Genomic DNA, 57,218 nt, shown 5'->3' with positions numbered 1-57,218 from the left:
AAGGTGTAAATGAGATTTCAGTCGGAGCGTTCATGGCATGATCCTCCATCAGGTGGAGGTCAAAGAATGGAACATTTCACCTAAGCTTGTGCTGTGATGGCCAGTGTGCATGGTGGTCATCAATAACCAAGACGTGTCGATGAGAGCCTCGAGAATGATGGTGTGAATGGCGATGAGGTTCCGGCCCCTCCCACCCTTCATGCTCGTGTTGATGATGCTCATCATGATAGTGAAGATGGCTATGGCTTATTGGCGGGTGCTCATGCGCAATCTCGATAGGGTCTCGACGAGGCCAAACAAGCATCGCAAGCCCCGTAGCGCTCAAAGCCAATGTCCCGAGCAAAGCGAACGTTCCCGCCAGACCCAGATTCACCCCTAGCCAGCCAGCCAACGGATAAGTGACCAACCAGCAGCTGTGTGACAAAGAAAACTGGGCAGCAAACAGCGCTGGACGATCCTCCGGCTGGCATGATCGCTTGAGCAGGCGACCGGTGGGCGTCATGACCAATGAGGCCCCCGCGCCCAGCAGTAACCATAGCCCGACAAGCCCCGCAAACGATGGTCCCAGCCAGCCCAGGAAGAGACTGAGTGACATCATGACGCCACCCAGCAGCATGATGGGGCGTTCTGTTACTTGATTCAGTATCTTGGGTAACATCAAGGCCACCAGCATGGAGCCCCCGCCTGCGGCAGCAAAGGCCAAAGCTACCTCTTTTTCGCCAAGCCCTAACATAGAGCGCACTAGCACGACGGTATTGACAATCTGCATCGCTCCGGCGGCTGAGACCGCCAAGTTCAACGCCAAAAGGCCGCGCAAACGAGGTGTTTTTAGATAAATTCGTATGCCGTGAGAAACCCGCCGCCAAACGCCGGGAATTTCCTGTAGCGATTGTGACTCGGGCAATATCACCGATATCACCAGAGAGGCAGAGATCACGAACGCCAGGGCGTTGAGTAAAAACAGGACATCAAAGCTCATTACCATCAGCAATGCCGCTGCCACCATGGGGCTAAGAAGATTCTCCAAATCGTAGGCAAGTCGTGACAGGGATAATGCTCGCGTGTATTGCTCTTCGTCTTCCAGGATGTCCGGTATTGTCGCCTGGAAAACGGGCGTGAAGCCTGCAGAGCAGGCATTGAGTAAAAAGATCAGCACATAGATTTGCCACACGTCTGTAACGAAGGGCAGTGAGCACACCACGGCTGCACGCAGCAAGTCCAGGCTAACCAATAAGGTGCGCCGGGGTAGGCGTGAGGCGTAGGCACCCACCAGTGGCGCAATGCCCACGTAGGCGACCATTTTGATCGCCAGCGCGGTACCTAGCACGACACCCGCCTGCTCACCAGCAAGATCATGAGCCAGTAATGCTAGTGCAACGGTGGTTAGCCCGGTGCCGATCAGTGCAATGACCTGAGCGAAAAAGAGATGGCGGTAGACGCGATGGGCGAGTACATCGAGCATAGAACTTCCCCAAAAGAGAGGTGCCTATAAACGCTTACAGGTAGCGTGCAATCGTCTTGAACTCTTCGGCCCGCTTCGGCTGCGTTTGATTCTGAGAATCTAGGGCTTCGTCTAGGCAGTGGTCGATGTGATCCAGCACCAAGGTGCGTTTAGCTTGCTGAATGGCTTTCTCTACCGCATGGAGTTGCTGAGCGATGTCCAGGCAGTGGCGTCCATCCTCTATCATCTGGGTCACGCTCGAAAGGTGCCCCCGAGCGCGGTTCAGACGCTTGATGATATCGGGATGTGACTGGTGAGTATGCATTGTCATGTTCTTTTCCCTTATTATGTTCCTATCCCCCTGGAGGGGATGGTAATCTACCGCTGTTATTTTGCCAACGCTTCGGCTAAGGCAAGTGGTTATCTAATTTTCACTTTTATCCTGGCTGTTTTACATGCTCCATCGGCTGCGCCACCGTCTTGGCTATCTGACCCTACTGGTACTGTTCCTGCCTAGCCTGGTACTCACCAGTGTGGGTGAGGCGCGTGCGCATGGAGCCGCGAGCATGGTTGGCGTTGAGTCGTCTCTCCATGAGAATGTGCATAAGGGCCATGGACACACGCATGACCACGCACACGATAACGGTCAACACCTATCTCATGAGAGCGGCAGTCACTTCCACGAACAAGCGGATCGGTTAGGGGCGAGCATTGCCATTGTACTAAACGTCCGTCTTGCCTTGCGGCTAGGCGAACGGCGTGGTTCCCCCCTGCGTCGTATCTACCGCTTGGAGCGCCCTCCACGGCCAGTCTTCGCTTGATGACTGGGGCCATTCATCGGATGGCCAAGACTAATGACAGACCCGTGGAGGTTGCATGTTTCCATCCCAAGTAAGGGGTGCGCTCGGCTTGCCTATGAAGGCCCGACGCCACGCCTTAGCCTTTCTAACCCTGCTGTTAATGCTACTGGGCGCCAGTGGCGAGGCGCTTGCTCACGCGGTGGCTGAGGGTGACAAGGGCTACATCCAAGAGATCTATGGAGTTCATCTGATCTCGTTTATGTATCTCGGTGCTAAGCACATGGTAACGGGGTATGACCACATTCTGTTTTTGCTAGGGGTCATCTTCTTCCTCTACCGAATGCAGCATATCGCTATTTACGTCAGCCTCTTTGCCATCGGTCACTCGGCAACCATGCTGCTCGGGGTGTACTTCAATATCGGCATCAATAGCTATCTGATCGATGCCATCATCGGGCTCTCCGTTGTTTACAAGGCGCTCGATAACATCGGTGCGTATCAGCGCTGGTTCGGCTTTCAGCCCAACACCAAGGTCGCCACGTTGGTGTTCGGTCTGTTTCATGGCTTTGGCCTGTCGAGCAAGATCATTGAGTACGATATCTCACCCGATGGTCTCGTCCCCAACCTCCTGGCATTCAATGTAGGCGTAGAGATCGGCCAGCTACTGGCATTAAGCGCCATTCTCATTGTGATGGGCTTCTGGCGACGCACTACGGGCTTCTTACGCCACGCGTATACCGCCAACGTCGCCATGATGTGTGCTGGTTTTATGCTGGTGGGTTATCAACTCACCGGCTATTTCATTGCCTAATTGAGAGAGTCCCCGATGTATAACACTGACCTTCCAATCCGTGCCGAACTGCCGTCAACGGGTAAGTTACTTCGTTCTACGTTGATGGCCGCTGTTATCGCCGTCGCCTTGCTGATTACCGTCGTGCTGCCTGCTGAGTATGCCATCGATCCCACCGGTGCTGGTCGCTTGTTAGGGCTGACTGAGATGGGAGAAATCAAGACCCAGTTGGCTGAGGAAGCCGAGCTTGATCAGGCCAATGCTCAAACCAGTTCTCAGCAGGCGTCTCAACCCGCTGCATCTCCAGAGACCGCCAGTGATCGTCAGCCTGAGACGGCAAGCGATGCTGATTCTCAAACTTCCAATTCAGCCTCAGCGAGTGATCCAGTTGCACCTTCGTCCACTGATCCTGAAAGGGTGATGACCGACCCCAGCGTGGCGCTGGTGGAAGCATTGGCAAGTGAGGAAGCCGTTTCCCAGACAGTGCAAGCGGAAGAAGCGTCCCCATGGAGCGATGAGGTGAGCTTTACGCTGACGCCAGGAGAAGGCACGGAGTACAAACTCACCATGCAAGAAGGGGCGGTTGCTACCTTTGCCTGGGCATCAGAAGGTGGTCCCATCAACTTTGACACCCACGGTGATGGAAATGGCAACTCCATCAGTTACGAGAAAGGGCGTGGTGTACCAGATGACGAAGGTGAGCTAGAAGCCGCTTTCACCGGCAACCACGGCTGGTTCTTCCGTAACCGAAATGACAACGATGTAACCATTGTCTTGCGTGTGGGGGGAGATTATGGAGAGTTAGTAAAAGCCCTTTAACGGTTTAGCCTCTAGCGCTCTCTTGAGTGCTAGAGGTGTTCTTCGAACCAGTGTCATTAAAGTATCCATAGTGGATTAATCTACTGGTATACCGCTTGTTATGAAATTACCTCTAGGCCCATAAGATAAGGGGAGGGCTAGGCCAGCAAACATATTTAGACGTATATGCGAAAGGTCTAGAATCAGGTTCTGGCCGATAACGGCGATCCCGCTAGAACCCCGGGGTTAATCCAAGCGACCAGGTGGCATCGGGTACGCCCACAAGATCCGGCAACCCTTTGCATTGCAAGCCAAATCACGACAAGACTCAGCTCGACAGCCCTTCGGGACCAGGCTCGAAACCGCCCAGCAGGCGGTCGATGTCCTTGGCAGGCATCGGCCGGTAGAAGAAGAACCCCTGGATGAGGTCGCAATGCATTTCGCGAAGCAGTGACAACTGTTCGGCGTTCTCGACGCCCTCGGCCACCACTTCCAATCCCAACCGATGACCGATGAAGATGGCACCCTCCATGATGGCTCTATCCTTCGGCTGTGTGGGAGCGTCGTGGATGAAGGAACGATCGATCTTCAGGGCGGTGACTGGGAAGTGCTTGAGATAGCTCAGGGAGGAATAACCGGTCCCGAAGTCGTCGATAGCAATGTGAATACCCCGATGATAGAGGCGCCACAGGTCCTCGAGGACGGTCTCGTCGGCTTCGATCAGGACATTCTCGGTCAATTCGATGCCGATATCCCGCGGACCCAAGCCGTGACGCTGCAGCGCGTCCTCGAAGCTCTTGAGGGCATCGGGACGCACCAGTTGACGCCCCGAGACATTGATGTCGACGCGGTGCTCATGAAAGCCCTTGGCACGCCATTCCACCTGCTGGCGGCAAGCCTCTTCGATAACCCAGTCGCCCAGACGATGGATCACACCGGAACGCTCGGCCAGCGGGATAAACTCGGCAGGCGAGATCGGCGGGCCCTCGGCAGGCTCCCAGCGTAGCAAGGCCTCGAGATTCTCTATTCGCCCACTGGCCGCCGAGACCTGGGGCTGGTAGTGGAGGGAGAATTCACCGTTCTCCAGGGCTTCCTCGAGTTGCGCCGAGAGATAGTGCTGGCGAACCAGCTCATCATGGAGCTTCTGTTGGAAGAAACGTACAACACCCCGACCATCCAGTTTGGCACGATTCTTGGCAACATCGGCATTACGAATCAATTCGCGTGACGATTCACCATTCTCGGGAAAGAGCGCCACACCCAGGCAGGCCGTGACCTGAGACTCTCGACCATCCAGGACGAAAGGTTCGCGGAAGACATTCTGGACATGACGAACGATCCGTCTGACATCTGGGGCCAAGTGGACGCCGGGAAAGGCCAGCACGAATTCATCGCTAGAGACACGGGACACCAGGTCAGTGACTTGCTGGCACTCTCTCAGTCGCCGAGTCAGCTCAATGAGCAGGCGATCGCCCTGATCATAGCCAAGGGCATCATTGATCTCGACGAAGTGATCGATGTCCAGATAGATGGTTGCCAGGCCATTGCCCTGGCGTCGACAGGAATCCAACTGACTGTCCAGATCGACCTCGAAGGTCTGGCGGTTAGGGAGATGGGTGAGCCTGTCGAAACGGGTGGCGAATTCCAGATCACGGTGGGCGCGCTTTTGGTCGGAAAGATCGACATCCACGCAGAACATCAGGGGGGAGTCGGTATGCTCATTGAGCATCAGATGCTGCGAAAAGACCGATACCAGTTCGCCGGTTTTGTGCTTGAGCTCAAGTTCATCGGCGGGTATTGCGACCCCTTCTTTGATCCAGGCACAATGCGCCTGGATCACCTCGTCACGCATGAAGGCAGGAATGATCAGATCTTCCAGTAACTGTCCCTGGGCTTCCTCAGCGGTATAGCCATAAAGACGAGTGCTACTCTCATTCCAGTAAATCACTCGCCGATCGCGATCATAACCCTGGACCGCCACCTTAGGCAGACTCTCCAGCAGCGCGCGGAATCGCTGCTCACTCTCCAGATACTGGCGACGTACTAACTCAACTTCTTCTCTGCTGGCATCGTGCGAATCGATGCCAGCAGTTGAAGGTGTCTTTGACGCCTTCAACACGAGCGCACCGGAAAACCCCCTGCGTTTTTTCTTCAGGCGTTCCGGATCTCGGTAATGTCGGGAATCGCTGGCAGCCATGGGGTCCACTTAAATAACAAACACTGTTAAGAGCCATCATGATGGCCAAAATAGGCACTTTGTTATGATTATCCTACACCTTGTAGGAGATAACCTACACATACGTCATCAACGGTCTGATCCTTTTTTCAAAAATAATCACTCTTTTTTAGTACATTTTTTTGACATATCGTTGCATATCTTTTCATTTTCTTCCTGTTGACCGCAGTGTTTACACCGGCAACACCGGGCAATTCCGCCCAGTTAACAGGAGAAGACCCACATGAAACTCGATACTCTGAAGCACGGTTTCGACCCCACCTCCATGCCTGCCGATTCACTCGCCGATTATTGGAATTCGGGAGTGACCGAGGCGTTGAGGCATCAGGATTGGGCGAAAACTGATATTCGGGAGCGAATCGATCTGACCGCCTGGCAGGGGTTTACCGCTGACCTGCCGCGCGATCCCTACGTTAACCAGCGATGGAAGCGGATGTCATGGCTCGCCCTGAATGATCAGGGCGATGTCGAAGATATGGGCCAATGCCCCATGGCCCAGGGGGGAGCCTTCAACGACGCGGAAAGCATGGCGGATCGCCTGCGGTACTATGATCCGCTGACTCGGGAATTCATGGGACGCCCCGATGTGAAGGCCTTTGTTCGCGCCTGGGCAAGGCTGTGGAGTATCGGTGCGCACGAACCCATTCTGATGCAGATCACCGGGGTTCGCGGCGAAGGCAGCATCGACCCCCTCCAGGGACAGGGAATTCATGCCGATGGCTGCAAGGCCCTTAGCATTCTGGTCATCAATCGGGAAAACGTGGCGGGTGCCGAAAACCACCTCTACGCCGACAAGGCTGGCACGCAACCCTTGGCCGATATCACCCTGAATCCGGGGGATATCCTGCATCTGAACGATGACCAGGTATTCCACAGTGTCGACGGGATCGAACAGCTCGACAGCGAGGCACCCTTCGAGCGGTTTATCATCATCATCAACAGCCGGTTCGTGGACGACTTCCAGAACCGGATGCTGCGTCGCCACTTCCCGGAAGCGGTCCTCAATGAGAGCTGCTGATACTCTCGGTAAATGGAGAACCTAGCAATACCTACGCCCCCGGAATTCCGGGGGCGTCTTGGTTGTGCGCCAGGCAGAACGAACCTGGGTGAATTTTCTCTCAGCCGTGATCAGTCATCGTTGCCAAATCGTATGGCCACAAAGTAGGCGCGGCCTTCGCGGTTGAGCAGAACAGGCAGTGTTTGATCGTCAGGCAGATTTGTCAGCATTGTCTTCAGCTGGCCTGGGCTCTCAATCGGCTGCTGGCCGATGCTGACCAGAACGTCTCCGGGGCGAATGCCAGCGGCTGCAGCGCGGCCGGTCGGGTCGACCCTGGCAATGCGTACCCCATGATCGATGCCGAGCCGACGTTTCTCCATGTCGTTCAACGGCTGGACAGCGATACCCAGTCGAAGCGGATCGCCGTCTGATTGATGAGGACCGGCATTCGGCCACTCGCCAACCTCTACGGTGATGGTCTCATTCTGGCCATCGCTCAATACGGAGAGTTCGACGACGTCACCGGGTGCTGTCTCACCGACCAGGCGTGGCAGTGTAGTGGAGTGGTCCACCTCCTGGCCGTTGACCTCCAGTATGACGTCGCCTGCCTGAAGGCCACTGTCAGCCGCTGGTCCGCTGGGTTCGAGTTCGGCGATCAAGGCGCCCTTAGCCTGTTCCATACCGAAGGATTCTGCCAGGTCCTTGGACACTGGCTGGATGCTGACGCCGAGCCAACCGCGACTCACATAGCCGTCTTCACGCAATTGTTTGGCAACATCCATCGCCACATCGATGGGAATGGCGAAGGAAAGGCCCATGTAACCACCACTTCGGGTGATGATCTGGGAATTGATACCCACGACTTCGCCATCCAGGTTGAACAGAGGTCCGCCTGAATTGCCGGGGTTGATCGCCACGTCGGTCTGGATGAAGGGAACATAGACGTCCTGAGGCAAGGTGCGGTTGATGGCGCTGATGATGCCGGAGGTCACAGAGTGGTCGAAGCCAAAGGGCGAGCCGATAGCGGCGACCCACTGACCGACCTTGAGGTCGGTAGACTCACCTAGGTTCAGGGTGGGCAGGTTGTCTGCCTCGACCTTGAGAACCGCCACGTCGGTCTTCTCATCGGCTCCGACCAACTCTGCCTCAAGCTGGCGGCGGTCGTTGAGGCGTACCAGAATCTTGTCGGCATCCTTGACGACATGGGCGTTGGTCATGATGTAGCCGTCTTCATCGAAGATGAAGCCCGACCCCAGCGATCGACGCGGCTCGCCTCCATGGTCGGGTGAGCCGCCTGGCGGCGTCGGAAAACGGTCGCCAAAGAAGTGGCGAAAGATCTCCGGGACCTCTTGCCCGCCGAATTGCCGGGATGAGGTCATCGTCCTATCGACATCGCGAGTGGTCGAGATGTTGACCACGGCAGGCGCGGCAGTGTCGACCAACTCCGTAAAGTCCGGAAGCTGAGGTTCGTCGGCAAAGGCTGGCGTTGCCAACATCAGCAATAGCGCTAAGCCTATCAGCCAGTAGGGCGATTGGGGTTTGAGCGTCACGACTGGCTCCTTTCTTTCAAGTGCATGGAACATGACAGCATTTTTGTTACAGCGGCCACTTTATAAAGTTCCTTACACTAGTGTCGGGACTTGCACGATTAATCAGCATGGCGCTTACGTCGCGCTTCGATCACGTAGCGGTAAACACGTAGCACAGCTGTGGCAAACTTCTCGATACAGTGTTCGGCGGCACAGCGCGAGGCTTGTTCGCTCATGCGTGTTTTTAATTTATCGTCGCTGAGCAGGGTGTCGATACGTTCGCACCAAGCCTGAGGGTCGGGGGCCGTCTTGTAGCCGTTAACCCCGTGCTGAACGATATCCTCGATGCCGCTGGAGCGGATCACCACTACCGGCAGTCCCGCGGCCATGGCTTCGAGTACCACCATGCCTTGCGTTTCCGAGCGGGAAGCGAAGACGAAAAGCTCGGCCAGGTGGCAGTAGCATGCTACTTCGTCGGGAGGGACGGCCCCAACCAACGTAATGTGCTTGCTAAGGCCTAACGCTTCAATTCGTGCCTGCAATCGCTCGTGGTCATGACCCTCCCCAAGCAGTAGCAGGTGAAAGTCGTGCTCACTGCTGTCGCGTAAAAGCGCTAAACCATCGAGCATAAAGTCGATGTTCTTCTCTTTGCTCAGGCGTGAAATTGATACCAGCACGCGTTTGCCTTCAAGCCGGTAGCGTTGGCGTAGCGTGTCGATCGCGGCGCTGTCAGCGGTGGCAAAACGCGCGTATTCGATCCCCGTCGGCTGGACAAAGATCGGTTGCTTGACGCCGATAATACGCATGTACTCCTCGGCGGAGCTGGTAGGAACAATCACCGCATCGCAGCCGTTGGCAAAGCGCTTGACCAGGGCGTGGGAAATCAAGTTGCGAAACAACGGCCCTGGTAGTGGCACATAGTGAGCGTAGTGCTCCAAGCGGGTGTGGTAGGTGTAAACCACGGGCACTCTGAATAACCGACCCAACAGCTGACCGGCGCGGCCGATCCAGAACGGGTGGTGAACGTGAATCACCTGTGGAGCAAAGGCGCGCACACGCTTAACCAAACGCCAAGAGAAAATGTTAGCCAGGCGAAACTCTTTGTGGCGGCCCATTGGCAACAGCGAGGCCAGGCGCAGTACATCGGCTTCCTCATTGGGAGGCTGATGGGGGTAGCCCGGGGCGACGACCAAGACGCTATTACGAAGCTCTGTTAAACCGCGTTTTAAGCGCTCAACCGATATCGGTACGCCACCGATAAATGGCAGGTAGTTATTGGTAAACATGGCCACTTGAAGTGGCATATCACCACCGGCGTCCGGGTCAATATCAAAGTCAGGGTAGTAATCCTGCTCGGTGAAGATCCGCTTGTATAACCATAGCGCGATGGCAATGAACGTGGAAACGATCAAGATGAAGTTCAGGTAGCCAACGTAAAACAGTGAGTAGATAAAAAACCATAAACTTTCCAGCGTGCGCCAGATCGGGTGCTGGCCAATATCCAGGCGCCTTTCGCTAATCTGGATGTCATCGCCGTCAACGCTGACGGAGACAAAGTGGTGGTAGCTCTCGTCATCATTGAGCACTAATCCGCCGGCACCGCCGGTGGTGATATAAGTGGTGCCACCATGTTGCTGACGGTCAAACAGCGGCACCTGGGAAGAGAACACTGCATCCACGTCGGCCTGCTCGATCTGGCGGGTCAACCCTTGGCGCGCGGGGTTCTCAAGGTGATAGTCATGGTCATCGTCCAGGCCGAAAAGCCCTGCATGGTCCACCGGGTAGAGTGGGTGGGCACTGAAAAGAAACTGATTGGGTTCGCGCTTTGCGGCAAGTACTTCATCAAGCCATCGTATTTGCCAGCCAAAGTCGGTGGTGCCGGTGCTGTCAAGAAAGGTGAACCGGCTTTTCCCTGCGGCAAAACTAAAGTGATAGGGGCCGAAGTGGTCGTAAAAGCGAAAGCCACCGAGCCGACTTTCCTCATGGGGGCCGAAGGTTAGCAGGTATGGCATTTCCAAATAACTGAGGGTGCCAAACAGTGCGCGGTATTTGTCCTCGCCACCGCTGGCGACAGCATTGCCAGCGGAGATGATAAAGTCATAGCCCTCGCGATTCAGGCGAGGGATAATTTTGCGCTCAAAAATGCCCACCGAGTTGTTAATGTTGCCCAGCACAGCAAAACGGTAGGTATCACGTTCGGTAAGCATCGACTCAATGGCGTTGACCTGGGCAGCGTGAGCGCTGGCAAAGTCCTGCTCAAAAAAATTCAGGTAAGCTTTGTAACCCAGCAGTGCAGCAATAAGGGCAAGGTTGAGATAGAAAAACCACGAAATGAGTCGCTGGCGGGGCACTCGTTGTGTCTCCTGGCTGGGTGGGTAACAGGGGCGATAAGCTGACACAAACGTGCCCGCGCGTCGACAACCCAATATTTTACCCTGTGGGCAATTGGATTTGAGGAGAAAAAGCGGATGGTGCGTCCCGTCACAATAGCGCTAAGTGTTCTAGCATTGCTACTTGCACTCGGCGGGTTATGGCAATGGCTGACGGTCAATGACATTGTGACAGTTAATAGCCTCCGTGCGTGGGTAGCCGCATCACCTCAGTGGCGAGATTCTTCTTGGGTGTTTGTGCTGGTGACGGTCGTCTATGTGATCGCCCTTTTGGTGATGTTTCCGCTGAGTATCCTAGTGGCCGTCACCGGTTTGATATTCGGTCCGGTATGGGGGTTTGTTTATGCAACGATGGGGACGCTGGCGTCGTCGGTCGTGTCGTATGCTGTCGGGCATCGCCTGGGGCGCGAGGCGTTGATGAACCATGGCGGCAAACACATGAATGGGCTTTCGCACTACCTGTCCCGTCGCGGCATCCGTGCAATGACGCTGATTAACCTGCTCCCATTGGCACCTTTTACCCTTACCAATATGATGGCGGGGGCCTTTCACATCAAGTTTCGCGATTACATGGTCGGTTCAACCCTGGGCATTGTGCCAGGGCTCGCAGCCGTCACCTTGTTGGGCAGCCAGCTTGGTGCGCTTGTGACGGCCAGTGACTCCCGCGATGTCATGTTGTCGCTGGTCGGCCTGGGGCTTGGCATCCTGCTGCTATTTGCGCTGCGACAATACTCCCGGCGCAAATCGCGAACGCGCTAGCGGCTTGCTGTGACTCAGTCGGCAATAACCAGCGCCGCTTCAGCCGACGCCAAGCAAATCCTCGCCGTCATGTCAGGTGACTACCGGTCGCTATTCATGATGCCATTTGATCTGAAACTCTATTTCTTCTTCATCATCTGAGCGTTCGTGCTCGATGGTGAACGCCGCTCGGACGGGAACGTAAATACGCTCGCCTGCAATCTGAATATCGAAACGTTCGCCGTTCTCGATGGAATCCGCCAACCGCCGCAGCTTGGCCACAAAGTCTGCCTTCGAGTAGCCTTTTTCTACATCCCTTTCTTCTTTAGTGCTCATTTAACGCTCCTCGGGTCAGTCGTTATTGCCAGTACGTATCGGTAAGTCGCTTGATTTCCAGCATAACAGGCCATACGTAGTTGGTACTGTGCGACGTAAGGCAAACGCGGCAGCGACGAAACGTTGCCAGAGCTTCTGGGACACGCGACGCCGACGCTAAGGTCTAGGCTTCGCTCCACTTTTGGCAGTTGTAAGGATCATACACCATGACGCACGCGACCATTCTACAGCAAGGAACTATCCACTGCTTTCCCGCTGGGTTGCGCGATGAGCAAGGAAAACTGGTCAATGCCGAGGTCTCCGCGGTGCTCTATGACGGCAAAAGGCTGATTCTGGCCAGTGACAAGCCGGTCCCCGGCGAGGAACGCTCGGCGGTCTTTACCATGCCGATGACGGCACAAGGCCCGGATGACAGCCAACTGGAATACTACACAGCGCCGCTGGTCAAGCAGGCTGTCAAGTACGAGGATTTATCCCTCACGGCGGATGGTCGTCACGTACTGGCAACCACAGGCTTTGATCGAATCGACAGTGAAAGCCATGTCCTGAACGACTATAACCATTTGTTGATTTGGCCGCTGGGCGAACCTGAAAAAGTGCAGGCAGTAGACCCCGACCCACGGGATGGCGTCGAAGGCTCCCTGGAACTGCGCACCAAGCTCGATGAGGCCGTTGGCTTCCCCTATTACAAGGTTGAGGGGCTTGCTGCGGTACCTGGAGAGCGCGGCGATGGCCTGTTGTTGTTCGGCATTCGCGAACAGGGGCGGGCGCATGATGACTTCCGTTACGTAAGCCGTATCGTGGGCGCTCATTACGAGATTAGCGACACTGGTAACCTGGTGTTTATCGATAAAATGCGCGAGCACTACGCCTTTGATCCCGGCCATCACCCGGCGGTTCGTTATGACTGCGGTTTATCGAGCCTGGAGTATGATCCCTACCATGCACGCCTTTACCTGCTTAACAGCTTCGAGGTGAAGGAAGCCGGGGAAGAACGCATCGGCGGTTACCTGTGGGAGGTTAGCCTGGGCGATTTTCGAGCGGGCAGCAGCCCGGCACTAGTGACCACGCCTGAGGGACTGCCCTTGGAGTTCGAGCACAAGGCTGAGGGGCTTGCCGTACTGGATCATGATCGACTGTTTGTTGCTTACGACAACGATCGGCATCTCGGTCTAGGCAGCGTGGATGAGCGTGATGAACGACATGCCTGCGAGGCGCCCTATACTCTCCTGCAGGTTACCTGATCCTTGGCGAGGCCGTTGATGCGTCTGCGATTCCCGTTACACCTGCTGTTCATATTGCAGCTGGCACTTCTGGCTGGTTGCGATGAGACGCCAACAGGGCGTTCCCAACTGGCATTGGTGCCCGAAAACCTGATGGCACAGATGGGGGAGGACACCTTCGACCAGTTACTCAATCGCCAGCCAGTTTCACGCGATACGCAGGTGAATGAACTGGTACAGTGTGTGGCTGACAAAGTTGTGGCGGGCGCTGAGGCAAGCTACCCAGGGCTCGCTTTCCCTGAGCGCTGGGACGTTGTCGTCTTTGAGGACTCTTCTCCCAACGCCTTTGCTCTCCCTGGAGGGCGCATCGGTGTGCATACCGGTTTACTTCGAGTGGCCGAGACACCCGCGCAACTCGCGGCGGTGATCGGACACGAGGTAGGCCATGTGCTGGCTGACCATGGTAATGAGCGATTGACCCAGCAACTCGGCATCAAGGCCGGGCTTTTGGTCGTGGGATTACTGGGTGAGGGTGAGCTGGGGCATCAGCAGTTGATGCAGGCTTTGGGCATCGGCGCCCAGATCGGCATCAGTCTGCCGTTCAGCCGGACCCATGAGGAAGAGGCCGACCTGATGGGGCTGGCGATCATGGCCCGTTCGGGGTTTGACCCGCAAGAGAGCGTTGCGCTGTGGCGCAATATGGCCGCTACCGGTGGAGGTCAGCCTCCAGAGTTTCTTTCGACTCATCCCGCTCACGAATCTCGTATCAAGGTGCTCGAAACGTCCATGGATGAAGCGTTGGCAACCTACGAGAATGCCTCGCCTGCAGACTGTTCCACATCGTGAGGATCCAGATAATCTGCCATCCTGTCTCTTCAGCTATCTGATACGACATTCCGACCATGACGACGATAAAGATACCGACATCTGACGGGCTGGTTACAAACAGTGCCCTTTACAACGATTGAGGAGACGTAGTGATCTTACCGATTCTGGCCATCATCCTGGGGTTTGTCCTGCTCCTGTGGAGCGCTGACCGCTTCATCGATGGTGCCTCGGCGGTAGCCGGGCACATCGGGTTGCCTTCTTTGGTGATCGGCATGGTCATCGTCGGGTTCGGCACGTCGGCACCCGAGATCGTCGTGTCCATCATGGCGGCCCTGGACGGGAATCCTGAACTGGCCCTTGGCAATGCGCTGGGATCCAATATCTACAACGTTGGCCTGATCATCGGAGTAACGGCGCTGATCGTGCCGATTGCGGTGCACTCGACAATCATCCGTCGTGAGTTGCCGTTGCTATTGCTGTTTGGAGCCGTGGCAGGGGCATTCTTCTGGAATGATCAACTTGGCCGATTGGAGTCGGTGTTGCTACTGATGGGGTTCTTCGGCCTGATGGCCTGGACGACCTGGGCAGCACTGCTTGGCAAGGGTGATCCATTAGCCGTCGAGACTGAACAGGAACTCTCTTCGCATGCCATGACACTTGGCCGAGCCATCCTGTGGCTCCTGGTTGGTCTGGCGCTGCTGTTGGTGAGCTCGCGGATGCTGGTGTGGGGGGCTGTCTCCGTGGCGAGTGCCCTGGGCGTCAGTGATCTCATCATCGGACTAACGATCGTGGCGCTTGGTACCTCGCTGCCGGAGTTGGCATCGTCGATCGCCGCGGTTCGCAAGGGGGAGCACGATATTGCCATTGGCAATGTCGTGGGTTCCTGCATGTTCAATCTATTGGCAGTGGTCGGTATCGCTGGTGTTATCGCACCGATGGAGGCACTTTCAGCGGAGGTCATGCTCCGCGACTGGCCGGTGATGATGGCCATGGTAGTAGGCCTGTTCATCATGGGCTTTGGAATTCGCGGCAAGGGGCGGATCAATCGAATTGAGGCGAGTCTGCTACTGCTGGGGTTAGTGGCCTACAACGGCTGGCTGGTCAATGCTGTACTGACAGTTTGAAGGCTTTGCTCTGACAGGTGGTGGCCGCCATCCAAGGTTGAAATAGGAGATACCGCCTTTGGTCTGGCGGCTTTCGTTGGGCTGGAAGCGCATAACTTGGCAGCGCACATCAATCGTATCGACGTGCCGGTCCTTATGGACCGGCATTGTCGGGCAAGGCCCCAACGATCAGGGGTTGAGGCGGTTATTGGCGTCGGTAAAGCCGATCAGAGAAATATCCAGGTCCATGCGGTCGCCGCGTGGACCAATCATGCTGAGGGTTGCCGTATTGCCACTGCGGAGTTGCTGCAACATCGACGGCTCAATGGGGGCGTCAGCACGGCACCCTTGCGCCTGGCAGACTTGGTAAGGGAACTGGATTGGCTCACCGTTATCCACACTTAATTGCAAGCCTGCGGCCAGACGCACCCCCAGCGGAACGAAGAAGCTCATTACCGGATCATCGATCTGGGGTGGGTAGTTGAGAATGACCTGCATCAAGGGCTGGTCGCTGCCAGGTTGAGTAACCAATTGCGACATCGCACAAGGCGACGGGCCCTCGGCATTACGCCGGCAACGCACCTCCCAGTCCTGGAAAGACTCGGTGGTGACATCATCACCGGTAGACGTACTCGGTTGTTGTTGGCTGAAGGCGTTGGGAGACAACACCAAGATCGATAATAGACCCATGATGCATAGATTTTGAGCAAGACAGCGCGGCATTAGCTTGATCTCCTGTTGGTTCACGGATGATGGATGATAATACTCACCATGCCTGCTTGTTCGCTTGAGGTCGAGCCCCTTGGGTCAGTGTTGAGCTCAATGACGCTCGAAGCAGTCCTGAATTGTCAGCTAACTGCCAAGGATGGGTCAGTTTTAACCCGGCGTTATGCGTTGGGACTGGCCGGTGATGATGGCCAAGGTAGTGGGGCTGTTTATCATGGGCTAAGAGGTTCGCGGCAAGGGGCGGATCAATCGCATCGAGGCGAGCATGCTACTGCTGGAGGTAGTGGCCTATAACGGCTGGCTGGTCAACGCCGTGTTGAGAGTCTGACCGAGTGGAAGACCCGTTATAGTGAGTTTGGTTCTGTTATGGGTGGCAATGCCGAAAACTCAGCAGTTTTGCGCACAGCATCGATATCGTCTTGAAGCGACATTGCGCTTTCTGAACGGGCCAGTGCCATCCTTGAATGTTTTCTGGCGGCCGCCACCATCGCACTATCACCTGTTCCGGCCAGAGCGAGCAGGGCTTTCTGCAATCGGATCGACACCTCCACCATACCCGCGCCGTCCCGGGCAATTGCCGTAAAGGCATCGTCGAACAGGTCGTCGATCAGCAGTTCTGGCACTGAGATACGGTTATAGGTAATCGCTTGCAACCGGTCTATCTCTACGGGGGATTGCCAAAGGGTAAATAGTCGCACCAGTGTGCCAATCACGTTTATCGCGGTTCCCGGGTCATTGATGCCCGGCGATAGCGCTTTGTCGGCGATTTCGGACAACGCCAGCAGCCCGAAGCGAGGATCATCCTCAAAGGTACGGCTTGAGCCAATTGTGAAGGCACTGGAGAAAGCCTCTGTCTCGAACGCCTTGCATTCTTCGGCGTCTTTAACAATATGAAGCAATGGAAGGTGTGTATGAACAAAGGTACCCGGCAGTACCGCTACTGTCACGTGGCAATTGTGCGCTTCAGCACAGGCTTGTAATGTCTCCAGGTCGATATGCTGGACATAGCCAATTTTTGAAGAACAGGTAGGAATGCCCTTGTCAGCCGCTTGATGCGGGGAGGCTGTCAACGCGCCGAGTGAAGGCGCATGCCGACGGCGGTTCAGTGCGTCGCCTGCGGCCTTTTCCGCTTTCTCGATGGTATTCACCACTTTGCCTAGCCGTGCGATTCTGTCCACCCAACGAACGAATGTGATGATGACAATGGCAAACACCAAAAGCGTCAGTGCAAAGATCGCAAACCGTCCTGCCACGTCAAACATGTCATTCTGGATGGTTATCAGCGAAACAATACTGAAGATAAAGGCGCCTATAAATGCCGACAATGCGTTCTGGGTAACGTCATCCGCAATCACCAGCGGTATGGAGCGGGGAGTTGCCCCGGTGCTGGCGGATGCATAAGCGGCCACCATGGAGCCCACTGCAAATGTTGCAATCACCAGCATGCTGGACGCCATGATGGTCAGTAGCGATTCGACAGACGCCAGGGTGATATCGGGTAGCACACTCGACAGCCCCATTGTGTCAGCGAGCATGGCGATGAATGTACCGCCTATAGAAAGCACGCAAAGGAGCAGTGGCTTGACCCAAAGACGCTCGCTAATCCGACTAAAAGCAAAGCGCAGCTTGTCCAGGGTTAACAGCTTTGATTGAGCCATAATTCCATCCTCTGTGGTTAGGCTCAAGGTTCTGAGGCCGACTTGTAAAAATCCAGGCTGCAGGTCCGACGTCGAACCCAGTCGAGCTAACGGCCGCGCATATGCTGTCTTCGTTATCCCGCGCCTGAACCCCTTAGGCAACCCAGAAAACGCCCAGGCGAGAAGCTGTATCTGGAGAGTGTACGCCTTCCCGAGATGCGGAGGAATACAGCGAGCGCCGCATAAGCGCTGTAAACAGTGCATTCCATCGGCGAGGTATGCCAGGATTGCCGTGTATCGTAGGCAGCTTATGCTTGCATCTTTCAGGCGCTTAATGGTGGGGATTCACGAGTTGGCCAATGCAGCTGGATATGTGATTTATCTATTTCGTCAGTTGTGTCGACTTGTCGCTCTCGCTGGTCCCAGCGGGCTTCACGGAAGCTGCAAGACGCTGTTTACGATTTCGGGTGGCGCGATAGGGTTTGTCATCGTTATTGCTCTTTGCATGTTTGGCATGCGTGATGACGGAATCTTTGGCAGAGTTTATTTTGGCAAGCGTTGCTAGCCGCATTCGACACTGGCTAGAACGTGCTAGGCGAGGGTTTAATCGCGTTTGCAGAGGTCTGTTCATGGTAATTGGCGCAGCGCTGCCGTTGCGGGCTTGAAGCATCTACGGAATGAATCGTGATAACTAAACAGTGGCTATTACTGTTGCTCGCAGACGCTATCCTGATACTCCACGTACTATTTGTAGCCTTCGTGGTATTAGGCCTGTTGGCTATTTACGCAGGGTACTTCCTGGCGTGGCAGTGGGTGCGTCACCGCGGTTTTCGTATCGTGCATTTATGCGCCATCGGTTACGTCGTGGGGCAAGCCTGGTTGGGGATGGTCTGTCCGCTGACGACCTGGGAAATGGCGCTCAGAACCGAGGCGGGGGCGGCCACTTATGCCGGTTCATTTATTCAGTATTGGCTGCACAGCCTTCTTTACTACAGCGCGCCGGACTGGGTGTTTGGTGTGGTTTACAGCATATTTGGCGGCTTGGTGCTGGCGAGTTGGTGGGTGGTGCGGCCACGTAAACGGGTTCGCTAGCATATGTGGGTGTACTAAACTTGGTTAATCATGTCGCAATGAGGAGCGAATACATGCGGCATCTTTTCGTGATGCGCCACGCCAAGGCCAAGCAACCCAGTGACAATATGACCGACTACCAACGGCCGTTGCACAAACGGGGAAAGCGTCAGGCGACGGCAATGGCCCCTGTGCTGCAGCGCTGGAAAGCGTTGGAGGGGCAGGTTCACGTCAGCACGGCGGCTCGTACGCTGGAAACCCTCGACGACATCGCCGCGCAGTTGCCAGAACGAGCACTCATCAATCAGCCTCAATTTGACGACGCTCTCTACACCTTCGACGGTGAAGAACTACTGGCATGGCTCAAAGCACTGCCTGATGAACCCGAAAAAATGCTTGTTATTGGCCATAATCCGGCCCTTGTGGATCTCGCCTGCTGGCTCAATAAGGAAACGCCGACGTCGCTGCCTACCGGCAGCGTGCTGCATTTCACGTTGCCCGATACACCCTGGTCATCCATGGAACCTGGCTGTGCGGAGCTGGTGAGACGACTGACCCCGGAAGAGGCCAGCTATTCACTTTTCAAGCGCCTTGCCCCCAAACCATCTGATCATAAAGGCAACACGTCCAGCCGACTCCTTGCCATGCTCGAGCACCAGTACCGGATGGTCAGGGCTCTGGAGCCGGGGGTGATCGCAGGTGTTGATGCTGAATTTCTGCATCAGTACCGGGTTAACCTGCGTCGCAGCCGGGCAGTGGGCGAATCCGTACGTTCCATTACCAAAGTGCCTGGCCTGAAAAAAATGCTTAAGCGGCTCAAGCAACGTGCCCGGGCCACCAGCGACCTCCGCGACCTTGACGTGTTTCTGGAGGATATTGGCAATACGTCACCGCCGCTTTCTTTCGCGACTCGTCAAGCTTTGCAGCAATGGCTTCAGGATTGCCAGCGGGCAGAGCATCAAGCCCTTTGCGAGCAGTTAAGCGCGCCAGCCTACGCTGAGGAAATGCAAAACTGGCAGAGGTTTATCGCTTCCGATGACGTCAAGAAGGCGCTCACCAAGCTGACGCCCAAGCGTATCAAGGCGGTGCTCAATAAGCGCATTGCACGCCACGATAAGGATCTGGCGGCACTTTCTTTAGACGCCCCTGACACCTCTTTGCACGAACTTCGCAAGGGCGTGAAGCGCATCCGTTATCTGGCCGATCTGAATCCCAAGGTCCCCAAGTCGTTTCTGGCAGAATTGAAGCACCGTCAGCGCCTGCTCGGTGACTTTCAGGATCTATGCACTCGACAGGCCTGGCTGAATGCCTTCATCGAAAGCGCTGATAACGACGCTGAACAGAAGAAAGAGTGCGCGTCATGGGGCGCTTCATTGGAGAAGCCGAAGCAGGAGCTGCGCAAGGAGGTATTGGCATTGGCGCCTCTGGCCCGCTAGTTGATACCCATCTGGCGAAGCTCATCAGGTGCGTTAAGTTGAAACCGTGCAGTTCTGCATGGCGATACATGGCTTTCCATGGTCAAGCACTTGAGCCTCAACACTATACGGTCAAACGCAAAGGAGTCCTGGGATGGCTAAAAAATCTCAAGGAAGCGGCATTTCGCCTTCCGGGTCAAGTGAGTCATTACAAGCGCTGCTAGTCGAATTGGAGCAATTTGGGCAGGAAAACGACGCGACAATCGCCGAGCGCCCACGGCGAATGCTGAATATTACCCGTGATACCGGGGAGTTTCTGTCAGTACTGGTTCAGGCGACCAACGCGCAGCGTGTGCTTGAGATTGGCACGTCCAACGGATATTCCACCTTGTGGCTGGCTCAGGCGGCACAAAAGATTGCCGGGCACGTGACGACAATTGAGCAATCTGACTTCAAGCTTGAGCTAGCGGCCAGTAACTTTGAGCGCTCGGGGCTTTCTGATGTCATTACCCAGCTTCGCGGGGAAGCGGGCGGCCTGCTGGAAGCAATGCATGACGAAAGCTGCGACCTTGTTTTTCTGGATTCCAAACGCTCGGCGTATGTGGCCTGGTGGCCTACCATCAAACGTTTACTACGCAGGGGCGGGCTTCTTGTCGTTGACAACGCCACGTCCCACGCTGATGAAATGGATTCTTTTATGACGTTGGTATCGGCAGATGCCGATGTCACTACCTGCACAGTACCCGTCGGGAACGGTCAGTTTTTGGCAACCTTAAAATCATATGGAAAGCGTTAGATAGGTAGGCACCACGACTAGCTACTAATCACGATTTGTTATTTTGAATAGATTGTTAAAACGAAATACAAAGCATCTCTGTTCAATATGCACAGGAGCTAAAAGGTGCAGGCAATCAATGACGTCATAATCTCCGAGTTTTCGGAATTTAACGATTTGGGTGAGCTCATCATTGTGGTGATTCGGCTACTATTGGCAGCTGTTCTCGGTGGCCTGTTGGGGCTCGAGCGAGAGCAGCGAGGCAAGGCGGCTGGTATTCGGACCCACATGCTGGTCTGCATGGGTGCTGCTTTATTCATTTTTATTCCTGAGCAAACGGGGATTTCTGATTCAGAGATGAGCCGTGTCATTCAGGGGGTCATTGCAGGCATCGGTTTTCTGTGTGCCGGCACCATCATTACCCGCAAAGATGAACAAGGTACGTCAGGCCTCACCACGGCGGCTGGTATTTGGCTGACGGCCGCCATTGGGGTAGCCGTTGGTCTGGGGCGCGAGCAGACAGCCGTTTTATGTACGCTGCTGGCCTGGATGGTGCTTTACGTGGTGCCTTTCTTTTCGCGCCCTATCAGCAAGAAAAAAGCTTCAACCTCTGAGGATGATGACGATCATTCCGATGTCTGAAGCCACCAAACGACCATAGCCCCATCAGTTGCAAGTCGATAAGGCGTTAGCGTTACTGCACTGGTGTTTTACGACTGCCCCTGCTGTTGGCTTTCTTCTTGCTATAACGTTTTCTCGGCTTACTAGCGCGCTTCACCGGGCCACCGGCTTCGCCCTGTGCCGTTTGCAGGCTGTTGCGTAGCCTGGTGGCGTCGCTGTGGCTGAGCAGACCGCGCAAGTCGTCCAGTAATGCCTGCTGAAAGGTGTTGGCGTCATCCTGCTGTTCGGAAATAGCGCGCAGTCGCTGTTCCCAAAGCGCGGTGCGTTCCGGCGTGCTCACGGCGCTGGGCAGGGCGGCGATGAGCGCGCTGCCGAGCTTGGTGGCACGCAGGGCTTTTTGCTTGCGGACCAGGTAGCCGCGTTGCACCAACGTTTCGATGATGCCGGCGCGGGTGGCTTCGGTGCCCAGGCCGTCAGTGTCGCGCAGGGTGCGACGCACGGCAGGGTCGTCCACGTAGCGGCCGATGTTCATCATGGCCTTGATCAGGCTGGCATCGGTGAAGGGTTCCGGCGGGCGGGTTTCCTTCTCCTCAACGCCTGCACCCATCGCCTGGCAGGTTTCTCCTTGGGTGAGCGGCGGCAGTGGCGGGCTTTCATCGCGGGTGGTAAACAGCGGTTTCCAGCCGGGGTCAAGAATGCTTTGGCCGCGAGCGCGGAAGGCTTCATTAAGCAGCGTAAACTCGGCCTTTACCTCAAAGGTGCGCAGCGGACGGTAAAACTGGGCCATAACGTTGCGTACGATCAATCGAAAGACATGCCCTTCGGTCGCGGAGAGCTGGCTGAAATCTGCTGGCTTGCCGCTGGGGGCGATGGCGTGGTGGGCACCTACCTGCTTGTCGTTCCAGGCTTTGGAACGTAGCGAAAAGTCCGCGCCTTTCAGCCACTGTTGAAGGGCTTCATCGTTCTGGCAGGCGCCGCTCAGGCTGCGCTGGGCAAGCGGGAGGTGCTCTTCGGGCAGGTAGCGGCAGTCGGAGCGCGGGTAGGTAATCAGCTTGTGCTGCTCGTATAGCCGCTGGCAAATATCCAGTACTACCTGTGCAGAAAGCCCGTGACGGCGGGCAGCGTCGACCTGAAGGGCTGAGAGCGAGTACGGCAGCGGCGGTGCCTGGCGTTTTTCCTGCTGGTCGAGTTGGGTCAATTGACCCGAGGCGCCGGGTAGCTGCGCTGCCAATGCGTCGGCGGGTCGGCGGTCGATCAAGCGCCCCTGGTCATCTAATGGCTGGTGTTCCTTGGGTGCCCACCAGGCGCGCAGCTGGCCCTGAGCGACCTTGAGGTCGGCCCAAAGGGGGTAAAAAGGGTGGGGCACAAAGTCTCGAATAGCGTTGTCGCGGCGCACGATCAAGCCCAGCACCGGGGTTTGTACGCGGCCTACGGAAAGCACGCCGTCGTGGCCTGCCTGGCGGCCGGTGAGCGTCCAGGCGCGGGTCAGATTGATGCCGTAGAGCCAGTCAGCACGGGCGCGTGCCTGGGCCGCCTGGAACAGTGGCTGGTACTCGGCGTTGGGTCGCAGGCTGGCAAGGGCGCGGCTGACGGCGGGCCTGTTGAGGTCGCTGATCAGCAGCCGTTGTACCGGGCCGCGGTACTTCATGTAGTCGATCACTTCCTGTACCAGCAATTGACCTTCGCGATCCGGGTCACCGGCGTGAACGACCTCGCTTGCCTGTTTGATCAGCTTGCGTATCACCGCCAGTTGCCCGCGCGCTTTTGAGCGCGGCATCAATTTCCACTGCTGCGGCACAATGGGTAGCCGATCCAATCGCCATTGTTTATCGGCAGGGTCGTAGGCCTCCGGGGCTGCCTGTTCCAGGAGGTGTCCCAGGCACCAGGTAACCGTGGTATCGCCGCAGTGAATGGCGCCGTCCTGTCGTTTTCCGCTCCCGGGAAGTGCATCGGCAATTGCCCGGGCAAGGCTGGGTTTTTCGGCGATAATCAAGCGCATGCGGGAGATGCCTTAAATTGTGTAACGTAGGAATATGGTAACAGACACCACACACGTAAGCGCATAGCAGGGGTTGTCGAGAAAATGATGTTCAGCAATTATGCGTATAGCTTTTGTATAATTTGGCAGGATTGCGTAAGCTGCTTATCAGATGCTCAACGAGGCGACTTAAATGCGAGATCGCGGCAGAACACGACGTTTGATGGGATTGGGGGCACGCACCGGCGGGGCGCTACTCAAGACACGCCTGGGTGGCCAGGCAGACTGGCGGGCTCTGGGCGAGGCGCTATTTGAGGGACTATCCGAGCTGAAAGGCCCGGCCATGAAGCTGGCGCAGATCATGTCCCAGTGGGATGACCTCTTGCCGCCGGACCTGGCCGAGGAGCTGTCGCGTCTTCAACGCCAGGCGGAGCCGATGCCCTGGCCGCGTATACGCGAGGCGCTGGTGATGCAGTACGGCGAGCTGGATTCGCACTTTCGGGACATCGAAGAGCGGCCCTTCGCCAGCGCTTCCATGGGGCAGGTCCACAAGGCGGTCACCCATGCCGGCGAAACAGTGGTGCTAAAGGTGCAGTACCCCGGGCTTGCCGACGTGCTGGAAAGCGATCTCAAGCAGGTAAAGCGTATCATGGGATTGGGCCGCTGGTTCAAGGTGCCCCAGGCGCGTCTGGATGCGCTGTTTGAAGAGCTGGCAGCGGGGCTACGCGACGAGCTTGATTATCGCGCCGAGGCCGATGCCATGGCCCGTTACCGCGAACGCTACCAGGCCGATAGCCGCTTGGTGATACCCGAGCCGCTTTTTGAGCTTTCCGGCCAACATGTGCTGGCGATGCGTTTTGTGGGTGGTACACCGCTGCGCGATCTGGAAAGCGCTGACGATGACACCCGCCAGAAAATCGCCGTGGCGTTGGCGGACTGGATCACCGAGGAATTGTTTACCTATGGCGAGCTGCACGCCGACCCGCATGCGGGTAATTTTGCGGCCGATGATCAAGGCCGGTTGGTGATATACGACTTTGGCGCGGTGATTCCAGTGCCCGAGACCCGCTTGAAAGCGATGATGCAACTCCTCAACGCGACCCTTGCCCATGATCCGATGGCGATGGATGAAGCGCTGATGCAAATGGGCGGCCGCCAAGGGCAGGGCACTCCCTTATCGCTTTACCGCGAATCTGCCGAATGTGTGGCGCCGCTGTTTAGCCCCGGTGAACAGGACTTCAATGATGTGCGTGTCCATCGCCGCCTGCGCGAACTGACGCCCAAGGTATGGGCGGCCATGGACCGTCTGCAGCCCCCCGCCGATACGCTGCTACTTTCCCGCGCCCTTAATGGCCATTACTGGAACCTGGTGCGCTTGCAGGCACGGCTTGATATGCACTCGCGGACGGCACCCTTGCTTGAATGGGCCCGAGCGGCTTAATCGAGACGCTTCAGCCAGAACACCATCGATTTGTGGCTTTCTTCATGTTCGCCGATATCTTTCCAGGCAAAAGTGGTGGCGAGTTCAGGGTGGCGTTGGTAGCCCTGAGCATTCCAGAAGCCATGCAACGGGCGATAATTCGGTGGCTGCAATGGATGGCCGGAGGGGCGCTCGACAGCGCAGAAAGCCACTATATCAAACCCTCTGAGCTTGGCATGCGCTTCTCGCTCGGCCATGAAGCGTTTGCCAATGCCGCGGCCACGGTAATCGTGAAGTAGCACCGATTCGCCGTAATAAAACACGCTTGAGGGGGTAATGCCGTTAGCCTCGAACGGGCGGCGGAACTCGTCGACTTCATCGTCCAGGGGTTGTCCGGTGGCTGCGCCAACCAGTGATTCGCCGTCGAATACCAGAACGAACAGGCTGTCAGGATTATCCGCGTAGCGTCCCAGGTAATCCGCTTCATAGCTTAGGTCGCCATCGTAGAGGTAGGGGTAATCACGAAACACCTCAATACGCAGGCGTGCCAGTGCCTGGACATGAGGCGTTATTTCGGCCCCTTGGCAGGTGGTCAGTGTTAGCGTGTCCATTGGTTTGCTCTCCTGATAAAGCGTTGCTCGGCTGGGTAAATGCGCTGCCCGCTGGCAGCCCTTGGCGATCTCGCCAATCCTCTCTGCGTGCCCCCAATGGTCATGCTAGACTATGTCGCTTTTCAATAGGGTCTTTTATAAGTGGAGACGGCAATGCTGGCGGTATGGGTCGATCAGCTGCTGGGATTTGCCTCCGGGGCACTCTCGGCAATCAGGCAGGATGAACACTACCCCGATTTTATGACCTGGGTGCGTGCCGAGGGGGCGGAATATTTCAATGATGATCTGGCGACGGCTCAGGCGCTTGCCCCTATTTTATGGTCGCAAACGCCATTGGAACGACTGGATTTTGCCTGCGAACCCCTTGCCACGCCCGGTCGAAACGAGCCCTGCTGGTGCGATTCCGGTCACAAGTTCAAGCAGTGCTGCGCGAGGGTCGAGTTTCCCACTGAAATCCCCGAGCAGATGATGTGGATGCTTTCGCTGCGCGAGTGGAAGGGTGCGACCCTGAAAGCAGCGCTTGATAGTCAGCGTGCGTTGCCCCAGGCACTGCTTGAAGCCGGATTGATTGCCGCCGAAAGCGGCCAAAGCGGCCGCGCCATGCAGATTCTTGAATCGCTGTTCGATGGCAGTGACTGGTCGCGGCTGCCTGAGCAGGCTGAACCCGCGTTTGAAATTCTGCTGGATATTTACCAGGAACGTGGTTTTACCCGCAAGCGCGCCGACCTGCTCGACGAAGTCCTTGAGCGCGGGCCGCTTTTCCTGCGCGGAGTGGCACTCGAACGGCTATGCCTGACGCACCTGGACAACGATGATCTGGACAGCGCCCGTGCAGCGTTTGTCAAAGCCCAGCAGGCCTTGCCGGATTCGCCGACGCTGGCGTATATCGAAGCCATGCTGCTGCTGCATGAAGGGCACGAGCGTGAAGCCAAGGAGCGCGCCAATTTCTGGTATCGCCGCTTGGTCCGGCAGGGCGACCTTGACGACGATCAGCTCGATTTCCTGGCGGCGCTGGCGGATAACCCCGGTGCTACCCTGGCGGATCAGTTGCTCAGCGCTGAAGAAGACCTGGCAACGCCGTTAATTTCGTTGCAGGCGCTGCTCGCCGCGCTGCCCACTGCGCCGAAGATCGACATCACCCCTAATCCTGATACCGGGCATTTGGAATACCACGTCAGCGCACGCGAAGCGACGCTATTCGCCGCCTGGCACGAGCAGTTTCAGGTCATGGTGGATGACGACGTAGCGCTGGGGTTTCGAGGCGAGCCATGGGGCAACGCAGTGGAGTGGATGTCGGCGTTGTGCGCACACCCCGAATGGCTGGATGCGCCTCAAGTGGTGCAGGACCTGACGCTGGCCCTTACCAGCCGTTTTGGCAGCCTGCCGTGGATGGCGCCCAGTTTGCTCGCACCGCTTGCCAAGCGTCTTTCGCGCTGGCTGACCCAGGCACGCGCTGAGGGGCAAGGTAGCCTGCGCTGGGACGATGCCAATAATGCCATCCTGCTGCGCATTGGCTTGGCCCTGGTGGTGGGCATGGAGCGTGGCGCGCGCCAGCATTCCCGAGAGCTGGCCGAAGAGCTCCTGGCGATCGATCAGGAAGACAGTCTGGGGCTACGTGAACTGGTGCTGGACCAACTGCTGCGCGATGACCGTAATGAAGAAGCCTTGGCGCTCACCGAGCAAGCCAGAGGCGATGGTTCATTGGAGTTGGGGCTGATGATGGGCCGCACGCTGGCGCTATACCGGCTTGGCCATCACGAAGCCGCAGAGCGCTCGCTCAAGGAGGTCGTTACCCATAACCGCCATACCCTGGACATGATTTGCGCTGAAAACCCGCGCCCGGTAATGCCTCACCCCGATGGTCAGGTTGACCCCGGTTCACGCGCCGAGGCCTGGCAGTACCGCACGCTAATGCGTGATCAGTGGCGGACGACCCAGGGGGCGTTGGACTGGCTCGATGCCCACCGCCCCGCGAGTCGCTAAGCGTTAGCGGGTGGCCGTAACAGGGGCGGGCACGAGCTGGCGGTCGCGATTGATCCAGATGGCCAACAGAATGGCTGGCAGGCCCAGCAGGGTGGCCAGCACAAAAAAGCTGGCATAGCCCTGACCAGTCACTACGAGCCCGCCAAAACCGCTGAGGAACTTGCCGGGTAGCGTCATCAACGAAGAAAACAGCGCGTACTGGGTGGCGGTATAGGCGCGGGAGGTCAGGCTGGAAAGAAAGGCGATGAATACCGCGCTGGCAAGTCCGTTGGCCAGGTTGTCGCCGGTAATCGTGAGCACTAGCATGGGCAATTGGTTGCCGATCAGCGCCAGTGCCGCGAACAAAAGGTTCGTCACCATGACAATGCCCGCGCCAAAGATCAGTAGCGGCCCAATGCCGTAGCGTGCCACCAATAGGCCGCCAAGAATGCCCCCTGCAATGCTCATCACGATGCCAAACACGTTGGTCACGTTGGCGATGGTCTCCAGCGAAAAACCCAAATCGATGTAGAGCGGGTTAGCCATCGAGGCCATCGCCAGATCGCTGATGCGAAACACGCCAATGAAGACCAGAAGCCACAGCGCCTTGAGCCCATAGCGGCGGAAAAAGTCGGTAAACGGGCAAACGATAGCGCCAATTACCCAGGCGCCGATTCTGCGCAGCATTTTGGGTTGGCCGCGGCTGGAACGAATAAAGGCCCGTACCTTAGGTTCGTGGATCAACTGAACCGTCAACGAGGCGCGCTTGGGTTCCGGGCGTAGTAGCACGGTCACAACGCCGACGCCTACCAACGCTGCCATGGTCAGGTACGCCACCTGCCAGGACACTGCCGAGGCGACATACAACGCCAATGCCCCGGCGGCGATTAGCCCACCGCGATAGCCGATGATATAGGTTGACGCCATGGCCGCCTGCACATCGTCGTCCGCGGATTCGATGCGGAAGGCATCTATGGCGATATCCTGGGTGGCCGAACCAAAAGCCACCAGCAGCGCAAAGGCTGCGACCCACCCTAGATTCCCTAGTGGGTTCAACCCGGCCAGGCCAATGAGTCCTGCAGCTATCATTGCCTGGGCAAGCAACATCCAGCCACGTCGCTGGCCGAAGTGGCGGGTCAAGACCGGCAGTGCCAAGCGGTCGACCACCGGTGCCCAGAAAAACTTGATTGAGTAGAGCATGCCAATCCAGGCGAAAAAACCAATCGCCGCCACCTCGACGCCGTCGCTGCGCAGCCAGGCGGAAAGCGTCGAAAACACCAGCAAGAAGGGCAGTCCGGCGGAAAACCCTAAAAACAGCATGGTAATGACCGGGGCACGCAGGTAAATCGCCAGGGCAGCGCGCCAACTGCGCTGGGGCGTAGGGGTGGGCATGAAATGCGGCTCCTGAGTAAGACGGTGACAGCGGCCTAATGATAAGCTGTGCCCACGCTTGGACACACGGCCAACAGCTTACCGGAGAGGAGTTTTGTATGTCGATTTCAGCACATCAGGTAGTTACCCTACACTATCGTTTGTATGAAGTGTTGAATGATGGCGGCGAGCAACTACTGGATGATTCTCAAGCGCGGGATAATCCGCTCGAGTATTTGCATGGCCATGACAATATCCTGCCAGGACTTGAGCGTGCCCTGGAAAGCCAGCCTGCAGGTGCCGAGCTTAGCGTAACGCTGGCTCCGGCAGACGCCTACGGGGTCTATAACGAGGCGTTGGTGCAAACGGTCAGCCGTGCCTCCTTTGGGAATACCCAGCTTGAGGTGGGCAGTCGTTTTCAAACCGAAGGTGAAGCCGGGCCGCAGATCGTTACCGTGCTTGGCGTAGACGGGGACAGCGTGAGCATCGATACTAACCACCCGCTGGCAGGCTATACGTTGCGTTACCAGGTCAACGTGCTCACCATCCGTGAGGCAACAAGAGCGGAGTTGGCCAAGGGGCATCCATTGCCACCGGATACCGACTATAGCAAGGTAGAAGACCGCAAGGTTCTGTAACCTACTGATGCTGAAGTTTCAGCGTTGGAGATGTTCGTTGCGGTTTAACTAGTTAAATAATGCCTTGAATGCTAGGATGTTTGCACAATTCTGGCGGTTGAACACCTTCCGCAAGCACTCATGCGTCAGGCTACGTTGTTGCCAATGGAAAGCTCTGTCCGGTATCAGGACCGGAGCTAACACACAGGAGATATCGCTAGATGCAACTCGCCTTATTAATGGGATTTGTGCTGGCGGCGGCATCGCCGCTGCTCAATCGCTGGTTTGAACAGCGGGCAAGCCTTGTGATGGCGATATTTCCGGCCTTTCTTGCGGCTTGGCTCATAAGTCTAGCCCCATCGGTCGTCAATGATGGCCCGATGTTACTGGAATGGCAGTGGGTACCTTCGCTAGGCATAAGCCTCAGCTTCCTCCTTGATGGGCTGTCGTTACTTTTTGGTCTGCTTATTACTGTGATCGGTACCTTCGTGCTGATTTACGCAGGTGGCTATCTCAAGGGTCATGTTGATATAGCCCGTTTTCACGTTGCAATGGTCGCTTTCATGGCCTCAATGCTAGGGCTTGTGCTGGCGGACGGCCTGTTCACGCTATTTGTGTTCTGGGAACTGACCAGCATCACCTCTTACCTGCTGATTGGCTTCAACCATACTGACATTGAGGCTCGTAAGTCGGCCCGACAGGGGCTCTTTGTGACCGTTGCGGGTGGGCTGGTTTTGATGGCCGGGTTGGTGTTGCTAGGCATCGCCTCTGGTAGTTGGTCGCTTTATGAAATTAGCCAGATGGAAGGCGACCTACGGCAACATTCGCTCTATACACCAATGCTGATTTGTTTGTTGATTGGTGCCTTTACCAAGTCCGCGCAGTTTCCTTTTCACTTCTGGTTGCCCAACGCCATGGCAGCACCGACACCTGTGTCGGCGTATCTGCATTCGGCGACCATGGTAAAAGCGGGTATTTATCTGCTGGCAAGATTGCAGCCCGAACTCGGTGGTACAGCGTTATGGGTAGGGATTCTTTCCTTGGTGGGCGCTACCACCATGCTTACCGGCGCTTTTTTAGCGATCCACCATACCAATATCAAGAAGCTGTTGGCCTATTCCACCATCATGGCCCTAGGGACCCTGACGATGCTGCTGGGTATCGGCACCGAATACGCCATGACGGCATTCGTCACGTTTTTACTCGCCCACTCCATGTACAAGGGGGCGCTGTTCATGGTGGCCGGTATTCTGGATCATGAAACGGGCACGAAAGATGTCACGGCCATGGGTGGTCTTCGAAAGTTGATGCCGGTGACGGCCGCTATCGCGATGATGGCGGCATTATCGTTAGCCGGTGTACCACCACTGTTGGGTTTTATCGGCAAAGAGTTAATGCTTGAAGCCACATTGGGGGCTGATAGCTTTCGGCTGCTGCTCGTGTTGCTAGCCTTCGCTTCCGCTGTGCTCACGATTGCCGTCGCCGCCATTGTCGTGATGCGGCCATTTTATGGCCAACGCCAATCGACACCTCAAGATCCCCATGAAGCGCCGCTAAGCATGTTGCTGGGCCCAGGCCTTTTAGCCCTGGGCTCGCTTCTAATCGGGCTTGCGCCTGGATTGCTAGGTGGTAATGCGTTGTTGACGTCGGCGGCGACGGCGGTTTCCGGCCAGCCGATGGAGGTTTCTTTATCCCTATGGTATGGGGTCAATCTTGCGCTGATCATATCGATCGTCAGCCTTGGCCTTGGCTTCCTCGTGTTTAAACGCTGGGATACCGTGCGTTTGAAGCTATCTCGTCTGGAACCCATTATGCAACGTGGCCCGGAGGCGGGTTATGAAGGCTTGATGAACGGTGTCGTAACGTTTTCCGAATGGCAAACGCGGTTGCTGCAAAATGGCTACATGCGTAACTATATTCTTGTCATGCTGACGGTACTGATTGCCCTGATCGGTAATTCGATTCTATTGCGTCATTCCCCACAGCTGGCGTTTGAGCTGGATGTGCGTTTCCACGAAGTCATCGTGGTGGGCACCATGGCGATGGGGGCAATATTTGCCACAATTTCCCGTTCAAGATTGGGAGCGGTGGTATCAGTCGGCATCATGGGGTTCTCCATCGCGCTGGTCTTTATTCTGTTCAGCGCCCCTGATTTAGGCATCACCCAACTGTTGGTGGAGACGTTGACCGTCATTTTATTGGTATTGGTGCTCTTCCGCTTGCCGCGCTTCTCGAATCTTTCCACCGCTCTGGAGCGTATCCGCGACGGCGCAGTGGCCACTGCGCTCGGGGTGCTGATTTTCCTGTTGATCATGACAGCCTGGAGTATCGATCAGTTTGAGACGATCTCCACCTACATGGTGGAAAACAGCGTGCCTTTAGCCCATGGGTTAAATATCGTTAACGTGATTCTGGTCGACTACCGTGCGCTTGATACCTTAGGGGAAATGTTTGTCCTGGCGCTGGCGGCGATTGGTGTCATTGCCATGTTGAAATTGCGCCCCGTTGAAGATGAAGACATCTCCGCTACTAATGGCGACAAACCAAGCGCGAAGGAGCCGTACGATGGTTAAGTCAGGCACCATTATTCTCAATACGGCGGCCCGCTTCTTGATGCCGTTGCAGCTAATGTTTTCGGTTTTCCTGTTACTCCGGGGCCACGACGAACCAGGCGGGGGCTTTATCGCCGGGCTGGTAGCAGCCGGGGCCTTTACGCTTTACCTGTTTGCCTTTGGTGTCAGCGCCACCCGGGAATTGCTACGCATGGTCGACCCACGTGACTTGATTGGCGTGGGGCTGTTGTTTGGCATGGTGTCCGTGTTGCCGGCCTGGTTCATGGGGCAGCCGTTCTTGACGGCCCAGTGGTGGACAATCCCAGTGATCGATTTTAAAGCCTCGACGCCACTTATTTTTGATGTGGGTGTCTACCTCGCGGTGCTGGGCTCAGTGACCGGGATGGTCATGGCGCTGATGGAGGCCGACAAGGATGAACCTTGAGTTAATGAGAGGCGATATATGGAACCGCTAATGGCACTAGCGATTGGGCTACTCTATGCCACCGCTATTTTTATGATGTTACGCCGCTCCATCGTCAAGTTGGTAATTGGCTTAATGTTGCTTTCCAACGCGGCGAATCTGTTGATTTTTACCACGGCGGGCATGACGCGAGGCGCACCACCATTGATACCCGAGGGCCTTCAGCAACCGTTGGGTGAGGTCGCTGATCCGTTGCCTCAAGCGGTAGTGCTGACGGCCATCGTGATTGCCTTTGGGGTACTGGCCTTTGCAGTGGTATTGATTCGGCGTGCCTATGAAATTGTAAAAGCCGATGATTTGGACAAGATGAAGGAAACTGACACGTGAGGCCTGAAGTTGCACTTCCCGTACTGCTGCCGCTGCTCTCCGGTGCCATATCGCTCCTTTTCTGGCGCTCGCGCCCAATGCAGCGGTTTATCGCCGTTGCCGGGAATCTTGCGTTACTCGTCGTCAGCCTTTGGTTATTTGTTGCCACGCTTTCCGACGGCTATATCACCATGCAGGTGGGCAATTGGACAGCGCCGTTTGGCATCACGCTGGTTGCCGATATACTCAGTGCCGTCATGGTGCTGCTCACTGGCATTATTGGACTGGCGATGGGGATATATTCGCTGGCCACGACGGGGCGTAGGCACGAGAAGTTTGGCTACTATCCGTTAATGCATCTGTTATTGGCAGGCGTCGCGGGGGCCTTTTTAACCGGCGATATTTTTAACCTTTACGTGTGGTTCGAGGTCATGCTGGTGGCCTCGTTTGCGCTCCTCACGCTAGGTGGCGAACGTGCGCAGATGGAAGGGGCGATAAAATATGTAACGCTCAACCTGCTGGCGTCGGTGATTTTTCTAACCGCTGTGGGGCTTTTGTACGGTACGGTGGGTACGCTCAATATGGCCGATATCGCCTTGCGCCTCGATGCTGCTGAGCATACCGGAATGGTTGAGGTGCTGGCGGTGATGTTCATGGTGGCGTTTGGCATCAAGGCAGCGGCGTTCCCGCTGTTTTTCTGGTTGCCTGCTTCCTATCACACGCCGTCGGTGGCAGTGTCGGCACTGTTTGCGGGCCTGCTAACCAAGGTGGGCGTTTACTCATTATTTCGTGTCTTCACGCTGATGTTCGATCAGACCATGGGATATTTGCAGGACATCATGCTGTGGGGAGCGGTGTTTACGATGGTTACCGGCGTATTGGGTGCGGCGGCTCAACACGAGTTCAGGCGTATTCTGTCTTTTCATATCGTCAGCCAGATTGGCTACATGATCTTGGGGTTGGCGCTGTATACGCCTCTTGCCATTGCTGGCGGTGTCTTTGCCATCATACACAACATCGTCGTCAAGACGAATCTGTTCCTGATCAGCGGTATCACCCATCGTCTGCAAGGTACCTACCAGCTTAAGAAAATGGGCGGGCTATACCGGGAGCGACCGTGGCTTGCTGTTGCGTTCTTTATCTCGGCTTTTTCCCTGGCAGGTGTTCCACCGCTGTCGGGGTTCTTCGCCAAGTTCGTGTTGGTTCGTGCAGGCCTGGAGGCGGGCGCTTACGTGGCCACAGGATTCGCCCTGGCAGTGGGCCTGATGACGTTGTACTCGATGGTCAAAATCTGGAACGAAGTGTTTTGGAAAGCGCTGCCCGAGGATAACCTTGTGCCCGGTTCGCAAACGCCGGTGGGCGACGATGGTCGACTGGTTAAGCCGAGCTTGTGGATGATGTACCTGCCCGTCGGGGTTTTAGCCTTGATGTCACTGTTGATTGGTTTGTTTGCTGAGCCAGTAATGAACGTCATGACGTTGATAGGTGATCAGTTGATGACACCTTCTGGTTATATTGAAGCAGTGCTGGGGGCTTCCGCAAGCGCTGAAGGCGCATTGGTCACGGAGCTTCAGACCGAGCAGGCTAACGGCACGGAGGAAACGCCATGACCGGTGCAATTTGGAACCTGCTGCTAGGCTTGGCATGGGTGCTGCTCAGCGGTGATTTTACGGGTCTTAACCTGCTGGTTGGGATGGTATTTGGCTATCTTGCTCTGGTTCTTCTGGAGCCTCAGGTGGATGCATTAAAAGGCTATCCGGCCCGTATACCGCGGTTCATTGGTTTCGTCGGCTTTTTTATCAAAGAGTTGGTGCAGGCTAATTTACGTGTGGCGTTCGATATTGTCACCCCGCCCTGGCACATGAAACCTGGCGTCATCGCGTTACCGCTTTCGGCGCGCACCGAAATGGAGATCACCATGGTAGCCAATTTGATCTCGCTGACCCCAGGGACGCTCAGCTTGGACGTATCCGATGACCGCAAAGTACTCTATATCCATGCAATGTTCCTGGACAACGAGGACGATTTGCGGCGCAACCTAAAAGATATGGAACACCGCGCTCTGGAGTTATTTCGTTAATGGAAACCGTTCTTTTAATCAGTCAAGTCATCATGGGATTAACGCTCGTGTTGACGTTTGTGCGTGTCGTCCGTGGACCGAGCCTGCCAGACCGAGTGATGGCACTAGAACTGTTTTCAACTACCGTGGTTGGGCTGGTCGGGGTTTACGCTATTCAATCTGGCGTGGCGAGTTTTCTGGACGCGGCAATCGTGATTGCCCTGATGGGTTTTTTGGCAGCCATTGGTTTTGCGCGCTTTCTGGAACGTGGGGGGCCACGAGATGATTGATTTTATAAAAGGTGCTTTGCTCATTACCGGGTCGTTGTTCATGCTTTTGGCCGCGGTTGGCTTACTACGACTCCCGGACTTGCTGACGCGCATGCACGCCACTACCAAAGCGGCTGCGCTAGGCGTGATTCTGATTATGCTGGCCTCAGCTATGCACTTTGCGGAGGTGGGTGTCGTTGCACGCTCGTTTGCCATTATCGTGTTTATCCTGATGACGGCACCGGTGGCAGCTCATGTCATTGGACGGGCTGGCTACTTTGTGGGGGCGCGATTGTGGAGCGGCACGGTCAAGGACGAGCTAAGGCCTAACTACGACCCCTTGACCCATGAGCTGAAAAGCGGCCTCGAAACCCATGAGAACGCCAAGCGACAACCCCGCGACTCAGACCCTGATTGACTTGCCGCCCACGAAAGCCTTTCAGTCTGTTGTGTTCAACGTGAGTTCATCGCGGTTGAAAGGCAAAGTAAATTTGGAAGTGGTACAGTCGGTCCTATCGTCAACTATTGAGAAGTTCACGCTATGGATGCTGCCGTTTTCAAGCGTTGTTTGCGCCGTTTTCCCGCAGCTCGCTGGGCGCTAGGGGTGGGCATCGCCGCTTTTCTGGTGCCGGTAACGAGCATGGCGCAAACGCTAAGACTGATTGATGGTGATATGGTCAAGCAGGTTGATGTCGAGCAGCTTCGCCAGTCTTCAGACAGCCACTTTCAAGTGTTTGACCCTTATCAGGGAGAAACTGTGGCAATGCAAGGCATGCCGTTTGCTGACTTTCTTGCCCGCCACTTTGGCCGTGTGCCTGCCAAGTTGCGCTTTACTGCCTGGGACGGTTACGAGGTCACGCTAGGCGGTTGGGATGACCCCAACTGGTATCTGGTGACGATAGAAGACGGCAAGCCATTGAGTCTGCGTTCAAGGGGCCCCGTACGTCTGGTGGAGCGGGAATACGGTGAACGGGACGTTAACAGCTTGCGCGAGTTCAATGACTGGATCTGGATGATTCGCAGTATCGAAGCGCGTGGGTAAACCATGAAGCCAATTCTTGACTCATCCCGTGACGTTGATAAAAGCGACTGGGCCAATCGCAAGCGGCCGGGCCGCTACATCAAATGGCTATCGCTCAGCCTGATGAGTTTCATGGCGCTGATGGTGTTGATCATCTATGAAGCCCGCTGGGTGTTTCCCGAGATTCAGACTTACTTCAGCCAATCGGGTAACCTGACGGGGCAGCAGTTGGCTACGCGTTCCCGGCACTATTTACAGGATGCTCAGGCCCGTCTGTTGGACATGCCTGGGCCCGAAGAACGGGCAGCGGCGGTCACGGACATCGAGTTGGCCTACGGCCTGTTCGACGTGGATGTTTACCATCAGCAATATGACTGCACGTCACCCAGCTTAGGCGTGCTGGACGAGACGGTGACGTCGCTGGAAAGCGATAGCGTGTTACCGGTGGTGCTCGCTCGAGAACTGCTCGACCCGATTGCCTGCCTGACGCGTATCGAAATGGGGCAGTTGGATCGCCGCGCGGAAGCCATTAACACCTTTTCGGAGAGAACCCGCTGGCACAACCAGGTGCTTATCTATACCAGCCTTCTGATCTTTGTATTTGGCCTGCTGTTCTGGTGACTGCATGAACGGCAATTAAGGCGTACAGAAAAGGCGACTCAGGAAACACTGCGGTGGATGGGGCGTGCCATGCGTGACCCTTTAACGGGCATTGGCAATCGCAGTGCACTCCACCAGGACGTCATGCAGCAAGCCCAGCAGTTACTAGGCCTAGTGTTAGTGGATATCGATTTTTTCAAACAGTATAACGATACCATGGGGCATCCGGCGGGTGACGCTCTGTTACGCAACCTTGTACTGTTAATTGCCGATGCCTTGCCAGAAGAGGCGACTCTCTATCGGCTGGGCGGCGATGAATTTGCGGCGTTATTGCCTTGCGAGGATATTGATGCGCTGGGTCGCTACTGCCAACAGCTTCACCAAGAAGTGCAACGGTCAGCGTTCTCGCACGCCGCCCATCCGGATAAAAAACAGGTGACGCTCAGTATCGGGGCGACCTGTTTTATGCCGTCGAGAGTGGGGTTCCCCCGGGCCTATGAAGCCGCGGATAACGCCCTTTATCAGGTGAAGACAGCGGGACGGGATGCTTGGCAAATCATTGCCGTCGCATGACATCGGCATACAGTGGCGCTAATCGCCCTAATAACTCGTTTTGAGCTGCCAGAGGAACTCCTTCCTCCGCCATTGCGTCGGCCAGATACTCAACCACACGATTGAAATGAGCATCGTTGATGCCCATGTGCTGATGGGCACGATCCATAGGGGGGCCTTCGTATTGGCAGGGGCCGTCGCTGATATCGCATAGCTGGGTGGCGAAAGCCTCTGCAAAATGGTCGATGTTGGTATTGGTAAAAAAGACCACGACCTCCGGGTCGTCTGCCACCCGATACAGCATGTTCTCGACCACGCGATCAATGGCCTGCATGCCGCCAAGTCGTGTGTAAAGCGATGGTTGGGTCGTATGCTGGGCCGCACAGCCAGTCAGCCAGAGTGCCATCAGCAGCGTGGTGGCGTAGTGGTGAAAACGCATGATGGAGTCTCCTTGACGGGTCAAAAGGCTGCCTGAAGCGACGCATAGGCGCCATTCTGAGACGGTAACCCGGCGATATCGCCCAACGCTAACCAGGCCGCGGTCAGCGATACGTGCTTGTTGAAGAAGTAAGCGCTATACAGGCTTTGCCAATCGTCTTCCTGGGCTGCGCTAAGCAAATCAGGCTTTTGTCGATATTCCATTCCCACCACCCACTTAGGTGTCACAAAGAGTCCCAGGCTGCCTTCGGCAACCCATTCGCGGCCGCCGTTATTGCCGCCAAACCCCAGCAATCCGCCTTGATTGGCGTCGGTATTACGCAGGGTGGCATTCAGCAACAGGTTGCGCCCAGCCACGGCGTTGAACACTAGTTTGCTGGCACTTAGATAAATATCGTTCCCCTGGCCGTGCTGAGCCCCCAACGCTTTGGGGATACTGTCATCGGCTAGGTTTTTATGTTGAACGCCCGCGCTCCAGATGCCCCAAGGGTGATATAGCACATCGCCAAATAAGCGTACCTTGGCACCGACAATGGTTTGCTCCAGCTCGCCACCCAATGTTTCGAGGTCCAGGGTTTGGCGTGCCACAGAGATCTCGACGCGATCGTAGATGTTGGCGCTGGCGGCCTCGACCGTTAAGCGATAATCATCCAGCCAGGCGCGCGAGACGGTTGCCGTTGCCCCGAATTCCTGCTCACTGGCGGTACTTGTCAGCAAGGCCCAGGGCGAGAGTCCACCGCCAGCGGCTCCCTCAATAGCGCCCACACCACCGGTACCTATCAGACGACTGCCAGCAAGGGACGCACTGCTTATTGAAAGCCCAAAGAGGATAATAAGGAGTGGCTTGCCTTTTGCTATTGCCTTAGGGATGACGTTGGACATGGACAGGCTCTCTCGGTAAGCACGCGGTTAATGCGTGAAGGTGAAGATTTCGGTGCTTTTCAGCCAGGGGATTACCTGGTCGCTCGGCATGGGTTTGGCGATCCAGTAGCCTTGTAGATAGTCGCAGCCCAAGTCATTCAGCAAGGCGGCGCTAGCCGCATTTTCAACCCCTTCGGCAACAATGCTCAGCCCTAGGCTGTGACCCATCTCGATCGTCGAACGTACAATCGTCAGGTCGTCTTCCTGGGAGTCGAGCTTGAGCACAAAGGACTTGTCGATCTTGAGCTCGTTAACCGGCAATCGCTTGATCTGTGCCAGGGACGAATACCCGGTGCCATAGTCGTCTATCGCGATGGACACGCCGAGGCGGCTCAGCTCATCCAGCGTTCTGGCAGCGGCATTGATGTCCTGCATGACGGCACTTTCAGTAACCTCCAGGCTCAATTGATCCGCTGCTAAATCATGGCGCGCCAGCAACTCGGCTAACTGCCCCGGAAGTTCGGGGTCGGTGACATCGCTGGCGGATAAATTGACAGCCACGCTGATTCGAGAGCCTTGTTGCTGCCACTGTTGGAGCTGTGAGGTTATGTGTTCAAGCATCCACTGGCTAAGCTTGCGAATATTTCCCGAGCGCTCGGCCAGGCCAATGAACTCATCCGGGGGCACAAAACCAAGCGAAGGGTGCCGCCAACGCATCAGTGCTTCAAACTGGCATACCTCCCCATCACGCGTTGCCACTTTGGGTTGATAGGCCATCCAAAGCTGATTGTTGCTCACTGCATCGCGGAGATCATGAATCAGCGTCAGCTGGCGCAAGTGGCGTTCGTCCTGGCCTTCGGCGTAACGCTGGTGGGCATCCGGGTGATGACGTGCCATATCGAGAGCAATATCGGCGCGCCGGAGCAGCAACTGGGCCTTCGCACCGTGTGCTGGATAACTCACTTCACCCGCGGCCAGTGAAATGCCGATTGACGAATTATCCAGGTCGATGGGCGTTGAGAGTGCTGCGAGTTCACTGATGCGCCAGTTTGGCGTGGTGTCAGGTTGATTGATCAGCAGTAAGAATTCGTCGCTGGCCAAGCGATAGGCGGATTGAATAGGAGATGTCAGCGCTTTCATACGGTGGGCAAGGGTTACCAGCACATGATCGCCCAGTTCGTAGCCGAAGGTATCGTTGATGTTGCGAAAGTCTTTAATGGCCAGGCGCAGCAGGGTGAAGGGGTGACCGTCGTCTATGCGGGCATTGATGTCTTCCAGGGCGCTGATGCGATTGGGCAAATCGGTGAGCAGGTCATGGCGTGACTGATGCCGCAGGATCGCTTCACGTTCGGCAATATCGTCTTGCATCGAGCGCAGCGTCCCCGCGAGCAGCCCGGTTTCACTTTGGGATGATTCTGCTGGGACGTCAGTGACCCGTTCGCCTTGACCAATCCGTCTGGCAACGTCGGCCAGCGCGACGAGCGGGCGGCTGATGCTACGGGCACTCCAGGCCGCAATAGCGATTGTGAACAGCAATATAAGTGCCACGATAATGACTAGCTGCCACTGTAGGTCGTCGTAGGCGGCTAGTAATTCGTTACGTGACAGCTGAATGAGCGCGAACGTTTGATTCCTTGAGTCCTTATATAGCTCGCTCGCATAGGTCAGATAACCATCGTCAGGCGTCATCTGACTGGTTTCTGAGTACGCCCCTGCCTCAGCTGCATTATTGAACTGACTTAATGGCTCGGCTGCTTTTTGGGAATGCGAACTGGCTAGATACGTTGATGTCTGGTCAGAGGTGTAATTGACCACGCTGATTTCCAGGCCGGTGAGGGCATTGATTTCCTCGACGACGGCGTCGTCAATCAAAAAGCCCATGCCCACCCAGCCAATCACGTTGGGCGCTTGTACCGGCAACATGACAAGCTCGTAGGGCTGTCCATCAGCAATCACGACGCTGAACGCAGAACCCTGCTGGCGAGCGGTTTCAAACAGTTCGGGAAAGGGCATGGGCCTTTGTGAGGGATGATGGCTGCTGGCAAGCAGTTGGCCGTCCAGGTCGCTTAACAGCACGATGTCGGCATCAGCCCGAGTACCGTGATTAACTAATACCGACTGTAGCGTTTCACGATCCTGGGAGGCGACCGCGCTTTTAAAGCCAAAATCATCGGCCAGAATCGCCACGTTATCGTGTAGCTGATCGCCGCGTCTTTCGAGTAGTTGGTCGAGAACACGGGCTCCCACCTCAAGGCGTTGAGTACCCTTGGCCAGGGCATCTTGCTGAGTGGCGCGCAGAAACGCCAGGCCAGTGGCCAGCTGTGAGACCACCACCACGGTTAACAGCACGAGCATCAAACGGGTACGAAAGCGCATATCGTTGTTATCTGGCCCTCAAGTTGTCGCTAGGCACTAGGTGGCCTCTCTGAAACGTTGCTGCAACGGCGACGGCTTTTCGGGTGGCTTCGGGGTGGCGCGCAGTTCCAGAGGGACCGACAACTGCTCGGTTGGGGCAATTTCGCCTTCCCACCAGCGCTGCTGGCTATCGTGGAGGCGTTGATGCCAAACCCTTACGCGATGCTGGCCGGGTGGCATTGATGGCAGGATGACCTGTCCGTTGTTATCGGTCATGGCATAAAAAGGGGCATCGCTGACCACTATAAAGGCCTGCATGTGATCGTGAATGTTACATCCCAGCACCACCACGCCAGGCGTATCAAAATGAACGGGCGGTGGCGTTTCGTTCAGATAAAGATTGAGATCAAAGGTTTTGGCGTCGGAAAAAGAAAATACATGGTGACGTGTCGTGTCTTCGTTGGGAAATGTTACCTGGCTATTCACCGGGATTGTCAGCACCTCGGGGTGAAAAGCCGCACCGCGCTGATAAATTTGCTTTACGCTGGTATCGCGCGATGCCGAGTATGGAAAATAGACTTCCACCACGGCATTGCTCAGCGGTTCACCATTGCTGTCGGATACGCTGATACGGGTATCACTGGCAAGCGTATCAGGGCTGACACTGAGAAGAACAAGCGAGGCGCCGCCGCATAAAAGCGCCCAATACGCACGTTTGAGATACACCATAAGCATCCTTGGTTAGCAGAGCCGGATATCGAACCACTATCATGCGAGTTTATGTCAGGAAAGTCATGCCACTTACTTAACGATAGGCTCACAGATATACCACACGCAGGTATCAGACTTATCGCCAGTGGTCACGCCAGGTACGCAGTACCCGTTCTGGATACCAGGTTTTGCCTAAGCTGCCGTTGTAACGTGCCAACGCCCGGGTAAAGTCGCCCTGTTCGACGGCGAGGTAGTGGGCGAGGATGGTGCAGCCATAGCGCAGATTGCGGTTTGGGTTCGTCAAGTCATCCATCGGCAACCCCAGTTCTTTGATCCAAAACGGCATGACCTGCATGAGGCCCACAGCGCCCGCGGACGATACGGCTTGTTTATCAAAGCCGCTTTCCACGTGAATCAATGCCAGAACAAGCTCGGGCGGCAGCCTGGCAAGACGTGCCTCCTGGTAGACTTGGGTAAGCAGCTTGCGGCGCTCGGCTGGCTCGCTGATAAAGTCAGCCAGGTCGGTGTCCATACGCTGTCGCCACTGGCGCATCAGCCATTGCTGTTGAGGTGTCTGATGGCGCTGATGGGTATCCGCCAAGGTCGGGCGAAGAGGCCCGGGTAGTGGCTCCTCGGCCTTGACCGGTGGGCCTAAGAAGAGACTGGCGGCCAGGCAGGCCGCCAGTGTTGGCCGTGACAATGGCCGGGCGATGCATGTTGAGCGTCTATTGAGCAGCCGGGGCAAGGCCGGCCTTTTCTCGAAGGAAGTCAATAATCTGCTCGGCAGGCACCATGGTGGCATCGCTGTCACGGCGGCCTTTGTATTCGAGTTCGCCGTTGTCCAGGCTGCGGTCGCCAATGACCAGGCGATGGGGGATGCCCATGAGTTCCAGGTCGGCAAATTTAACCCCGGGACGCGTGTCGCGGTCATCCAGTAACACATCCAGGCCAGCGGCACTGAGCGCTTGGTAAAGGCGCTCAGACTCTTCGCGCACCCGCTGCGACTTGTGAGCGTTCATGGGGACGAGCGCAACCTGGAAAGGCGCTATGGCGTTGGGCCAAATGATACCGGCATCATCATGATTCTGCTCGATAGCGGCGGCCACCACACGGGTAATGCCAATGCCATAGCAACCCATCCAGGGGTGGCTGGTTTTACCATTATCGCCGAGCACGTTGGCATTCATGGCTTGCGAGTATTTTTGGCCCAATTGGAAGACGTGGCCCACTTCGATACCGCGCTTGATCGAGAGCGTGCCTTGTCCGTCGGGTGAGGGGTCACCATCAACCACATTGCGCAGGTCGGCAATCTCGGGCAAGGGCGTGTCGCGTTCCCAGTTGATACCGAAATAGTGTTTGTCATCGGTATTGGCACCGGCTCCAAAATCGCTCATCAATGCCACGCTGCGGTCGATGATGATGGGCAGATCTAAGCCTACCGGGCCAAGGGAGCCAGGGCCTGCACCAACCACGGCGCGAATTTCTTCCTCGCTGGCCATGGTCAATGGTGTTGCCACTTGGGGAAGGTTTTCCGCCTTGACTTCGTTCAGTTCGTGGTCACCGCGCACCAGCAGGGCGATGAGTTGGCCATCGGCACCCTTCACGATCAGCGTTTTGATGGTTTTCTCGATGGGCAGGCCAAACTGCTCGACCAGTGCCGCAATGGTTTTAGCGTCTGGCGTGTCGACCAGACGCATGTCTTCTCTGGGGGCTTCGCGCAAGGCGTCACTACCCAGCGGTGCAGGTATTGCCTCGGCTTTTTCCATATTGGCGGCATAATCCGAGCCATCGGAAAACACGATATCGTCCTCGCCCGAGTCGGCCAGGACGTGAAACTCATGCGAACCCGTACCACCGATCGAACCGTTGTCGGCGATCACCGGGCGGAAGTCGAGGCCCAAACGGTTGAAGATGCGCGTATAGGCATCGTACATACCCTGGTAAGTTTCCTTGAGCGATGTCTCGTCCAGATGGAAGGAGTAGGCATCTTTCATGATGAATTCCCGCGAACGCATGACCCCGAAGCGTGGGCGAATCTCGTCGCGGAACTTGGTCTGAATCTGGTAGAAATTGATCGGCAGCTGTTTGTAGCTGGCGATTTCTTTACGCACCAGATCTGTGATGACTTCCTCGTGGGTGGGGCCAACGCAGTAATCGCGGGCGTGGCGGTCTTTCAAGCGTAAAAGTTCAGGACCGTACTCCTCCCAGCGCCCGGATTCCTGCCAGAGCTCGGCTGGCTGAACCGCAGGCATCAACACTTCCTGGGCGCCAGCGTTGTTCATTTCCTCGCGCACGATGGTTTCCACTTTACGCAGCGTGCGCAAACCAAGCGGCAGCCAGGTATAAAGGCCCGAGGTGAGACGGCGGATCATGCCCGCGCGTAGCATGAGCTGGTGGCTGATCACCTCGGCGTCCGCCGGGGTTTCTTTCAAGGTGGCAATGAGTAGTTGGCTGGCGCGCATGGGCGAGAGCATTCCTTGTTGATGGGGTGGACCCGTTATCATTCGTTGGGACATTGTACGGCCAAGCGGTTAAGGCGGCAAAATTGCGCTGAGATTACCCGCGCTGACTTATCCGTTCGGTGTGCTAAAATCATCCCGTTTTAACCCTATATACAATCGATTATCAACGGGGAGACCCTGCATGCAACGCACAGTTAACCAGTGGTTGAAGGGGGCCGTCATTGGCGCGGCGGTTGTCGCCATCAGCGGTTGCGGGACGCTTTTTCACCCGGAAAGGAAAGGTCAGTTGGGTGGCGATATTGATCCTGCCGTAGCGGTGGCCAATGGCGTTGGACTGCTTTTCTTTATTGTCCCCGGCGTGATTGCCTACGCGGTGGATTTCTCTAATGGCACGATCTATCTACCCAGCCGGACCAACAGCGATATCGAGATGCAGTCGCTGGGTGACGACATGGACATAGCGTCGCTGGAAAAAGTGTTGTCTGAGCAGGCAGGGAAGCCGGTGGCGCTGAAGAATGAATTGGTCAAGGTTGAACAAGTGGATAGCCTTGAAGAGGCGCTGGCCATGGTGCGCATGTCGGGCGTGATGGATGACGATCGCCTCTCGGCCATGTAGTCACGCCTGCCAGCAAAGACCAGGCGCCAGACGCATCAGCGTCGTCTGGCGATGAGATGGCGGGTGACCATCCCGGCGATCAGTCCCCAGAAGGCGCCGCCGATGCCCAGCAGGGTAATGCCCGACCCGGCGAACAGAAACGTCACCAGCGCGGCGTCGCGTTCGTCGGGCTTCGAGAACGCATCGGCCAGCCCGCTGCTCAACGTTCCCAGCAGGGCAATGCCCGCCACGACCGCCACCATGGCCCCGGGTAGCGCGGCAAACAGCGCCGTGACGGTGGCCGCAAAGACCCCCAGCAGCAGATACAACAGCCCGGCGACGATGCCGGCCGGGTAGCGGCGCCTGGGATCCGGGTGGGCATCCGGGCCGGTACACACGGCGGCGCTGATGGCGGCCATGTTAAGTGCGTAACCGCCGAAGGGCGCCAGGGCCAGGGTAGCGCCGCCGGTCGCTACCAACAGCGGCGAGCTGTTTGGCGTATAGCCGGCGGCGTTCAGCACGGCCATGCCCGGAACGTTCTGGGTGGCCATGGTGATGATAAACAGCGGAATTGCCACGCTGATCAGCGTCGCCAGAGAAAACTCAGGCGTCATGAGTACTGGCAGGGTAGGCGACAGCGGCAGGCCCTCAATCGCCAGCTGACCCTGCAGAATGGCCCAGATAATGCCGGTCAACACCACGCCGGGTACGGCAAGCGTCGGCCAGAAGCGCCGCCCGATGCCCCACGCGGCCAGCAGCGCCAGGGGCATGAGCCAGTGCTGCTCGAGCCGGGTAAAAATCTCCAGGCCGAAATTGAGCAGGATGCCCGCCAGCATGGCCGAGGCCAGGCTGCTCGGGATATGCCGCATCAGCCGTTCGAACACACCGGTGAGGCCACACAGGGTGATCAACCCCGCCGATACGATGAAGGCGCCAATCGCCTCCCCCAGCGGCACGCCTGGCAGGTTGGTCGCCAGAAACGCTGCCCCGGGCGTCGACCAGGCGGTCACCAGCGGCATGCGGTAACGCCACGATAGCCCCAGCGACGTCAGCCCGACGCCAATGCCCAGCGCCCACAGCCAGGAACTGGTCTGGGCGCTAGAGGCGCCGGCGGCTGAGGCCGCCTGAAAGATGATCGCCGCTGAACTTGTGTAGCCAATAAGTACCGCGACAATACCCGCCGTCACGTTGGAGAGCGAGATATCGCGCTTGAGACATGGGGTATCGGAAGAAGGCGTCGGCATGGCAGTGACTCGTTCGCGGCTGGCGTCTGGAAAAACGCTCAGCCGCGTCAATGAGGCCGAGCGTTATAACGTACAAATCAGCCTATCATCGTGCGCTATAACGCACAACGGTGGTGAGTACTGCGCCTTTTCATGCGAACTGTGAGGGATTGGGCACGGTGGGAAAGCGCGGCGGGTGCGCTTCCATGAAGGCATGGCAGGCGCGCAGCACCCGTACGTCGTCGAACTTGCCGCCCGCCAGTTGGAAACCCACCGGCAGCCCGTTGTCGGTAAACCCGCAGGGCACCGAGGCAGCGGGCTGCTGGCTGAGGTTGAACGGGTAGGAAAAAGGCGCCCACTCTTCCCAGTCGCCCATCCCGCTGCCCGGCGGCACCTCCTGATTGACTTCGAACGGCAGGACGGCCACGGCCGGGGTCATGATGAGGTGATAGTGCTGGTTGAAGTGCTCGAGCTCCCGGGTCAGCAGGGCACGATCCGACAGCGCACGGAAGAGGTCGAGGGCGTTCCACGCCTCGGCCTCGCGGGCGTTGGCCACCATGCCGGGGTCCAGCTGCTCGCGCTGGGATGGAGTCATCTGCCGCCATTGATCCAGGGAGGCGGTAAACCAGATCTTGCGAAAGGTATCCAGCGGCGAGGAAAACCCGGGGTCCACCTCGACGATCTCCGCCCCCAGCGCTTCCATTTTCTGAGCGGCCTCTTTTACCCGGCTGGCAACTTGCGGGTCAACGTCGGCGTAGCCCAGATCGGCCGAATAGCCAATGCGTAATCCCGTAAGGTCCTTGTCGAGGTCGGCACCCCAGCAGTCAGGCTGCCCTCGGGTGGCGTAGGGGTCGCGGTAGTCGTAGCGGCCCATCACATCGAGCATGCTCACCGCATCGCGCACCGAACGCGTCAACGGCCCGAGATGCGAAAGGGTCGGTTCCTTGGCAGGCGGCCACTGGGGCGTCCAGCCGAAGGTGGGCTTGAAGCCGAAAACGCCGGTAAAGGCAGCGGGAATACGAATAGACCCACCCGAGTCACCGCCCTGGTGCAGCACGCCCATGTTGAGAGCGGCGGCCGCGGCGGCACCGCCCGACGACCCTCCGGGGGTGAGGCGCGTGTCCCAGGGGTTATTAGTGGCGCCAAACACGCGGTTATCGGTAACGGCTTTCCAGCCAAATTCGGGCGTATTGGTTTTGCCGAGAAAAATCGCCCCGGCCTCACGCAGCATGCGCGCCGGGGGCGCATCGGTATCGCAACGTTCATCGGACGTCGTCAATGACCCCGCGCGGCAGGGCATACCGGCCACCTCGGTCAAATCCTTCATCGATACAGGAATGCCATCAATCGGGCTAAGTGGTTTGCCCTGGCCCCAGCGCCGGGCCGACGCTTTCGCGGCTTGCTCGGCGCCCTCAGCATCCACATGGATGTAGGCGTTGACGTCCCCGTTGAATTGGTCAATGCGTGCCAACGCTGCACGCGTCGCCTCCAGTGGAGACGCCTGGCGTGTTTCGAAGAGCTGCCTGAGGGTTTGCGCATCCATGGCGCCGAGGTCTGTATCACTCATGTCGCTGTCCTTGTTGGTCATGGCTCAAAAGGGCTAAATAGAGCCTAGTGGACGGGGCGGTCAGCGTCTAACCGGCCTCCGCGTATTACTTAACATCAACGTCAGTGGCTGGTACATGTCCTGTGATAAGTGGTGGGCAAAAAACGCCACGTACCTAAGGAGCGTTTTATGACTGCTGAGCCTCACACTCTGGCGGCGCATATCGCCGCGACCGTGAAGCAACTGCGCCGTGAGCGTGGCTGGAGCCTGACCCGTACGGCGGAGGCCACCGGCGTCAGTAAAGCCATGCTGGGCCAGATCGAGCGGGGCGAGTCGAGCCCGACCATTGCCACGCTGTGGCGGATGGCCAGCGGCTTTCGCGTATCGTTTTCCAGCCTGTTTGATGCGGGGGCAGAGGTGGAGGCCAGGCCGCCGCATCCGCCCACCTGGCAGGATAGCGCCGGGATGCAGGCGCAGGTGCTGTTTGCCTACGACCCGCTACTCGGGTTTGAAATGCTGGCGATCGAGCTGGCGCCGAATTGCGCCAGCGAATCGGCACCCCACGCGCCCGGCGTGGTGGAGCATATCGTGGTGATCGAGGGCACCATGGCGCTGCGCATCGACGACGCCTGGCAAACGGTGACGGCGGGCCAGGGCGTTCGTTTCGCCGCTGACCGGCCGCATGTCATGCGTAATGACGGCGATACACCGCTACGCTTTCACGACGTCATCCATTATCTGCCGTGTGCGGCGCTGGCCGAGGCCGATAAATAACGCTGGAAGGCCTCGGGTTCATCGGTGATCGCGCTGGCAGGCCCCCAGGCCCAGAGCGGGTGGAAGGCGTGGGGATCGTTGGGGGTATAGCAGAGCAGCACATAGCCCGCCTGCACAATGGCGTCCGCCTGTGCGGGCTTCAGGCGGCCCCAGTGGACATGAAGGCTGAACGCCTCGATCTCGGCGCACAGTGTCCGCCAATCCTTGGGCAGGCGGTTGACCAGCAAGCCGAGCGCCAGCTTGTCGGCCGTTGCAAAGGAGCGGCTGTGGCGTAGCGCCGTTTGATCAAAAGACGACAGTACAAGCCGCTCGGCGGGCAAGGCCTCGAGCACGGCTGGCAGAACGCGGTCGACCAGCGCGATGGGGTCGTGGCCGCGATTGACCTTGAGTTCCAGATTGACGCCCATCCCCAGCTTGTTGAGCAGTGCCAGCATGGCCTCAAGGCTTGCCATCCTTTCCCTTTCGAAAGCCTTGCCAAACCAGCGGCCGACATCGAGGGTCTGTGCCTGGGGCCAGGTCATGCGGCGCAGCCTGCCGCGGCCGTCTGAACAGCGCGCGACGTCGGCATCGTGCCAGATCACGGGCGTGCCGTCCCCCAGCAACTGAACGTCGAGCTCAACCCAGTCAACCCCGGCCTGATGGGCGGCGCGGACGGCCGCAAGGGTGTTTTCCGGGGCGGCGGCAGAGTAGCCGCGGTGGGCAATTAACGTGGGCAGTGAAATAGCAGGGTGCATTAGCAATGTTCCGTTAGCCGTCGGCGATCAACAAATCCCAGTCTAGCATGGGGGGTATGACAACCGCGTTGCGCTGCCGGGCCGATAGCGTTAGCTTGACCACTACCCAATAAAAAGGAGTTCCCTGTGTCCCAAGAACATGTGTCTCAACGAATTCAATTTGCTCGCACCGGCGGTTCAGAGGTGCTCGAACTGGTGGATGTGACACCGGCGGCACCTGCCGCTGGCGAAGTCCGTGTTGCCAACGAGGCGGTTGGCCTCAACTTTATTGATATTTACTTCCGTACCGGGCTTTACCCGGCGCCTTCTTTGCCTTCGGGCCTGGGTACCGAAGGTGCCGGTATTGTGGATGCGGTGGGTGAAGGTGTTACCCATCTGAAAGAGGGCGATCGGGTCGCGTATGCCCAGGGGCCACTCGGCGCCTACGCCGAGTTGCATACGCTACCGGCTTCCAAAGTCGTCAAGCTGCCGGACTTCATTAATTTTGAAACCGCCGCGGCCAGCATGCTCAAAGGGCTGACGGTGCAGTACCTGCTGCGCCAGACCTATGAACTCAAGGGCGGCGAAACGATTTTATTTCATGCCGCCGCCGGTGGCGTTGGTTCGATCGCCTGCCAGTGGGCCAAGGCGCTGGGCGTCAAGCTGATTGGGACCGTCAGCTCACAGGAGAAAGCCGACCTTGCCATGGCCAATGGTGCCTGGGCGACCATCAACTACACCCAGGAAGACGTGGTCGACCGTGTGCGCGAACTCACCAACGGCGAGATGTGCGACGTGGTCTACGACTCGGTAGGCAAGGATACCTGGGAAATGTCGCTGAACTGCCTCAAGCCGCGCGCCTTGATGGTCAGCTTTGGCAACGCATCAGGCCCCGTCGACGGTGTGAACATCGGTATTCTCAACCAGAAAGGTTCGCTATTCGTGACACGCCCGAGCTTGAACGGCTACGCGGATACCCGTGAGCGCTTCGAGATGATGTGCGAGGATTTCTTTGCCATGTTGGAAAGCGGCAAGATCAAAATTGATGTGGCCAACCGCTACCCGCTTAAAGATGTGGGCCTCGCCCAGGACGCGCTGCAAAGCCGCAAGACCACCGGCTCCACGGTGCTGCTGCCCTGAGGTTGCCGCCCCGGAACGAAAACCGCCCTCGCTGAGCGAGGGCGGCAGAAGGGCGAACGGTCAAGCGTGGTTAGCCGTAGGCCAGGTTGGGGAGCCAGGTGACCAGTGCCGGAAAGAGAATGACCAGCAGTAGTCCCAGCGCCTGAATGCCCAGGAATGGGAAGGACGAGCGGAATATCTGCGCCATGGTGATATGAGGTGGGCAGACCCCCTTGATATAGAAGAGCGCATAGCCGAACGGCGGACTAAGGAACGACATCTGCATGTTGACCAGGTAGATGACGCCGAACCAAAGCGAAACATCCGCGGCGTCGACACCGGGCAGGCCAAACACGCCATCGAAGGTCATTCCCTTGATCAACGGCACGAAGATCGGCACCGCCAGCAGCAGGATGCCGACCCAGTCGAGGAACATGCCCAGGGCTACCAGCAGTACCATCATCACCATCAGCACCGCATAGGGACCCAGTCCCGCGCCGGAGATCAGCTCCTGCACGAACGTCTGTCCGCCCTGCAGGATGTAGAAGCCGACGAAGATGCTGGCGCCGAAGATGATCCACATCACCATGGCAGAGGCGACCAGCGTGGTCATGCAGGCGGCGTGCAGGTTGGGCCAGGTCAGGCGCTTGTGCATGGCCGCGACCACCAGGGCACCGAAGGTACCGATACCCGCTGCCTCCACGGGCGTTGCGATGCCAGTAAAGATGATGCCGAGTACCAGTATCACCAGCACGATGGGCGCCAGCATGTTGCGCAACAGGCGGAGCTTCTCTTTTGTATCAACACGGTCTTCAACCGGCATTGGCGGGGCCATCTTGACGTTCAGCGTTCCTCGCATCCAGCAGTAGAAGCCATACATGAAGGCGAGCAGCAAGCCTGGAATCAGCGAGCCGAGGTAGAGCTCACCCACTGACTGCTGGGCGATAACGCCGTAGATGATCGCCAGGATCGAGGGCGGGATAAGGATGCCCAGGGTGCCGCCGGCCATGATCGACCCGATGGCAATTTCCGGATCGTAATTGCGCTTGAGCATCGCTGGGAGGGCAATCAGACCCATGGTTACCACTGCCGCCCCAATCACGCCGACCATCGCTGCCAGAAGCGTTGAGGCAATAATCGTGGCAATGGCCAAACCTGCCTTGAGGCCGCCCATCCACTTGTAGACGACGTCGAACAGCTCTTCGATGATCCCGGCTTTCTCAAGGACTGACGCCATGAAGATGAACAGCGGAATGGCTGAAAGCTGATAGTTGGTCATCATCGGGAAAATGCGCGATGGCATCAGGTTGAGCATCGCCTGATCGCCAACCGTATACAGGAATACCACCCCTAGGCCACCGGTGACGAAGGCCAATGGCAGGCCTGCGACCAGCACCACCATCAGCGAACCGAACATGACCAATGTCAGGGCCCCGATGCCGAATGAGCTTAGGCTACCTGAAATGCTACCTGCCAGACTCTCGTAGTCGGTGACGGCGATATTGACCATCTCGAACAACAGCCAAGCCGCCAGAATGGCGGCGATAACCACCATCACGCGTGCGAAGGTTCGGCTACCCTCATGTAAGCGCCAGTGGTACCGATACGCCTGAATGTCCCGAATCAGTTGGCCGAACCCCTGTAGCAACAGCAGCAGTGCGCCAAAGAAGAGCATGAATTTCACCGGATAGAACTGGATGGCCCATTCGGTGAAAGAGGTCTCATTGGAATAGCTGGACCCAAAGAAGTACGCGTCGCTCACCGACTGGGAGAAGAACGTCCAGCCGGTCGTTAGTAAAGCGAGGGTGAAGATGAAGAAGAATATCGAGGTGACAATATCCAGTGCCGCTCGGTTGAGGGGCCTTGCCCGACTGTACAGGATATCGACGCGAACATGTCCACCTTCGCGAAGCGCATAAGCACCGGCAATCAGGTACTGCATGCCGAACATTAACGTCATCGACTCATGGGCCCAGTTAGTCGGCGAGTTGAAGGCATAGCGTACGAGTACTTCGTAGGCGAAGATGAAAGGAGCAATCAGCGCCCAATAGGCCACATAACGGCCGGAAAAGCCGGAAAGACGGTCGACAATGGTCGTAAATACGTTGCCTGGCGGTTGATAGGCGACATTGGTGGCTTCACCTGCAGGTATCTCGGCGGTGTCGCCGCCGCTGACCGTGGCACCTCGACGGAAGCTACGGTCGACGAAAAACATGACCACCAGTGGCAAAAGCAACAGCACTGACCAGTATAGCCAGTGCGGAAGAACGAATTCGATATCAAGATTCATGGACACTCCTCCGTGACACCATCACCTCCTGGCGATGGAACCGGATCATCAAGCCGACGGGATGCGGAAAAAAGGGTTGCTCCAGTCAAATCGGATGTTGCGATTTCATCGCAACATCCGATGTTGTCGAGCAAATAAGTCAGGCGTTGAGCATCAGGCGTTAAGTTCGTAGCCCTGAATGTCTTCGTCAGTGACCAGTCCCACTGCAGGATCCATCATGGTGTTGAGGTGCGCTCTAAACAGCCGAGCCGCATCTGGATCCTTGTTGGCCCACTTGAACCACAGCGGGATGGCGGCATCGCGGAAACGGCTGGCATCGTTTTCGGTGAGGTGGATGATTTCCACGCCTTTTTCGCGATATTTGGGCCATGCTTCAGCATTGGCCTTCTGGATTGCCGCATAATGCTCGCGGGAATAGGCAGCCACCAGATCATGCATCAGATCCTGAGTTTGTGGCGACATGCGCTCAAAGACTCGACGGTTGACAGAAATATCCATTAAGTCAACAGCTTGATGTAGGCAGGGCGTGGAGGGCGGCCCCATGATGATGTAGTCAGCTACCTGCCAGAAGCCTAACTCGTAGTTGACCGCGGCGCCGGTGTAATCGGCCGCATCAATAGTGCCTTTCTCAAGTGCCGGATATACCTCGGAGCCCGGGAGCAGAGTCGTCTGTGCACCAATAGAGGCGAAGGTTTCAGCCACGATGCCGCCTGGCATGCGGATCTTAACGCCTTTGAAGTCATCGAAGCTGCGTAACGGAATCTTGGAGTGGATCAGGTTAAGGTCATGATGAACATAGCCCAGCAGTTCCTGGCCCTGCTTGCGATAAAGGTCCTTGGCAATGCCAAAACCGCCATAGGCTCCGAACATCATATCCCACTGGTGAGGGACGGAAAGCCCCATCGGATAGGCAGTCAGGAATACGCCGGCTGGCATTTTGCCTGGCCAATAAACGGTGAACCAGTTCTGGCCGTCAAGCACGCCGTTACGTACCGCATCGGCAACCTCAAAGGCTCCCGCCACGGCGCCGGCAGGGAAGGGCTCAATGCGCACCTCGCCTCCCGTTGCTTCGGCGACGCCGGCAGCCCACTCCTCAAAGATTCTGTAGCCCGTCGTGCCAGGCTGCCAGGAAGACTGCATGCGGATGCGAATGCCTTCCTGGGCCTGAACATTGCCGATCCAGGGGGCGGCGACGGCAGCGGCGGAACCGACTGCTGCGGTTTTAAGGAAATTACGTCGCGTTGAGGATCCCTTGGTGATAGAGGAAGGTAGCTCTGTTGACGTGGAGATTAAAGATTCTGACTTCGTGTTTTGCTCTTTGTTATGCATGTTGGAAGCTCCAGCAGTGATCATTGCCACTGTTTGTTTTTGTATTCCCATACTAAACGTCGTGTCACTTTTTAGTTCCCTGTGGCACAGGCAAGGTGATGCCAAGCGTGAAGGCATCACTTTACGTAAACAGAATTTAGCGAGTCCTGAGCTAAGCGCCAATTAATATTTTCAACGTTTGCCATAGTACAGCGAATGTCGAATGTCGAAATACCTGCTTGGTCTTCATCAATAGTCTTATCTTTAGTCGGTCTCAACATACGCCCCCATATGGCGCATACGCTGTTCGAATCTGGACACGTTGTCGACCAGAGAATCAGGACCGAAGGCGACACACTCCGCCAGAATGGCTTCGATGAGCGTGATGGCCGACAGAATCGAAGGAAAAAAGTGTGGGGTCGCGTTGGCAAGATTAAATGTGATCTGTGCGCCGGGTGCCAGTGGTGAACGCATGGTATCCGTTACGACAATGGCCTTGACGCCATTTGCGCGGGTAACTTCCAGTGCTTTTACCGTTTCTGCGCAGTAGGGCTCAAAGCCAAAAACGACGACAATATCGTTTTCATCGAAGCCGTCCAGCTCGGTTAATAACCCGCCTTCCAAGCCTCGAATAAGGCTGATGTTGGGCATGGCAATGCGACCCACATAAGCAAAGTGGTAGGCGCAGGCAAAGGTGTCGCGAAAACCCACCACGGCGATATTGCGCGCCGCTAAAAGCTGCTGAGCGGCATCGCGTACCCGTGCCTGGTTATCCGCGGTGAACAGGCGGCCAATGTTGTCGAAGGCGGCATCGCCGACATCAACAAAGAGGGGGTCATCAGGCTGACTTGCCTGGTAACGAAGCCGGTTGGCGCGCCCTGATAGTTCCACAGACGGTGTCTTAACCGCCGACTGAAACACCTCGCGAAACGTTTCATAGCTTTTGAAATCCAGTCGCTTGGCCAGACGCACCAGGGTTGAGGGCGTGACCTGTGCCGCTTCTGCGGTTTTGCGGATGGATTGAAATGCGATGTTCGGGGGGTGTTCCATCACATAGCCTGCCGCCTGTTTCAACTGTGGGCTGAGCGTCGGGTAAACCGCCGCAAGACGTTGGTTGATGGTATCCAGCGGCGAGGCAGATGAAGTGATCGTTTCACTGTTCTTGGATGTCATGTAAGGCTCCAGCGCATTCAGGTGGGTAGTTTAGACCATCACACTTGATCGATACATTTGTATCTTTTTTATTTTTTAGTGAAACAATCGTGTTGACTGGGGCGCAGGGTGGTCCTAGGATTGAATTTGATACATATGTTTCTTTTTATGAAAAATATAGAAACGTATGTGTCTACTTATTCACCTTTCCGCCAGGTATCCCGACCGTTATGACCATGCCGCTTGATTTACCTTCTTGTTCCCATCTTGTAGTCACCCAGCAAGACCATGTAATGACGGTGCGACTCAATCGGCCCGACAGGCTCAATGCCGTTGTGGAATCGCTATATCACGAGCTACTTGGCGTGCTGGCCGTTGCCCAGCGCGAGCCGGATATTCGCGCCGTGGTAATCACCGGGGAAGGGCGTGCCTTCTGCGTCGGCGCTGACATGAAAGCCCACGAAGGCGCGGGTCGGACGCTTTTCCAGCGGCGCCAATATCTCCAGTTGGGGAACGACGTGGGCGAGGCAATCGCTCAACTGAGCAAGCCGGTGATTGCCGCCGTGAACGGCTATGCCCTGGGGGCGGGCGCCGAAATGGCGGTGGCCTGTGATTTTATACTGATGGCCGATGATGCTCAGATCGGTTTTCCCGAAACCAGTATAGGCACCTGCGTAGGCGGTGGCGTTTCCAAGTGGTTACCCCAACTTGTCGGGCTGGCCCAGGCTCGTCGGCTTCTGTATATCGGCGAAAGAATCAATGGAACCGAGGCAGCACGGCTGGGTCTGGCGCTGGCCAGTTATCCAGCGGATCAGTTGATGCCCGAGGTCGAGTCACTGGCGTCGCAGCTGGCGGAAAAGGCGCCGGTGTCATTGGCCATGTTGAAGCCGCTGGTCAATCGAGCCGCGCAAACCGACATGCCAAGCCAGCTTCAGCAAGAGCTTGATGCCGTCTTTACCTGTTCGACCACCGAGGATTGGCAGGAGGGGGTCAACGCCTTCGCCGAAAAACGCGCGCCCCAGTTCAAGGGTCGTTAGGCGTCCGCTCCAACACGCATTGTCGACTTGTCTTACTTCCTAAAGGTAACTCCATGCAATCCATCGAAGGTCATCTTCCTTCTCAAAGCCCGCTGCATGCCATCCTGGCGCCGTCGGGCATTGCCGTCGTTGGTGCATCGTCTGATCCCACCAAGCGCGGCTATAAGGCCATGGTCGGGCTGATCAAGGGCGGCTATGGCGGTGAGATTTACCCGGTCAATCCCAAGGCGACCTCGATTTTAGGGGTCAAAGCCTTTGCCTCGATCAGTGCTATCCCGGGCACCCCGGCGCTGGCGCTGATTTGTACTCCCGCCGCCACGGTGCCCGACCTGATTACTGAGTGTGGCCGCCTCGGCATCAAGGGGGCCGTGGTGTTGGCCAGCGGCTTTGGCGAGACTGGCGAGGCAGGCGCTGCGCTGGAAGCCCGCATGATGGCCAACGCCCGGGCCCATGGCGTGCGCATCATCGGGCCCAACACGTCGGGGCTGTTCAACCTGCACCATCGGGTTAATCTGCTGGCGCTTGATAACCTCAAGACCGGCGACATCGGAATTGTCTCCCAGTCGGGCAACATGCTGCTTTCCCTGGCGCTGGAGGCCCAGCACAACGGGCAGGTCGGGTTCAGTACCTACATCGGGCCGGGCAATCAGGCCGATATCGGCTTCAACGACTACCTCCGCTATCTGGGGGAAGATGAGCATACTCGGGTGGCGACGCTTTATGTGGAGGGCTTTCGGGACGGTCGCCAGTTTCTCGATGCGGCGCGTGAAGTCACTACCATGAAGCCCGTCGTGGTATATAAGTCGGGCTCTACCGAGCAGGGTCAAAAGGCCGCCAGTTCTCACACCGGGGCTCTTGCAGGCAGCTACCGGATGACCGTGGACCTGTTGCGCCAGGCTGGGGTGAGCGTGGTGCAATACTCCGATGAAATACTCCCGGTGGCGGAAGGGTTGGGCCGCTTGCAAAAGTCAGAAGGTAAACGCGTGGCGGTGATTGCCGACGGTGGTGGTCAGGCAACGATCGCCGCCGATCGGCTGGCGGAGGCGGGCTTGACACTGGCGACGCTTAGCCGAGATACCCAGGTGAAACTCGAGGCGCTTTTGCTGCCCCAGGCCTCGACGCTGAACCCTGTCGATGTGGCGGGGTCTTCGGATGCGAATCCTTCCCTCCTGGCAGAATGCATGGCCGTGGTGGCCGCTGATGCGAATGTCGATAGCGTGTTTCTGGTAGGCATGTTTGGCGGCTACAGTCTCCGCTTTGCCGAGTCCTTGCTGGGGGATGAAATGCGCGGGGCCGAATCCATGATTGAGCTTGCCCATTCGAGCGGTAAACCGCTGGTCATCTACAGCCTCTACGCGCCCATTAACCCCCCAGCGCT

Annotated in this window: 54 protein-coding genes (2 of these 54 cut by a window edge); 30 read left to right on the top strand and 24 right to left on the bottom strand. The window is 57.0% G+C overall.

Annotated elements, in window-relative coordinates:
* The 3 genes in view from B7L15_RS09565 to B7L15_RS09555 are tightly spaced (at most 42 nt apart) and all read right to left on the bottom strand, a layout consistent with a single transcriptional unit that may run on beyond the window.
* Positions 1-34, bottom strand: partial view of a tyrosine-type recombinase/integrase gene (locus tag B7L15_RS09565; RefSeq protein ID WP_085918748.1) — the beginning only. 587 nt of this gene lie to the left of the window's left edge; 34 of the gene's 621 nt are visible here — the first part of the coding sequence; its start codon is at positions 32-34; the stop codon falls past the left edge of the window.
* A 42-nt stretch (positions 35-76) separates the two neighbouring features.
* On the bottom strand, positions 77-1,462 hold the full coding sequence (locus B7L15_RS09560; RefSeq protein ID WP_085918747.1) for an MFS transporter: 1,386 nt from the start codon (positions 1,460-1,462) through the stop codon (positions 77-79).
* 34 nt (positions 1,463-1,496) lie between these two features.
* A complete protein-coding gene (locus tag B7L15_RS09555) occupies positions 1,497-1,772 on the bottom strand; it encodes a metal-sensing transcriptional repressor (RefSeq protein ID WP_085918746.1) in 276 nt (91 codons plus the stop codon).
* 124 nt (positions 1,773-1,896) lie between these two features.
* Here B7L15_RS09555 and B7L15_RS19340 point away from each other — a divergent pair, with 124 nt between their 5' ends.
* From B7L15_RS19340 to B7L15_RS09545, 3 genes are read left to right on the top strand one after another with little or no spacing between them, the layout of a single operon-like run.
* Complete coding sequence (locus B7L15_RS19340) at positions 1,897-2,262, top strand: hypothetical protein (RefSeq protein ID WP_139839363.1); 366 nt, start codon at positions 1,897-1,899, stop codon at positions 2,260-2,262.
* 55 nt (positions 2,263-2,317) lie between these two features.
* Positions 2,318-3,052 carry a HupE/UreJ family protein gene (locus B7L15_RS09550; protein ID WP_176243665.1) on the top strand — a complete coding sequence of 245 codons (735 nt, stop codon included), beginning with the start codon at positions 2,318-2,320 and terminating at the stop codon, positions 3,050-3,052.
* 15 nt (positions 3,053-3,067) lie between these two features.
* On the top strand, positions 3,068-3,850 hold the full coding sequence (locus tag B7L15_RS09545) for a hypothetical protein (RefSeq protein WP_085918745.1): 783 nt from the start codon (positions 3,068-3,070) through the stop codon (positions 3,848-3,850).
* Positions 3,851-4,157: 307 nt separating this feature from the next.
* On the opposite strand, the gene B7L15_RS09540 is transcribed toward B7L15_RS09545, so the two are convergent.
* Complete coding sequence (locus B7L15_RS09540) at positions 4,158-6,026, bottom strand: putative bifunctional diguanylate cyclase/phosphodiesterase (protein WP_254902912.1); 1,869 nt, start codon at positions 6,024-6,026, stop codon at positions 4,158-4,160.
* Positions 6,027-6,288: 262 nt separating this feature from the next.
* On the opposite strand from B7L15_RS09540, the gene B7L15_RS09535 reads away from it, so the two are divergent.
* On the top strand, positions 6,289-7,083 hold the full coding sequence (locus tag B7L15_RS09535; protein ID WP_085918744.1) for a 2OG-Fe dioxygenase family protein: 795 nt from the start codon (positions 6,289-6,291) through the stop codon (positions 7,081-7,083).
* A 110-nt stretch (positions 7,084-7,193) separates the two neighbouring features.
* Here B7L15_RS09535 and B7L15_RS09530 read toward each other — a convergent pair whose 3' ends face one another.
* Together B7L15_RS09530 and B7L15_RS09525 are read right to left on the bottom strand one after the other, a co-directional pair.
* The gene (locus B7L15_RS09530) at positions 7,194-8,558 is read right to left on the bottom strand and encodes a DegQ family serine endoprotease (RefSeq protein ID WP_085918812.1); all 1,365 of its coding nucleotides are present in this window, start codon (positions 8,556-8,558) and stop codon (positions 7,194-7,196) included.
* Positions 8,559-8,710: 152 nt separating this feature from the next.
* Entirely contained in the window at positions 8,711-10,942 is a 2,232-nt protein-coding gene (locus tag B7L15_RS09525; protein ID WP_085918743.1) for a glycosyltransferase, read from the bottom strand.
* Positions 10,943-11,059: 117 nt separating this feature from the next.
* Between B7L15_RS09525 and B7L15_RS09520 the strand changes: the two genes are divergently transcribed.
* Complete coding sequence (locus B7L15_RS09520; RefSeq protein ID WP_085918742.1) at positions 11,060-11,740, top strand: TVP38/TMEM64 family protein; 681 nt, start codon at positions 11,060-11,062, stop codon at positions 11,738-11,740.
* A 90-nt stretch (positions 11,741-11,830) separates the two neighbouring features.
* Here the strand turns inward: B7L15_RS09520 and B7L15_RS09515 are convergent, their stop codons facing one another.
* Positions 11,831-12,055: an amphi-Trp domain-containing protein gene (locus B7L15_RS09515; protein WP_085918741.1), complete on the bottom strand. Its 225-nt coding sequence runs from the start codon at positions 12,053-12,055 to the stop codon at positions 11,831-11,833.
* Positions 12,056-12,261: 206 nt separating this feature from the next.
* Between B7L15_RS09515 and B7L15_RS09510 the strand changes: the two genes are divergently transcribed.
* From B7L15_RS09510 to B7L15_RS09500, 3 genes are all read left to right on the top strand, one after another.
* Positions 12,262-13,299, top strand: coding sequence for a hypothetical protein (locus tag B7L15_RS09510; RefSeq protein ID WP_085918740.1), 1,038 nt, complete (start codon positions 12,262-12,264; stop codon positions 13,297-13,299).
* Between the two features lie 18 nt (positions 13,300-13,317).
* On the top strand, positions 13,318-14,124 hold the full coding sequence (locus tag B7L15_RS09505; protein ID WP_085918739.1) for a M48 family metallopeptidase: 807 nt from the start codon (positions 13,318-13,320) through the stop codon (positions 14,122-14,124).
* A 131-nt stretch (positions 14,125-14,255) separates the two neighbouring features.
* Entirely contained in the window at positions 14,256-15,230 is a 975-nt protein-coding gene (locus B7L15_RS09500; protein ID WP_085918738.1) for a calcium/sodium antiporter, read from the top strand.
* A gap of 168 nt (positions 15,231-15,398) precedes the next feature.
* On the opposite strand, the gene B7L15_RS09495 is transcribed toward B7L15_RS09500, so the two are convergent.
* Positions 15,399-15,932, bottom strand: coding sequence for an invasion associated locus B family protein (locus B7L15_RS09495; RefSeq protein WP_085918737.1), 534 nt, complete (start codon positions 15,930-15,932; stop codon positions 15,399-15,401).
* A gap of 347 nt (positions 15,933-16,279) precedes the next feature.
* The gene (locus B7L15_RS09490; RefSeq protein WP_085918736.1) at positions 16,280-17,593 is read right to left on the bottom strand and encodes a DUF2254 domain-containing protein; all 1,314 of its coding nucleotides are present in this window, start codon (positions 17,591-17,593) and stop codon (positions 16,280-16,282) included.
* Positions 17,594-18,256: 663 nt separating this feature from the next.
* Here B7L15_RS09490 and B7L15_RS09480 point away from each other — a divergent pair.
* From B7L15_RS09480 to B7L15_RS09465, 4 genes are all read left to right on the top strand, one after another.
* Positions 18,257-18,664: a DUF2784 domain-containing protein gene (locus B7L15_RS09480; protein WP_422823724.1), complete on the top strand. Its 408-nt coding sequence runs from the start codon at positions 18,257-18,259 to the stop codon at positions 18,662-18,664.
* A gap of 53 nt (positions 18,665-18,717) precedes the next feature.
* Entirely contained in the window at positions 18,718-20,079 is a 1,362-nt protein-coding gene (locus tag B7L15_RS09475) for a CHAD domain-containing protein (protein WP_176243664.1), read from the top strand.
* Between the two features lie 133 nt (positions 20,080-20,212).
* Positions 20,213-20,854, top strand: coding sequence for an O-methyltransferase (locus B7L15_RS09470; protein WP_085918734.1), 642 nt, complete (start codon positions 20,213-20,215; stop codon positions 20,852-20,854).
* Positions 20,855-20,959: 105 nt separating this feature from the next.
* Positions 20,960-21,475 carry an MgtC/SapB family protein gene (locus B7L15_RS09465; RefSeq protein WP_085918733.1) on the top strand — a complete coding sequence of 172 codons (516 nt, stop codon included), beginning with the start codon at positions 20,960-20,962 and terminating at the stop codon, positions 21,473-21,475.
* A 52-nt stretch (positions 21,476-21,527) separates the two neighbouring features.
* On the opposite strand, the gene B7L15_RS09460 is transcribed toward B7L15_RS09465, so the two are convergent.
* Complete coding sequence (locus tag B7L15_RS09460; protein WP_085918732.1) at positions 21,528-23,453, bottom strand: DNA topoisomerase III; 1,926 nt, start codon at positions 23,451-23,453, stop codon at positions 21,528-21,530.
* A 172-nt stretch (positions 23,454-23,625) separates the two neighbouring features.
* On the opposite strand from B7L15_RS09460, the gene B7L15_RS09455 reads away from it, so the two are divergent.
* A complete protein-coding gene (locus B7L15_RS09455) occupies positions 23,626-24,873 on the top strand; it encodes an ABC1 kinase family protein (protein WP_085918731.1) in 1,248 nt (415 codons plus the stop codon).
* Here B7L15_RS09455 and B7L15_RS09450 read toward each other — a convergent pair.
* Positions 24,870-25,463 carry a GNAT family N-acetyltransferase gene (locus B7L15_RS09450; protein WP_085918730.1) on the bottom strand — a complete coding sequence of 198 codons (594 nt, stop codon included), beginning with the start codon at positions 25,461-25,463 and terminating at the stop codon, positions 24,870-24,872. The two genes, B7L15_RS09455 and B7L15_RS09450, sit on opposite strands and share 4 nt — an antisense overlap.
* Positions 25,464-25,616: 153 nt before the next feature.
* Between B7L15_RS09450 and B7L15_RS09445 the strand changes: the two genes are divergently transcribed.
* Positions 25,617-27,446: an SEC-C metal-binding domain-containing protein gene (locus tag B7L15_RS09445; RefSeq protein WP_085918729.1), complete on the top strand. Its 1,830-nt coding sequence runs from the start codon at positions 25,617-25,619 to the stop codon at positions 27,444-27,446.
* 3 nt (positions 27,447-27,449) lie between these two features.
* Here the strand turns inward: B7L15_RS09445 and B7L15_RS09440 are convergent, their stop codons facing one another.
* Entirely contained in the window at positions 27,450-28,817 is a 1,368-nt protein-coding gene (locus B7L15_RS09440) for an AmpG family muropeptide MFS transporter (RefSeq protein WP_085918728.1), read from the bottom strand.
* A 98-nt stretch (positions 28,818-28,915) separates the two neighbouring features.
* Here B7L15_RS09440 and B7L15_RS09435 point away from each other — a divergent pair, with 98 nt between their 5' ends.
* From B7L15_RS09435 to B7L15_RS19790, 11 genes are all read left to right on the top strand, one after another.
* Complete coding sequence (locus B7L15_RS09435; protein ID WP_085918727.1) at positions 28,916-29,434, top strand: FKBP-type peptidyl-prolyl cis-trans isomerase; 519 nt, start codon at positions 28,916-28,918, stop codon at positions 29,432-29,434.
* A gap of 200 nt (positions 29,435-29,634) precedes the next feature.
* Complete coding sequence (locus tag B7L15_RS09430) at positions 29,635-31,986, top strand: putative monovalent cation/H+ antiporter subunit A (protein ID WP_085918726.1); 2,352 nt, start codon at positions 29,635-29,637, stop codon at positions 31,984-31,986.
* Positions 31,979-32,410, top strand: coding sequence for a Na+/H+ antiporter subunit B (locus B7L15_RS09425; protein ID WP_085918725.1), 432 nt, complete (start codon positions 31,979-31,981; stop codon positions 32,408-32,410). The genes B7L15_RS09430 and B7L15_RS09425 overlap by 8 nt, the downstream gene beginning before the upstream one ends.
* An 18-nt stretch (positions 32,411-32,428) precedes the next feature.
* On the top strand, positions 32,429-32,776 hold the full coding sequence (locus B7L15_RS09420; RefSeq protein WP_085918724.1) for a Na+/H+ antiporter subunit C: 348 nt from the start codon (positions 32,429-32,431) through the stop codon (positions 32,774-32,776).
* Complete coding sequence (locus B7L15_RS09415; RefSeq protein WP_085918723.1) at positions 32,773-34,365, top strand: Na+/H+ antiporter subunit D; 1,593 nt, start codon at positions 32,773-32,775, stop codon at positions 34,363-34,365. The genes B7L15_RS09420 and B7L15_RS09415 overlap by 4 nt, the downstream gene beginning before the upstream one ends.
* Positions 34,362-34,835: a Na+/H+ antiporter subunit E gene (locus B7L15_RS09410; RefSeq protein ID WP_085918722.1), complete on the top strand. Its 474-nt coding sequence runs from the start codon at positions 34,362-34,364 to the stop codon at positions 34,833-34,835. Before B7L15_RS09415 ends, B7L15_RS09410 begins: the two co-directional genes overlap by 4 nt.
* Positions 34,835-35,104, top strand: a complete 270-nt coding sequence (locus B7L15_RS09405) for a monovalent cation/H+ antiporter complex subunit F (protein WP_085918721.1) — start codon at positions 34,835-34,837, stop codon at positions 35,102-35,104. The genes B7L15_RS09410 and B7L15_RS09405 overlap by 1 nt, the downstream gene beginning before the upstream one ends.
* Positions 35,097-35,501 carry a monovalent cation/H(+) antiporter subunit G gene (gene mnhG / locus B7L15_RS09400; protein WP_085918720.1) on the top strand — a complete coding sequence of 135 codons (405 nt, stop codon included), beginning with the start codon at positions 35,097-35,099 and terminating at the stop codon, positions 35,499-35,501. The genes B7L15_RS09405 and mnhG overlap by 8 nt, the downstream gene beginning before the upstream one ends.
* Positions 35,502-35,624: 123 nt before the next feature.
* Positions 35,625-36,125, top strand: coding sequence for a hypothetical protein (locus B7L15_RS19800; protein ID WP_254902911.1), 501 nt, complete (start codon positions 35,625-35,627; stop codon positions 36,123-36,125).
* A gap of 3 nt (positions 36,126-36,128) precedes the next feature.
* Complete coding sequence (locus B7L15_RS19795; RefSeq protein WP_254902910.1) at positions 36,129-36,725, top strand: hypothetical protein; 597 nt, start codon at positions 36,129-36,131, stop codon at positions 36,723-36,725.
* 69 nt (positions 36,726-36,794) lie between these two features.
* A complete protein-coding gene (locus tag B7L15_RS19790) occupies positions 36,795-37,277 on the top strand; it encodes a GGDEF domain-containing protein (RefSeq protein WP_254902909.1) in 483 nt (160 codons plus the stop codon).
* Here B7L15_RS19790 and B7L15_RS09385 read toward each other — a convergent pair.
* The 6 genes from B7L15_RS09385 to B7L15_RS09360 form a co-directional block, all read right to left on the bottom strand.
* A complete protein-coding gene (locus B7L15_RS09385; protein ID WP_085918719.1) occupies positions 37,261-37,695 on the bottom strand; it encodes a group I truncated hemoglobin in 435 nt (144 codons plus the stop codon). The two genes, B7L15_RS19790 and B7L15_RS09385, sit on opposite strands and share 17 nt — an antisense overlap.
* Before the next feature lie 20 nt (positions 37,696-37,715).
* Complete coding sequence (locus B7L15_RS09380) at positions 37,716-38,576, bottom strand: DUF3034 family protein (RefSeq protein ID WP_085918718.1); 861 nt, start codon at positions 38,574-38,576, stop codon at positions 37,716-37,718.
* 27 nt (positions 38,577-38,603) lie between these two features.
* On the bottom strand, positions 38,604-40,931 hold the full coding sequence (locus tag B7L15_RS09375) for a bifunctional diguanylate cyclase/phosphodiesterase (protein ID WP_085918717.1): 2,328 nt from the start codon (positions 40,929-40,931) through the stop codon (positions 38,604-38,606).
* Between the two features lie 36 nt (positions 40,932-40,967).
* The gene (locus tag B7L15_RS09370; RefSeq protein WP_085918716.1) at positions 40,968-41,639 is read right to left on the bottom strand and encodes a Cupredoxin; all 672 of its coding nucleotides are present in this window, start codon (positions 41,637-41,639) and stop codon (positions 40,968-40,970) included.
* 118 nt (positions 41,640-41,757) lie between these two features.
* Positions 41,758-42,321 (bottom strand): transglycosylase SLT domain-containing protein, encoded by a 564-nt coding sequence (locus B7L15_RS09365; RefSeq protein ID WP_254902908.1) that lies wholly within the window; start codon positions 42,319-42,321, stop codon positions 41,758-41,760.
* A 25-nt stretch (positions 42,322-42,346) separates the two neighbouring features.
* Complete coding sequence (locus tag B7L15_RS09360) at positions 42,347-44,083, bottom strand: proline--tRNA ligase (protein WP_085918714.1); 1,737 nt, start codon at positions 44,081-44,083, stop codon at positions 42,347-42,349.
* A gap of 181 nt (positions 44,084-44,264) precedes the next feature.
* Between B7L15_RS09360 and B7L15_RS09355 the strand changes: the two genes are divergently transcribed.
* The gene (locus B7L15_RS09355; RefSeq protein ID WP_085918713.1) at positions 44,265-44,699 is read left to right on the top strand and encodes a hypothetical protein; all 435 of its coding nucleotides are present in this window, start codon (positions 44,265-44,267) and stop codon (positions 44,697-44,699) included.
* 35 nt (positions 44,700-44,734) lie between these two features.
* On the opposite strand, the gene B7L15_RS09350 is transcribed toward B7L15_RS09355, so the two are convergent.
* Positions 44,735-45,922, bottom strand: a complete 1,188-nt coding sequence (locus B7L15_RS09350) for a benzoate/H(+) symporter BenE family transporter (RefSeq protein ID WP_085918712.1) — start codon at positions 45,920-45,922, stop codon at positions 44,735-44,737.
* 130 nt (positions 45,923-46,052) lie between these two features.
* Positions 46,053-47,468 (bottom strand): amidase, encoded by a 1,416-nt coding sequence (locus B7L15_RS09345; protein ID WP_085918711.1) that lies wholly within the window; start codon positions 47,466-47,468, stop codon positions 46,053-46,055.
* Positions 47,469-47,636: 168 nt separating this feature from the next.
* Here B7L15_RS09345 and B7L15_RS09340 point away from each other — a divergent pair, with 168 nt between their 5' ends.
* The gene (locus tag B7L15_RS09340; RefSeq protein ID WP_085918710.1) at positions 47,637-48,221 is read left to right on the top strand and encodes a helix-turn-helix domain-containing protein; all 585 of its coding nucleotides are present in this window, start codon (positions 47,637-47,639) and stop codon (positions 48,219-48,221) included.
* Here the strand turns inward: B7L15_RS09340 and B7L15_RS09335 are convergent.
* Positions 48,182-48,955, bottom strand: coding sequence for a glycerophosphodiester phosphodiesterase family protein (locus B7L15_RS09335; RefSeq protein WP_085918709.1), 774 nt, complete (start codon positions 48,953-48,955; stop codon positions 48,182-48,184). The genes B7L15_RS09340 and B7L15_RS09335 overlap by 40 nt on opposite strands.
* A 141-nt stretch (positions 48,956-49,096) precedes the next feature.
* Here B7L15_RS09335 and B7L15_RS09330 point away from each other — a divergent pair, with 141 nt between their 5' ends.
* The gene (locus B7L15_RS09330) at positions 49,097-50,074 is read left to right on the top strand and encodes an NADPH:quinone reductase (RefSeq protein ID WP_085918809.1); all 978 of its coding nucleotides are present in this window, start codon (positions 49,097-49,099) and stop codon (positions 50,072-50,074) included.
* Between the two features lie 70 nt (positions 50,075-50,144).
* On the opposite strand, the gene B7L15_RS09325 is transcribed toward B7L15_RS09330, so the two are convergent.
* The 3 genes from B7L15_RS09325 to B7L15_RS09315 all read right to left on the bottom strand — a co-directional run bounded on the left by B7L15_RS09325 (position 50,145) and on the right by B7L15_RS09315 (position 54,824).
* Positions 50,145-52,343: a TRAP transporter large permease subunit gene (locus B7L15_RS09325; RefSeq protein ID WP_085918708.1), complete on the bottom strand. Its 2,199-nt coding sequence runs from the start codon at positions 52,341-52,343 to the stop codon at positions 50,145-50,147.
* A gap of 153 nt (positions 52,344-52,496) precedes the next feature.
* Positions 52,497-53,672: a TRAP transporter substrate-binding protein DctP gene (gene dctP / locus B7L15_RS09320; protein WP_085918707.1), complete on the bottom strand. Its 1,176-nt coding sequence runs from the start codon at positions 53,670-53,672 to the stop codon at positions 52,497-52,499.
* Positions 53,673-53,915: 243 nt separating this feature from the next.
* A complete protein-coding gene (locus B7L15_RS09315; RefSeq protein ID WP_085918706.1) occupies positions 53,916-54,824 on the bottom strand; it encodes a MurR/RpiR family transcriptional regulator in 909 nt (302 codons plus the stop codon).
* Positions 54,825-55,096: 272 nt separating this feature from the next.
* Here B7L15_RS09315 and B7L15_RS09310 point away from each other — a divergent pair, with 272 nt between their 5' ends.
* Positions 55,097-55,840 (top strand): enoyl-CoA hydratase/isomerase family protein, encoded by a 744-nt coding sequence (locus B7L15_RS09310; protein ID WP_254902907.1) that lies wholly within the window; start codon positions 55,097-55,099, stop codon positions 55,838-55,840.
* A gap of 53 nt (positions 55,841-55,893) precedes the next feature.
* On the top strand, positions 55,894-57,218 hold the 5' portion of the coding sequence (locus B7L15_RS09305) for an acetate--CoA ligase family protein (protein WP_085918705.1). It continues 853 nt past the right edge of the window; only the first 1,325 of its 2,178 coding nucleotides appear in the window; the start codon lies at positions 55,894-55,896; its stop codon lies off the right edge, out of view.

It is taken from the genome of Halomonas sp. CSM-2 (assembly GCF_002119345.1).
Classification (GTDB): domain Bacteria; phylum Pseudomonadota; class Gammaproteobacteria; order Pseudomonadales; family Halomonadaceae; genus Vreelandella; species Vreelandella janggokensis.
This window is presented reverse-complemented; position numbering and strand designations above follow the sequence as displayed.

Bases quoted from the DNA above. Each gene is read 5' to 3' on its own strand.
- B7L15_RS09475 (WP_176243664.1), top strand. From the start codon at position 18,718: ATGCGGCATCTTTTCGTGATGCGCCACGCCAAGGCCAAGCAACCCAGT.
- B7L15_RS09545 (WP_085918745.1), top strand. From the start codon at position 3,068: ATGTATAACACTGACCTTCCAATCCGTGCCGAACTGCCGTCAACGGGT.
- B7L15_RS09455 (WP_085918731.1), top strand. From the start codon at position 23,626: ATGCGAGATCGCGGCAGAACACGACGTTTGATGGGATTGGGGGCACGC.
- B7L15_RS09420 (WP_085918724.1), top strand. From the start codon at position 32,429: ATGGAACCGCTAATGGCACTAGCGATTGGGCTACTCTATGCCACCGCT.
- B7L15_RS09550 (WP_176243665.1), top strand. From the start codon at position 2,318: ATGTTTCCATCCCAAGTAAGGGGTGCGCTCGGCTTGCCTATGAAGGCC.
- B7L15_RS09505 (WP_085918739.1), top strand. From the start codon at position 13,318: ATGCGTCTGCGATTCCCGTTACACCTGCTGTTCATATTGCAGCTGGCA.
- B7L15_RS09350 (WP_085918712.1), bottom strand. From the start codon at position 45,922: ATGCCGACGCCTTCTTCCGATACCCCATGTCTCAAGCGCGATATCTCG.
- B7L15_RS09315 (WP_085918706.1), bottom strand. From the start codon at position 54,824: ATGACATCCAAGAACAGTGAAACGATCACTTCATCTGCCTCGCCGCTG.
- B7L15_RS09445 (WP_085918729.1), top strand. From the start codon at position 25,617: ATGCTGGCGGTATGGGTCGATCAGCTGCTGGGATTTGCCTCCGGGGCA.
- B7L15_RS09450 (WP_085918730.1), bottom strand. From the start codon at position 25,463: ATGGACACGCTAACACTGACCACCTGCCAAGGGGCCGAAATAACGCCT.
- B7L15_RS09430 (WP_085918726.1), top strand. From the start codon at position 29,635: ATGCAACTCGCCTTATTAATGGGATTTGTGCTGGCGGCGGCATCGCCG.
- B7L15_RS09335 (WP_085918709.1), bottom strand. From the start codon at position 48,955: ATGCACCCTGCTATTTCACTGCCCACGTTAATTGCCCACCGCGGCTAC.
- B7L15_RS09540 (WP_254902912.1), bottom strand. From the start codon at position 6,026: ATGGCTGCCAGCGATTCCCGACATTACCGAGATCCGGAACGCCTGAAG.
- B7L15_RS09555 (WP_085918746.1), bottom strand. From the start codon at position 1,772: ATGACAATGCATACTCACCAGTCACATCCCGATATCATCAAGCGTCTG.
- B7L15_RS09515 (WP_085918741.1), bottom strand. From the start codon at position 12,055: ATGAGCACTAAAGAAGAAAGGGATGTAGAAAAAGGCTACTCGAAGGCA.
- B7L15_RS09360 (WP_085918714.1), bottom strand. From the start codon at position 44,083: ATGCGCGCCAGCCAACTACTCATTGCCACCTTGAAAGAAACCCCGGCG.
- B7L15_RS09325 (WP_085918708.1), bottom strand. From the start codon at position 52,343: ATGAATCTTGATATCGAATTCGTTCTTCCGCACTGGCTATACTGGTCA.
- B7L15_RS09380 (WP_085918718.1), bottom strand. From the start codon at position 38,576: ATGTCCAACGTCATCCCTAAGGCAATAGCAAAAGGCAAGCCACTCCTT.
- dctP (WP_085918707.1), bottom strand. From the start codon at position 53,672: ATGCATAACAAAGAGCAAAACACGAAGTCAGAATCTTTAATCTCCACG.
- B7L15_RS09405 (WP_085918721.1), top strand. From the start codon at position 34,835: ATGGAAACCGTTCTTTTAATCAGTCAAGTCATCATGGGATTAACGCTC.
- B7L15_RS09425 (WP_085918725.1), top strand. From the start codon at position 31,979: ATGGTTAAGTCAGGCACCATTATTCTCAATACGGCGGCCCGCTTCTTG.
- B7L15_RS19800 (WP_254902911.1), top strand. From the start codon at position 35,625: ATGGATGCTGCCGTTTTCAAGCGTTGTTTGCGCCGTTTTCCCGCAGCT.
- B7L15_RS09470 (WP_085918734.1), top strand. From the start codon at position 20,213: ATGGCTAAAAAATCTCAAGGAAGCGGCATTTCGCCTTCCGGGTCAAGT.
- B7L15_RS09345 (WP_085918711.1), bottom strand. From the start codon at position 47,468: ATGAGTGATACAGACCTCGGCGCCATGGATGCGCAAACCCTCAGGCAG.
- B7L15_RS09510 (WP_085918740.1), top strand. From the start codon at position 12,262: ATGACGCACGCGACCATTCTACAGCAAGGAACTATCCACTGCTTTCCC.
- mnhG (WP_085918720.1), top strand. From the start codon at position 35,097: ATGATTGATTTTATAAAAGGTGCTTTGCTCATTACCGGGTCGTTGTTC.
- B7L15_RS19340 (WP_139839363.1), top strand. From the start codon at position 1,897: ATGCTCCATCGGCTGCGCCACCGTCTTGGCTATCTGACCCTACTGGTA.
- B7L15_RS09520 (WP_085918742.1), top strand. From the start codon at position 11,060: ATGGTGCGTCCCGTCACAATAGCGCTAAGTGTTCTAGCATTGCTACTT.
- B7L15_RS19795 (WP_254902910.1), top strand. From the start codon at position 36,129: ATGAAGCCAATTCTTGACTCATCCCGTGACGTTGATAAAAGCGACTGG.
- B7L15_RS09460 (WP_085918732.1), bottom strand. From the start codon at position 23,453: ATGCGCTTGATTATCGCCGAAAAACCCAGCCTTGCCCGGGCAATTGCC.
- B7L15_RS09370 (WP_085918716.1), bottom strand. From the start codon at position 41,639: ATGGTGTATCTCAAACGTGCGTATTGGGCGCTTTTATGCGGCGGCGCC.
- B7L15_RS09535 (WP_085918744.1), top strand. From the start codon at position 6,289: ATGAAACTCGATACTCTGAAGCACGGTTTCGACCCCACCTCCATGCCT.
- B7L15_RS09435 (WP_085918727.1), top strand. From the start codon at position 28,916: ATGTCGATTTCAGCACATCAGGTAGTTACCCTACACTATCGTTTGTAT.
- B7L15_RS09410 (WP_085918722.1), top strand. From the start codon at position 34,362: ATGACCGGTGCAATTTGGAACCTGCTGCTAGGCTTGGCATGGGTGCTG.
- B7L15_RS09310 (WP_254902907.1), top strand. From the start codon at position 55,097: ATGACGGTGCGACTCAATCGGCCCGACAGGCTCAATGCCGTTGTGGAA.
- B7L15_RS09530 (WP_085918812.1), bottom strand. From the start codon at position 8,558: ATGTTGGCAACGCCAGCCTTTGCCGACGAACCTCAGCTTCCGGACTTT.
- B7L15_RS09495 (WP_085918737.1), bottom strand. From the start codon at position 15,932: ATGCCGCGCTGTCTTGCTCAAAATCTATGCATCATGGGTCTATTATCG.
- B7L15_RS09490 (WP_085918736.1), bottom strand. From the start codon at position 17,593: ATGGCTCAATCAAAGCTGTTAACCCTGGACAAGCTGCGCTTTGCTTTT.
- B7L15_RS09355 (WP_085918713.1), top strand. From the start codon at position 44,265: ATGCAACGCACAGTTAACCAGTGGTTGAAGGGGGCCGTCATTGGCGCG.
- B7L15_RS09375 (WP_085918717.1), bottom strand. From the start codon at position 40,931: ATGCGCTTTCGTACCCGTTTGATGCTCGTGCTGTTAACCGTGGTGGTG.
- B7L15_RS09385 (WP_085918719.1), bottom strand. From the start codon at position 37,695: ATGCGTTTTCACCACTACGCCACCACGCTGCTGATGGCACTCTGGCTG.
- B7L15_RS09440 (WP_085918728.1), bottom strand. From the start codon at position 28,817: ATGCCCACCCCTACGCCCCAGCGCAGTTGGCGCGCTGCCCTGGCGATT.
- B7L15_RS19790 (WP_254902909.1), top strand. From the start codon at position 36,795: ATGCGTGACCCTTTAACGGGCATTGGCAATCGCAGTGCACTCCACCAG.
- B7L15_RS09560 (WP_085918747.1), bottom strand. From the start codon at position 1,462: ATGCTCGATGTACTCGCCCATCGCGTCTACCGCCATCTCTTTTTCGCT.
- B7L15_RS09340 (WP_085918710.1), top strand. From the start codon at position 47,637: ATGACTGCTGAGCCTCACACTCTGGCGGCGCATATCGCCGCGACCGTG.